The organism is Frankia sp. Cppng1_Ct_nod, from assembly GCF_920656135.1.
GTDB lineage: Bacteria > Actinomycetota > Actinomycetes > Frankiales > Frankiaceae > Protofrankia > Protofrankia meridionalis.
Genome location: NZ_CAKKTK010000023.1, coordinates 1 through 56,832 on the forward strand (window position 1 = coordinate 1; position 56,832 = coordinate 56,832).

A 56,832-nucleotide genomic window follows, 5' to 3' on the forward strand; every position below is an offset into this window, starting at 1 on the left:
CGTCTCGCCATACCCGGTCGGGTCACCGGCGGCGGGCAGCACGGAACTCCCGGCCACCGCGAACGGGTCGGGGGCGGATGTAGGCGCGAGGATCGCGTGGTAGAAGACGCAGATCGTGCCCGCCTCGGAACCTGAACTGCCCGGCGGGTCGAGCCAGATGCCATGCAACCCGGTCGTCACGACCCGAAGGCCGGTTTCCTCATACGTCTCCCGGACGGCGCAGTCCCGCGGGTGTTCGCCCGGTTCGCAGTAGCCGCCCGGGATGTCCCAGTGGCCCGCCCATGGTTCGATCGTCCTGCGCGCCAGCAGTAACCGCCGGTCATGGACGACGAGGGCTCCGGCGCAGCACGGCGAGTTCAGATAGCTCGTCCGACCGCAACCGGCACATCGCACCGGAGGCACCGACGGGAGCGCTGTTCCGCAGCTTGCGCAGAACGTCATCAGCGGACGCCCGTCTTCGCAAGCCGCACCTCGTGATAGCTCTTGATCGTAGCGGCGACCATCCGGTCGTGGCTGAAGCGATCCGTGGCCGTTGCGAAGCCGGCATGCCTCAGGCGGTCCGCGAGGTCGGGGCGTCCGAGGATGTCCAGCAGGGCCTCGGCCAGCGCGGGCGGGTCGTCCGGCGGGACCAGCAGCCCGTTGACTCCGGACTCGATGATTTCGCTGATCCCGGTGATGTCCGTTCCGAGCGCGGGCAGCCCGGTTGCCATCCCCTCCAGCAATGCCAGACCGAGCCCCTCGGCCAGGCTCGGCTGGACAACGATGTCACCCGCCTGGAACACCAGCGGCATGTCGTCGTGAGAAAGTCCCTCGTCGACGCGAACGGCCTGATCGAGATTCCACCGATCGATGTCGGCGCGTAGCGCGTCGGCATAGTCGCGGCTGAACAGGTCCGCGGCGCCCGCGATGAGCAGCCGGGTGTCCGGCCGGTGACGATGGACCTCGGCGAAGGCCCGGACCAGCGGACGGAGCCCCTTGCGCGGTTTCAGTGTCGCAGCGCAGACGACGAGTGGGCCGCGACCGGTGATCCCGAGGGCCGCCCGCGCCGCCGCCTGGTCGCCCGGCCGGAAGCGTTTGACGTCGATTCCCAGATAGACGACCTGAACACGGCTGCTCTGCGCGCCGAAGGACAGTGCCTTCTGCGCGTAGAAGCGGCTCGGCACGATGAACCGGTCGATCGGCAGGTGCCGGTAGACGAGGCGGGATCTGCCCGCTCCCATCGGGCCGTCCTCCGGTGCCTGGTCGTGGAAGGTCGCGACGACTGGCAGCGCCCGGTCCAGACCGACCATCGAGGCGAGCAGCGCGCCCTCGTGGCAGTTCGCGTGGATCAGATCGACATCACCGACGAGTGCGGCCAGGTCGGGAAGCAGGCCGAAGGACATCTGTTCCCACAGCACCTTCGTCCGTGCGTGGAACAGTGCACCGAGAGTATCCAACCGACATATCTCAACGCCGGGTATTTCGGCCGACACGGTCTGCGAACCGTGGTCATCCGCCTCGCGGTCCTGACGTAGGTGCCGCTGGTCGTCGGTGACGACGACAACCTCGTGCCCAGCATCGGCCAATCCGGTGGCCATCGTCTTCGCGTAGGTCTCGGCACCGCCGACCAGCGGATGGAAGGTGGATGTCAGGATGCAGACCTTCATCGCAGGCCCGTCTGCACGGGGCCGCGTGCACCGACGACGGCGTCGACCACGAACGTCGCGGGCGCGACCACGGCGCTGTTCAGCAGCACACTGCAATGGACCGCGGCGTCGTCCCCGATCACCGCGTCGTCCCCGATCACCGCCGGGCCGATGACCTCAGCCCGGCGTCCGACCTGCACACCCCGCCCCCACAACACCGGGCCACGGCCCACGTCGTCACCGACCGGCAGTGTTTTCAGCGGGACGACACCACTGACAGCGTCGAGGTTGGCCCGGCGGAAGGTTTCCGGGGTGCCGATGTCCGTCCAGTAACCCTCATGTTCGAAGGCGAGCACCCGTTCACCCGCCGCGACCAGCTCTGGGATCAGATGCGCGCCGAAGTCGTAGACACATCCGCGTGGGATTCTCGCGACCAGGGTCGGATCGACGCAATAGACGCCACAGCTGACCAGGCCTCGCCGGCCCCTGCTCACCGCCGGCTTCTCCGCGAACGACACGACGAAGCCCGCGTGGTCGGTCCTCGCGACGCCGTAACGGCCGGCGTCCTCGACCTCCTGAACCACGACCGACAGGCGGGCGCCCGAGCGGGTGTGTGCCTCCAGGAGGCTCGCGAGGTCGATGGTGTGCAGAGCGTCACCCGACATCACCACGAACGGCACGGACGGCAGCCAGCCATCGAAAGCGGTCAGCGCCCCGGCGGGACCGGTGAGCACGGGTTCTCGTCGCCAGGTGATCCGGGTTCCCCAGGCACCACCGTCACCGAAGGCTTCCATGACGGCATCCGCGGCATGGTGCACGTTGACCCCTACCGACGGCATGTCGAACTCCGCGGCGAGGGCCAGGTTGTGCGCGAGCAGGGGCATGTTGGCAACGGGCAGCATCGGCTTCGGCAGGTGTTCGGTAAGAGGCCGAAGCCTTCGGCCCTCGCCCGCGGCGAGGATGACACACCGGGCACTCACGTGGTGCTTCCGAATGTCTCCCGACAGGGGGTCGCCCACTCGTCGCCGCTGCGGAAGTAGCGCTTCCCGTCCGTCCCGACGCAGGTCAGATAGGTCTGCGGGGCATCGCACTGGGGTAGGCCGAGGACTCGGGAGGGAGTCGCCATCACCATGGTCCAGATGTCGGCCTCGCTGATGCCGCAGTGACGCATGTTGTCTATCTGCGCGTCGATGTCCCGTGAGCCAGCCGCGACAATACCCTTGGCCTGGTAGTACAGCGAGTTGTCCGCCCGGCGGCTGAGCGCCTGGCTGCCGAGGAAAGGTCTGTCGGTGCGGTCCGTCATCGCGATGACCGAACGGGAGCCGATTAATTCGGCGGCCCGTTTCGCCACCTCGATGTCCACGTGTTCGCCATCGAAGTTCAGGCAGGCGACCAAGCCACCCAGATGCGCCTCGCGCATGATGGTGCCGGGCACCGGGCCACACTGTTCCAGAACGGTGTCGATGGACCAGCTCGCGAGGTCGGCGGCGGCCAGTTCGACCTGCCTGCGTTCGCGGTCCTGCCTCGTCCGCCACGCATGGACGAACCGCAACGGCATGTCGTTGAACAGATGGTCCGTCGTCACATCACCGGAGAAGGGGCGGGCCCCCGCCTCACGTGCGCTTTCCACCGTACGTTGGACGCATTCTGCGGAAGCCTCGGGAGAGGTCTTGAGGAAATGGCCGAGCGCGGGCCGGACTCCGTGCTCGAGCAATGTCCGCACAATCCATTCCAGCTCGGGATGCTCGAGGGTCTTCGCCGCGGCGAGGGGGGAGTCGGGAAGCAACGCGTCGGGGGAGATCACAACATACCGCAGGCCCAGCGGCCCGCATTCGGCGAGTTGGAGCCACTCCCGACGGGTGGGAAGCCACACCCCGTCCTCCGGGGTACCCCCGAAGCTGCCCAGCATCGGGCCCTCGACCGCAAATCCGACGATGTTTTCGTGCAGCCCGTCGGCCCTTCGTTCGGAAAACCGTTGCATCATGGCGAGAAACGCCTCGAAACGGCTGAAGGGCAGGTACAGCGTGGGTACGCATCGTATGCCCTCACGGGCTGCCGCTTCCTCGACGGCGGACAGGGAGAGACGGCCGAGGTCGGAGAAGTCCGCCGAGCCGATGCCGTGGCAGTGGAACTCCACCGGAAGTCCACGTGCTAAATGTTGGACAGTGGGGGGAAGAGTAACGAATGTTTCCGGTCCGAATCCGTGGACCGAGTCGGCGGAGATACGGGTGGGGTCGAACTTCGAGGTCAGGGGCGAGCTTACGGACATGACAAACGTGCCTCCTCGTACCGGGCTCCGCCGGAACGGCGCGAGCGGACGATGTTGGTCACGGTGGCCTGGCGGCGAAGCATCTTCATATCACACCCAGGAAGCCTTTCGCTGAGAAACCTTGAATCCGGTGGAGGCGATGATGAGAAAGCCAGTCGAAAACAGTAGTACGATGCCCAGGGAAGGGAGGGTCTCCGCAAACCCGGCACCATCGATGATGACGTTGTTGCTCGCTCGCATCAGCCAGTAGCTGGGAACCACGGGCGCTACTGTCTGCGCCCAGTCAGGCATGACGTTGACGGGGGTTAACGCACCGCCGAGACCCGCGAAGAGAAGCGCACCGATGTTCGCGAACGCGTTCAGATGGCTGACTGACCGACTGCGCGCGACGCACATGAACGTGAAGGTGGTCGCGCAGAGGACGAGGCTTGCCGCGGTCAGGGCGAGTAGCCAGAGACTTCCACGGATGCGCAGGTCAAACAGGACAGAACCGACTGACAGGACTACAGCCCCGCTCGTAGCGATCATCAGGACCGGCGCCGTGGCCTTGCCCAGCAGCAGCTCGGTGGTCGTGCAGTGTGACGTCCGCAGGCGGTTCCAGGTATTCCAGCCGTGTTCCCGGAACACGTTGAATCCAGCGGCGCCGGCCAGCAGAAAACCGAACATCACGGTCATACCTGGAACAGCCTGCTCCGCGCCATTGAGGTGTGGATTCACGGGTGACAACACGGAGGCTCGTGCCGCGGGCTTGATGAAGGCCATGAGAATCAACGGCATCACGGTGGCGAGCAGGAAAGGTACCGGCTCACGGGCCACCAGGCGTAGATCCTGCTTCGCGACCGCCCAGCTACGCCAGAGCGACATCGCGGATCTTCTCCAGAGGCGTTTCGTCGTCGGGTTCACCGGTCACCCGGAGATAAGCGGACTCCAGGCTCGGCTGGACGAGTTCGACGGAACGAATTGTCTCGGAAGCCGAGCCGAATTCCGCGAGCACCCGGGGCAGAATGACGGACGGCGCGTCCGCGTATATTTCGACCACCGGGCCTCGTCGACGCGTCGGAAAAGAAATCGGTCCGAGGAGCGGCTCCGCGGAGAAAACGACGCGCACCATCGGCTGGCAATGCTCGGCCACGACGGATTCTATAGCACCCCTGGCGGCGACGAGGCCGTCCTTCAGAATAACCACCGAAGCACCGATCTCCTCGATCTCGGGAAGGTAGTGCGTCGAATAGTAGACCGCCGCGCCCTCGGTGGCCAGCTTTCGTACCAGCGCCAGGATCACGGCACGGCTCTGTGTGTCGACACCCGCGGTCACCTCGTCGAGAATGAGTAGCAGGGGTCTTCCCATCAGTGCGATGCCTGTATGCAGACGACGCTTCTCACCGCCGGACAGATCCGATCCTCTTCTGGCCAGATGACCCTCCAACCGGACCGCGGCGGCAACCTCCTCGCAACGTTCGCGAAGGCCCCGTCCCCGCAGGCCGCAGAGTTCGCCGAAGAAACGCAGGTTCTCGCGGACGCTCAGGACCGGGTAGATGCTGATTTCCTGCGCCGCGTACCCGACCTTGCGGCGAGCCGGGACGGGCCGGCGGGAGATATCGAGACCGTCGATATGGACGCTGCCTCCGTCGAGAGGGCAGGTGCCCGCGAAAATCGATGCCATCGTCGTCTTGCCGGCGCCGTTCCTGCCGAGTACCCCGACTATCTCACCTCCTGCGATGTGGAGATCGACACCACGAAGTGCGTCAATATCTTTGTATGATTTTCTGAGGTTCACCACTTCCAGCATCGTAACAGAATCCCTCCTCGGCGCTGCTTCAGAAGGGTGAGTATGCCGCCGACCGAGACGGCCATAACTACCGGTTCGATAACAACAACGATGACCGCTGGATCGACCGGCTTCCGGGTAAGCTAACACCACTAACCAGGAGCGTCAAGCATCGAAATAGTGGTCGTTGACGTCCAGCAACTACAGACCACCGGCCTCGGGAGTTCGTGACACACCGACATGAACGATGATCGAGTGGGAAAGATGCCTCCGACCTGGAGCGGATGGGTAGCTGCTTTCGGCCTTGCGACCGGCCCTGACGCCACTTACCGACGTTGAACTCGTAGGGCTACAGGCTCTGGGGGTTCAAGCCCGAGGCCGGTCTCGGCGAGGTTGGCCAGGACACCGGTCTTCAGGTGCCGAATTCCGTCATCCACCAGGCTGTACCCATGACAAGGGCGACGAACTGACCGGCGGCACGAGTCAGATCGTCGATCTGTAGCATCCCCGCATGGGCAACGCGGGCGAGGTGCTCTGTAAGCGCCGACCGGACCGGCGTGGTCGCATGTTCCCGCCAGAGTTCAGGCAGGCGCGGGTGGCGGGGCGCCTCCGACCGGACGAGCAGGCGGACCGCAGCCGAGGGGCTGGGGCCGAAGGGGGTAGGCAGTGGTGGGAACGGACGGTGCGCTTTCGCCGGGGATCGTCGTCATCGGTGCCGGGCCGGCGGGGCTGACGGCCGCGTACGAGCTGGCCGTCCGTCACGGCATCACCTCGACGGTCCTCGAGGCGGATTCGGTCGTCGGTGGCATCAGCCGCACGGTCGAGCGCGATGGTTGGCGGTTCGACATCGGTGGGCACCGCTTTTTCACCAAGGTGAGGGAGGTCGAGGCCTTCTGGCACAGGGTCCTGCCCGACGAGGACTTCATGCTGCGCCCCCGGATGAGCCGCATCTACTACGACGGCAGGTACTACGACTATCCGCTGAAGGCGTCGAACGCGCTGAAGAACCTCGGGATCTGGGAGGCCTTTCTCTGCGTGATGTCCTACGTGTGGGCACGTATCCGGCCACCGAAGGATCAGGAGACGCTCGAGGGCTGGATCGTGGCCCGATTCGGCTGGCGGCTGTACAGGCACTTCTTCAAGACGTACAACGAGAAGCTGTGGGGCGTCCCGGTCCACAAGCTGCCGGCGGACTTCGCGGCTCAGCGCATCAAGAACCTCTCGCTGTTCAACGCCGTGGTGAACGCGCTGCTCCCCAGCCGGAACCAGAAGCACATCACATCGCTCATCGAGGAGTTCCAGTATCCCAAGCACGGCCCCGGCATGATGTGGGAGCGGTGCCGTGACCTGGTCGAGGCCCGGGGCGTCACGGTGGTCATGAACGCCCGGGTCGTCGGCATCCGCCATGAGGACGGCAGGGCGGTGTCCGTGGTCGCCGAGACCGCGCACGGGGCTCGTACCGAGTATCCGTGCACCCACGTCATCTCCTCGATGCCGATCTCGCAGCTGCTGAAGGCGGTGGATCCGCCCGCGGCCGACATCGCCGTGCGGGCAGCCGGCGACCTGCGGTACCGGGACTTCCTCACCGTCGCCCTTGTCGTCCCCGAGTCGGCCGGCTTCCCCGACAACTGGATCTACATCCACGCTCCCCAGGTCAAGGTCGGTCGTATCCAGAACTTCGGTTCGTGGTCGCCCCACCTGGTGAAGGACGGCCGTACCTGCCTGGGCCTGGAGTACTTCGTGTTCGAGGGTGACGAGACGTGGAACAAACCCGACGAGGAGCTGATCGAGCAGGGCAGGCGTGAGCTCGGGATTCTCGGGTTGGTCGACCCGGCCGAGGTGGAGACCGGCTACGTCGTGCGCATGCCGAAGGCCTATCCCTTCTACGACGAGCATTACCGGGCGAATGTGGCGCGGATCGTTGACTGGCTGGGGGAGCACGCCCCGAACGTCCACCCGGTCGGTCGCAACGGGATGCACCGGTACAACAACCAGGATCATTCGATGTACACGGCGATGCTCACCGCCGAGAACATCGCGCTCGGTACGCATCACGACGTGTGGAGTGTGAACGTCGAGGAGGAATACCACGAGGAGACCTCGAAGCAGGATGACAATCCGCGTCGTGGAACGCCGGGCACCGGCCGTGACGCCCCGGTCATCCCTCGCCATCACTACGACGAGAATCATCCCGTCAACAGACCGGCGACGACTCCCTGACGCGCAAGCGTCGGCCTGACGACCTTCAGGGGTGGCCGGGGTGAGGAACACCGGTGGGGGCCGGGGTGGAAATCCGCGCTAGCCCCGTGGTGACGCTAGCCCCGTGGTGACGCTAGCCCAGTGGTGACGGGTGCGTGGCCACGGGGGTTCCACCCAGCGCCGCGCTGAGGGCGGTCTCGACGTCCCCGCCGGTGGTGACCACGGCGAGCACCTCGTCGCCCGCCTCCAAAGTGGCGTCGGGAGAAGGCAGCACGACCCGCCCACCGCGCAGGATCGCCACCAGCGCCGCGTCGGCGGGCAGCACCACGTCGCTGATACGTTCCCCGATCACCGGGGAGTCCTCGGAAAGAGTCAGTTCCACCAGGGACGCGTCGCCCTGGATGAAGCGCATGAGCCGGACGAGGTCGCCGACGCTCACCGCCTCCTCGACCAGGGCGGTCAGCAGCCGTGGTGCGGACACGGCCACGTCGACCCCCCACGCCTCGGTGAACAGCCACTCGTTGTTCGGGTGGTTGACTCGCGCGACGACCCGGGGGACCCCGAACTCGGTCTTGGCCAGTAACGACACGACCAGGTTGACCTTGTCGTCCCCGGTGGCGGCGACCATGACCGCGCAGTCCTGCAGGTTGGCGCTTTCCAGGGAGGAAAGCTCGCACGCGTCCGCCAGCAGCCAGGTGGCGGCGGGAAGCGCCTCGGCGCGTATCTTGCCCGGGTCCCGTTCGATCAGCAGGACCTCGGAACCGTTGTCGATCAACTCGGCGGCGATGGAACGGCCGACCTTGCCTGCGCCGGCGATAGCGATCCGCCGTGGCTGCATCAAGGCCGACCGTCCGTCGGTCCGGTCCGAAGCACAGTCTCCACCTCCGTTGCCCGTGACCGGGCGAACACGACGTGCAGCGTGTCGCCGTCCTGGATCAGGGTGCGGGCGTCGGGGAGCAGCCCCTCGCCGAAGCGGGTGAGGCAGGCGACCCGGATACCCGCGGCACTTTCCAACGCGGACACCCGTAGTCCTACCCAGGCCGTGGACGGCGTCATCTCGGTCAGCGCGATCGTCCCGGAGGTGTCCGACCATTCCGGGGTGATGGCGTCCGGGACGAGGCGGCGCAGGATCTGGTCGCGGGTCCACCGGACGGTGGCGACGGTGGGAATCCCGAGTCGTTCGTACACCTCGGCACGGCGAGGGTCGTAGATGCGGGCGACGACCCTGCCCACACCGAACATCTCCCGTGCGATCCGGGCGGATATGATGTTGGAGTTGTCGCCGCTGGAGACCGCGGCGAACGCCGCCGCGTCCCGGATGCCCGCCTCGATCAGGGTGGCCTGGTCGAAACCGACACCGGTGACCGTCCGGCCGGCGAAGTCCGCAGGCAGCCGGGCGAAGGCACCCGGGTCCTGATCGATGATCGCGACGCTGTGCCCGAACCGGTCGACGCTGCGGGCGAGCGCTGAACCGACCCGGCCGCAACCGAGGATCACCACATGCACGCGGCAGAGCGTAGCCCCCTGGCCGGCCCCGGTCGACGCGTCGCCGTTCCCGGTAGGCGCAGGTATCGCTCATGTCACACGGATGCGGCGCCGGTCACATTTCTCGGTAGCATCGCCGCGTGAGGCTCACGGACCGCCTCAAGCGCGGTTTCGTCGGTCGACCTCTCGGGAGCGACAGGCTCGGCGAGACGTTGTTGCCGAAGCGTGTCGCGTTGCCGGTGTTCGCCAGCGACGCGTTGTCCTCGGTGGCGTACGCCACCGAGGAGATTCTCCTTGTCCTGTCCCTGGGCGGAGTCGCGTTCTACCACTTCACTCCGTGGATCGCGGCCGCGGTGGTGGTCGTGATGCTGACCGTTGTCGCGTCCTACCGGCAGAACGTGCACGCCTATCCCAGCGGAGGCGGGAACTACGAGGTCGCCTCCACGAACCTGGGACGGTCGGCGGGGCTCACCGTCGCGAGCGCCCTGATGGTCGACTATGTGCTGACGGTGTCGGTGTCGGTGTCGGCGGGCGTGGCCAACCTGGCGTCCGCGGTGACCGCCATAGGCGAGCACAAGGTGCTGGTCGCCGTTGTCCTCGTCATCGTGCTGACGCTGATGAACCTGCGCGGCGTGCGTGAGTCGGGTACGGCGTTCGCCGTCCCGACCTACGGTTTCATGTTCGGCATCGCGGTCATGATTGTTGTTGGCCTGGTGCGGGCGGCCCTTGGCCACACCCCCCGAGCGGTGAGCGCCGACTACCAGATCCAGGCCGAGTCGTCGTTCGGTGGCCTTGCCACGGTGTTCCTTGCGCTACGCGCCTTCTCCTCCGGATGCACCGCGCTGACCGGTGTCGAGGCGATCAGCAACGGGGTGCCGGCCTTCCGTAAGCCCAAGAGCCGCAACGCGGCGTCCACGTTGTTGGCGATGGGTCTGATCGCGACCACGCTGTTTCTCGGGGTCACCGCGCTTGCGATCATCTCGCGTGTGCGGGTGGCGGAAAGAACCTCGGACCTCGTCGGTGCCCACGGCGAGCAGCCGACAGTGATCGCCCAGGTTGCCGGTGCGGTGTTCGGTGACAGGTCGATCGGGTTCGTCTACATCGCCGCCGTTACCGCACTCATCCTGGTGCTCGCGGCCAACACTGCCTTCAACGGTTTCCCGGTGCTCGGGTCGATCCTCGCCCGGGACGGCTACCTGCCCCGCCAGCTGCACACCCGCGGTGACCGGCTGGCCTACAGCAACGGCATCCTGCTGCTCGCCGGCTTCGCGATCACCCTGATCGTCGCCTTCCACGCCGAGGTCACCCGGCTGATCCAGCTTTACATCGTCGGGGTGTTCATCTCCTTCGTGTGCAGCCAGACCGGGATGGTCACGCACTGGGAGCGGTTGCTGCGCGACGAGACCGATCCGGCGGCCCGGCGTCGCATGCGACGCGCCCAGGTCATCAACTTCACCGGCGCCTGTCTGACCGCCACCGTGCTCGTCATCGTGCTCGCGACCAAGTTCACCCGCGGCGCGTGGATCGTCTGCGTCGCCATACCGGTGATCTTCGCGGGGATGCGGGCGATCCGTGGCCACTACGACCGGGTCGCCCTCGAGCTACAGCCCGAACCCGGACCGCCGACGTTGCCGTCCCGGATCCACGCTGTGATCCTGATCAGTAAACTGCATGCGCCAACCCTGCGGGCGTTGGCCTATGCCAAGGCCACCCGCCCGCACACCATTGTCGGGGTCACCGTGGCCGTCGACCCCGCCGAGGCCGAACGGCTGCGCCTGGCGTGGGAGGAACGAGGGATCGGCATCGACCTGGTGGAGCTCGCTTCGCCCTACCGTGAGATCACCCGACCGGTGCTGGAGTACGTCGCCGGCATCCGACGGGAGAGCCCCCGCGACGTGGTCACCGTCTTCATCCCCGAGTACGTCGTCGGGCACTGGTGGGAACAGCTGCTGCATAACCAGAGCGCGCTGCGGCTCAAGGCCCGGTTGCTCTACCAACCTGGGGTCATGGTCACCAGCGTCCCCTGGCAGCTCGTCTCGTCCGAGCAGGCCGGCCGACGTCAGGACCGGACCGTGCCGGGGGCCGTCCGCCGGGCGGCCGGCACGGTCGCTGGAGGTCAGCCGGCCCCCGGCGTCCCGGCAGGGGCCGGCCGGACGTCGGTCGGCGCCCGGATCGGGGAGACGGTCGCCTCGCCGGAGCGGGACGCCTCCGGGACCCCGCCGGAGGGAACGGGCGTCGGCACGGCCGGCGTGCCCCGGCGATGAGCGCCCGCCCGCCCCGGCCCGGCGCTCCCGGGCGGGACACCGGCAGGCCCGGGGACGTGGTCGAACTTGAGGTGGGGCCGGTCGCGCACGGGGGGACCTGCGTGGCGCGTGACAACGGGCGGGTGGTCTTCGTCCGGCATGCGTTGCCGGGGGAGCGGGTGCGGGCCCGGCTGACTGACACGTCGCATGCCCGGTACTGGCGGGCGGACGCCGTCGAGGTGCTGCGGGCGTCCACGGACCGGGTGGACCCGCCGTGCCCGCACGCCGGTGCCGGCCGCTGCGGGGGATGCGACTGGCAGCATGCTTCCGTTGCCGCACAGCGGCGGTTCAAGGCCGAGGTGGTCCGCGAGCAGCTCCACCGGCTGGCCGGGCTGGACCATCCGGTGGAGGTGGAGGCGCTCGACGGCGCGCCCGAGGGTCTTGGCTGGCGTACCCGGATGCGGTACACGTTGACCGAGCGGGGTGAGGTCGCGTTGCGTGGGAGCCGTTCCCACGAGGTCGTTCCCGCGGCGGACTGCCGGATCGCGCACCCGCTGGTACGTGCGGCGGTCGCCGGCCGGAGATTCGAAGGCGTGGACGCGGTCGAGGTTGCGGCGAGCGTGTCGAGCGGCACCGTGGTCGTCACACCGGTCGCAGCCGATGCCGATGCCGATGCCGATGCCGAAGCCGAAGTCGTGGAGTCGGTGCGCGGCCGGCGCTTCCGGCTGGATCCCGGGGTGTTCTGGCAGGTTCACCCCGGCGCGCCCGACGCGCTGGTGGACGCGGTGCTGACCGGCCTTACACCCCGCGCCGGGGAGACCGCGCTCGACCTGTACGCCGGTGCCGGTCTGTTCGCGGCCTCGCTGGCCGAGGCCGTCGGCCCGGGTGGCCGCGTGGTGGCGATGGAGTCCGACCCGCAGGCAGTGGCGTCCGCCGCCCGCAGCCTCGCCGATCTGCCGCAGGTGTCGTTGCGCGGTGTCCGGGTGTCGCCCGCGTCCCTGCGCGGGTTGGCCGGAGCCGGTGCCGACGTCGTGGTTCTCGATCCGCCTCGGGCGGGAGCGGGCGCGGCCGTGATGCGCGCGCTGCTTGCCCTTCGCCCGCGTGCGGTGGCGTACGTGTCCTGTGATCCCGCCTCGCTCGCCCGCGACCTGGCCGTGGCTGTTACGCAGGGTTACTCGCTTGTCGGTCTGCGGGCATTCGATCTGTTCCCGATGACCGCGCATGTCGAGTGTGTGGCGTTGCTGGAAGAGCGCTGACCATGCCCACCGGTCCTCCGGCGATCGACCATGGCTGATCCTAACTCGGCTCTCCCCGTCACGTCGGCCGGTCGCAGTAGGGGAGGCGTGGGTTGCCCGATGAGCCCGCGGAGGTCGGGGAGCGATACATCGTAGGGGCTGGCCGGTCCGGTCGCCTTCATTTTGGGACGTGTTCACATGTCCAATCTGTGACGCCGGCTGATCCGTTGACCTGCGTAGACTGAGCGGCGTCCAGGGCCGATCCCCTCAAAAAATAAGGGGGAGGGAGTGCACGGAGAGGAAGTGCCGGTGTCGCTTCTGTCGACCGTTCGCAGTCCGCACGATCTGAAAAGGCTGGCAGCAGAGGACCTCCCCGCCCTGGCGGCGGAGATCCGGGATTTTCTTATTCACGCGGTGGCGCGTACAGGTGGGCATCTCGGGCCGAATCTCGGCGCTGTCGAGCTCACCATGGCGATCCACCGGGTGTTCGACTCACCGCATGACCGGGTTCTCTGGGATACCGGTCATCAGTCGTATGTTCACAAGATTCTGACTGGCCGTGGGGACGCGTTCGTCGACCTGCGCCAGCGTGGTGGCCTTTCCGGCTATCCCAGCCAGACGGAGTCACCGCACGACATCATCGAGAACTCACACGCCTCCACAGCGTTGTCCTACGCGGACGGGTTGGCACGGGCATACGCGTTGCGCGGTGAGTCCCGGTCGGTCATTGCCGTCGTAGGTGACGGTGCGTTGACCGGTGGTATGTGCTGGGAGGCGTTGAACAACATCGCCGCGGCGGACCGTCCGGTGATCGTCGTCGTCAACGACAACGGGCGTTCCTACGCCCCGACGATCGGCGGGCTCGCCGATCATCTCGCCTCGCTGCGGCTCGCTCCCGAATACGAACAGGTCCTCGACGTCGTCAAACAGGTGCTGGGCCGGACGCCGTTGGTCGGCCCGCCGCTCTACGACGCCCTGCACGGCATCAAGCGGGGCATCAAGGACGTCGTCCAGCCACAGGGCATGTTCGAGGACCTCGGCCTGAAGTACGTCGGACCGGTGGACGGGCACGACGTCCACGCGGTGGAGTCCGCGTTGCGGCGTGCCCGGGACTTCGGTGGCCCTGTCATCGTCCACTGCGTGACCCGCAAGGGCTTCGGCTATCCTGCGGCCGAGCAGGACGACGCCGACTGCTTCCACGCTGTCGGGGTGATCGACCCGAGCACCGGCAAGCCGACGACCGCCGGTGGCGGTACCAGCTGGACGGGTGTGTTCTCCGACGAGATCGTCCAGATCGGCCGGGAACGTCCGGACGTGGTCACCCTCACCGCAGCCATGCTGCAGCCGGTCGGTCTGCAGAAGTTCGCCTCGGCCTTCCCCGACCGGGTGTTCGACGTGGGTATCGCCGAGCAGCACGCGGTGACCTCGGCCGCCGGTCTGGCCATGGGCGGCCTCAAGCCCGTGGTCTGTGTGTACGCGACGTTCCTCAACCGTGCCTTCGACCAGGTACTGATGGACGTCGCCCTGCACCGGCTGCCGGTGACCTTCGTCCTGGACCGGGCTGGTGTCACCGGTGAGGACGGGCCGTCCCACAACGGCATGTGGGACATGTCCTTCCTCCAGCTCGTGCCCGGACTGTCGCTTGCCGCGCCGCGGGACGCACCCACGCTGCGCGCCGAGCTGCGGGAGGCATTGGCGATCTCCGACGGGCCGTCGGTGGTTCGGTTCGCCAAGGGCAAGGTCAACCCGGACATCCCCGCGATCGATCGGGTCGGGTCGGTCGACATCCTCTACCGGTCGCCGGAGGTCACCCAGTCGCGGGAGGTGCTGCTGGTCGCGGTCGGAGTGATGGCGAGCACCTGTCTACAGGTCGCCGAGCGGGTCGCGAGCCACGGCATCGGGATCACCGTCGTCGACCCGCGGTGGGTGAAGCCGCTCGACCCGGCGCTCGTCGACCTGGCGCGGATGCACTCGCTCGTGGTCACGGTCGAGGACAACGGCCGGGTCGGTGGGGTCGGATCGACCTTCGCGCAGATGCTGCGGGACGCCGACGTGGACGTGCCACTGCGGGACTTCGGCATCCCACAGGCCTTCCTCGACCAGGGCAAGCGTCCCGAGGTGATGGCCGACATCGGCCTGTCCGCTCAGGAACTCGCCCGTAAGGTCGTCGAGATGGTCGCCGGTCGCGCGCCCGTTCTCGCGGACGAAGCCGAGGAGGAGACCGCCGCGGGCCAGCTCTGAGCTGGATCCACCACGGCCCGGCAAACACAGGTCAGCGCAGGTCCGGAGGGTACGGATACCCCGGCAGGGGTGACCGTACCCTCCGGACCTGCAGGCGTCGTCCCGCCGTGCTTGCCCCGCGACGCAAGGGGCCGACCGGCCGTATCCGGGCGGTTCTCCGCCCGGGCGCTTTTAGGCTGGTTGGATGCTGCCTTCTGAGGTCGGAGCCGCAGGGCCGGCCGTTCGTCGGCCTCCCCGCCGCGGACCGGATCGTCCGGGCCTGCGCCGGTGGCTGGTACGGGCGGCGCTGCTGGCCGCGGTGGGGCTGCTGGTGGTCGCTCTGGTCGGTCGGTGGAACGCCGTTCGGGCGTCGTTCGACGCGCTGACCGTCCTCGGCGTGGTCGCCTCCGGTGCCCTCACCATGGGGGCGGTCGGCATGACCGTGCTGGCGTGGCGGTCATTGCTGGTCGGGCTCGGCGCGGTGCTGCCGCTGCGCGCCGCCGTCCGGGTCTTCTTCGTCGGGCAGGTCGGCAAATACATCCCGGGCAGCGTGTGGCCGGTCCTGGCGCAGATGGAACTGTCACGCGACCATGGCGTCTCCCGGACGAAGGCCGCGTCCGCGAGCCTGATCGTGCTTGCCCTGGCGGTTCCCTGCGGCGGCGTGGTCGCCGCCGTGACCCTGCCGTTCGCCTCGGCAACCGCGTTACGTCACTACGCCTTCGCGCTGCTGGTCGTGCCGGTGTTCGCGGTGTTGCTGTACCCGCCGGTGCTGTCGAGGCTGTTGGCGTTCGCGTTCCGGCTGCTGCGCCGCCCGCCGCTGGAGCAGGAACTCGCCGGCCGCCGGGTGCTGGCCGCCGCCGGCTGGCTGCTGGCGAGCTTCGTGTCGTCCGGGGTGGCGACCTGGCTGCTGGCCCGCGATCTTGGGCCGTCCGTGCACGGCCCGCGGCTGCTCCTGCTGTCCACGGGCGGGTACGCGCTCGCGTGGACGGCCGGGTTCCTCGTGCTCGTTGTCCCGGCCGGCGCGGGCGTGCGGGAGGCCGTGCTCATCCTTGCGCTGGCCCCGGCGCTGGCGAGTGGCCCGGCGACGCTGCTCGCCCTGGTCATCCGGCTGTTCGTGACCGTGGCGGACCTGCTGTGGGCCGCGGTCGGGATGATGCTGCGCCCCCGCGCGGGTGGTCGGGGAGGCGACCCGGTGCCACCCCCGATGGTGAGGTGAGCTCGTCCACACCCATCACCGCGGGTCGGTAGATCCAGTGCGGCGGTGGGATCAACGGCGGTGGGATCAACGGCGTTCGATGCGCTGAGGCTCGCCGCCCTCCTTCCAGAACTCGATCACAAGGTGATCGCCTGTCGGTCTGATCATCGACAGTTCGGTGACGTCCACCCGGTACAGGTCGCCGAGCAGCGGCACCTGCCGGCCGGTCGCCGCCGTGAACGCGCCGCGGAAGGCGTCCAGGTCGGCTTGGTTGCTGACGCTGACGGCCCGGCCGCTGATCCGCGCGTCCCCGTCGGTGACGTTCTTGTCGGTGGTCGCGCTGTGCAGGGCGCAGCGGGGGTCGCCCTGTAGGTCGAGACTCTTGCGCGACCGTGGCATCATGCCGAGCCATAGCTCACCGAGCGCGAACAGTGGCTCGATCCCGCTCACCCGGGGGGAGCCGTCGTGCCGGAGCGTGGCGAGAATCGCGAGCCCATACGCCTCGAACCGGCCCTGGACCGCCGCCGCGAGTTCCGGCGCGGCCCTTTCAACAGCACTCCAGTTGGTCATGCCGGCCATGCTCCCAGCCACCACCGACAGTCCCACGGTGGGTGATCCGGCCGCTTCGTGGCAGGCCTGCTGCAGGTGATTCCGGTGGATCTGCTGACCGCCGGCGGTCCGGATCGTGGATCTTCTGCTACGACTTCAGCGGATCAATCCATCGGACGCCCGGAAAGCATGCGAAGCCGGCGGCCATCTCCTGTCACCCGGAACGCCCGATGGGACGGTCCGGGTGTGGCGGCATGCCCGTCGTATGACTACTATGACTATCCTGACCTACTTGACTGGAGGTCCGTCATGACGGAACCAGCGAGCCAGTGGACAGCCGCATCCGCCAAGGCGCACTTCAGCGAGATGCTCGACCAGGCTGCATCCGAAGGACCCCAGACGATTACCCGTAACGGGCGCAGGACCGCGATCGTGGTGTCCATCGAGGAGTGGGAACGCAAGACACGCCGCATCGGCACTCTGGGCGACTTCCTCGCCGCATCGCCGCTCGGTGAGGTGGCCGACCTCATCCAGCGACCGCGGGAAACCTCCCGCGACATCGATCTGTGAACGTCCTGCTCGACACCAACGTTCTGTCGGAACGAGCGCGCCCCCGTCCCGACCCCGCCCTCGTCCACTGGATCGACGGCCTGGACGAGGACCATACGTTCATCAGCGTCCTCTCGCTGGCGGAGATCCGTCGGGGGATCGAACGCCTCCCGGCAGGGAGTCGACGGACATACCTGGCAGCCTGGTTGGACAGGGATCTGGTGACCCGCTTCGCGGACCGCATCCTCGCGGTCGACCTCCCCGTAGCGCAATCCTGGGGCGTACTTGTGGCGAACGGCGACCGCAACGGCACACCCGTGCCGATCATCGACGGCTTCCTCGCGGCGACCGCTGCGGTACACGAGTTGACGCTCGCCACCCGCAACACCGGGGACTTCGCCCGACTGGGGATCCCACTGGTCAACCCGTGGAGCGACGATGCAACCTGGTGAGAGGTCGCGCACTCCGAAAGCGGCCTACCGATCGTTTCGCTGAACCGGCGACGCCGTCTGGATCGTGGATCTTCTGCTACGGCTTCAGCGGATCAATCCATCGGACGCCCGGAAAGCGTGCGAAGTCGGCGTCGCTGGAACACAGTTCGGCACCGTGCTCGATGGCGAGGGCGGCCAGATGCGCGTCGGACGTAAGGTTCCCGGCCGTTCCCAGCGGACCGAGGAGCTGGCGGAGTACCGCAGCATGACGTTCAGTGGGATGTACCACCATGGCGCATGGTCTGGCGAGCCACCCGTCAACGACGTCGAGGATCTCGTCCGGTCGGAACGGGTTATGAAAGATCGTGGCACGTGTCGTCAGCCGGATGACCGCGAGAAGCACCGGCCAGGTGAATGCCATGGTCTCCGTGCCGGACAGCACCTGATCGAGCCATGCTTTCGACGGCTCGTGTCTTGGTGAGGTGTCGTCGAGCGCGTATATCAGCAGGTTGACGTCGGGCAGCTTCACTTGCGCAGTTCGAGCTTGCTGATGATCTCTGCGTCCTCGAGTTCGGAACTCAGTCGCAGTGCCTTGTCGAGGTTGACATCCGGTCGCAGCCCGAGCGATCTGGTAGGCGTCCGGTAGGGGGGAACATCCTGGTGTCGGCTTGCCAGGCCGGTGCGGATAAGCGTGTTCAGCGCTTCCTTGAAGGAGACGCCCCGCTCGCGGACGACTTCCCTGATGGCGATTGCCACATCCGGGTCGAGGGTCACCGTTGTCCGCATGGATGCATCGTAACATCATAAGGCTTGCTGTCATGATGCTACCGCCTGTCCGCCTGCGGAGGGAAGCGGTGGGCAGACGGACAGGCGCGCGGCGCGACCCCCGTCGGAAAACAGCGGATCGGGAAGGCGGCGTCAGGAACGAGACCGGGTCAGGAGATGGTCGCGACACCCGGCTTGCCGAAGCGTCTACCGGTGATCTTTTCGCTGACGCCGGTGCGGTCCAGGTAGGGAGTGATACCGCCGAGGTGGAACGGCCATCCCGCGCCGAGAATCAGGCATAGGTCCACATCGGCAGCCTCGGCGACCACGCCCTCGTCGAGCAGGACGCGGATCTCCTCGGCGAGGGCGGCGAGCGCGGCCTCCCGGACCTGGTCACCGGTCAGGGCCGGACGGTCGCCTTCGGTGTTGACCCGGATGAGTTCGGCGGCCTCCTGGTCGACCTCCTGCCCGTTCGGGCCCCACGTGTAGACGCCGGTCCGCCCGGCGGCGACCAGCCGGGCGAGACCCTCGGGCTTGCCGAAGCGGTCCGGATAGGCCGTGTGCAGGGTCTCGGCAACGTGCAGAGCGACCGCCGGGCCGACCAGCGCCAGCAGCACCAGGGGTGACATGGGCAGGCCGAGGGGTTCGAGGGCACGGTCGGCCTCGGTCAGCGGGGTGCCGCTCTCGACGGCGCCCAGCACCTCGCCCAGGAACCGGGTGAGTAGCCGGTTGACGACGAATGCCGGCATGTCGGCGGTGAGCACCGCGTTCTTCTTCAGCTTCTTCGCCACCGCGAGCGTGGTCGCGATCGCGGCGTCGTCGGTGCGGCGGCCACGCACCACCTCGACCAGCGGCAGGACCGCCACCGGATTGAAGAAGTGCAGCCCGGCGACCCGCTCCGGGTGCGTCAGCCCCGCGGCCATCTCACTGACCGACAGCGCCGAGGTGTTGGTCAACAGCAGGGTCTGCGGGCCGACGACCGCCTCCAGCTCACCCAGCACCTTCTGCTTGACCGCGAGATTCTCGAACACCGCCTCGATGACGAGGTCCGCGTCAGCGAACGCGTCCTTCGTCAGTGAGCCGGTCACGCCCGTGCGCAACCGGGAGGCCTTGTCCGGGGAGATCCGCTTCTTGGCCAGCAGGTTGTCGATCTCGGTGTGGACCGTGGCCACCCCCGCGTCGAGGCGGGCCTGGTCGATGTCGGTCAGCACGACCGGAACCTCCAGGCGCTGCGCGAACAGCAGCGCGAGCTGGCTCGCCATCAGCCCGGCGCCGACCACTCCGACCTTGGTGACCGGCCGGGCCAGCGCCTTGTCCGGTCCGCCGACGGGACGTTTCGCCCGCTTCTGCACCAGGTCGAAGGCGTAGAGGCCCGCGGCCAGCTCCTCGGTGACGGCGAGGTCGGCGAGCGCCTCCGTCTCGGCGGCGTAGCCGGTGTCCGCATCGACGGTCTCGGCGCGTTCGATCAGGTCCAGCGCCCGGTAGGCGGCGGGAGCGGCGCCGTGCAGCCTGGCGTCGGCCAGCGCCCGGCCGCGGGCGACGGCGTCCGCCCATGCCTGGCCACGCGCCACCGGCGCCCGCCCCGACCCCGGGTCGATCTCACCGCGGATGACCTGGCCGACCCAGCGCAGAGCCTGCTCCAGGAAGTCCGCCGGTTCCAGCAGGACGTCGGCGAGACCGAGCGTGAACGCTTGCCCGGCCTTGAGCATCCTGTTCTGGTTCAGCGGGTTCTCGACGGCGACGGTGACCGCGCGGTCCGCGCCGACCAGGTTCGCCAGCAGCTGGGTTCCGCCCCATCCGGGTACCAGCCCGAGGAAGACCTCCGGCAGGGCCAGTGCGCTGACGGACGACGACAGCGCCCGGTAGTCGCAGTGCAGTGCCAGTTCCAGGCCGCCGCCCATGGCCGCACCGTTGACCAGCGCGAACGTGGGGATCTTGCGGCCGCCGAACCTGCCCTCGCCGATCCGCCGCATGGCCGCGTGTCCGAGTTCGCCGAGTTCGTGAATGGCGTGCCTGGCCGCCTCCGGGTCGGTGAACGACGACCGGAACGAAAGGTCGGCCCCAACACTGAAGATGAACGGCTTGCCGGTGACGGCGACCGCGGACACGGCCGGGGTGTGCGTCTCGATCTCGTCCGCGGCGGCGAGCAGGTTACGCAGGCCCGCGGGGCCGAAGGTCGACGGCCGGGTGTGGTCGAGGCCGTTGTCGAGGGTGATGAGCGCGACCGGCCCGGTCACGTCCGGGAGGGTCACGTAGCGGACGTGGGCGTGCGTCACCACCTCGCCCGGGTGGTCGAGGGCTTCCGGGTGGTCGAAGGCTGGAACCTGCGTCGAACTCATGCTGCTTCTCCCGTCCGGTCGGTCGCCCCCGACGCGCCCTCGAAGTGCGGGTTTTCCCAGATGGTCGTCGCGCCCATGCCGAGGCCGACGCACATGGCGGTGAGCCCGTAACGGATCTCGGGACGCTCGGTGAACTGGCGTGCGAGCTGCGTCATCAGTCGGACGCCGCTGGATGCCAGCGGATGCCCAAGCGCGATCGCACCGCCGTAGGGGTTCACCCGCGGGTCGTCATCGTCGATCTTGAAGTGGTCGAGGAACGCGAGCACCTGGACGGCGAATGCCTCGTTCAGCTCGAACAGCCCGATGTCGTCGATGGACAGGCCGGTGCGGGCCAACGCCTTCTCCGTGGACGGGATCGGCCCGACGCCCATCACGTGGGGTTCGACGCCCGCGAAGCCGAAGCCGACCAGCGTCATCTTCGCGGTGAGACCGAGCTCGTCGGCGATGTCCGCGGCGGCGAGGACGCAGCCGGTGGCCCCGTCGTTGATGCCGGCGGCGTTCCCCGCGGTCACCCGGCCGTGCGGGCGGAACGGGGTCTTCAGACCGGCGAGTCCTTCGAGGGTGGTTTCCGGGCGGGGCGGCTCGTCGGCGGTGACAAGCTCCCAGCCGCTTTCGACGTGCCGGGCGGCGACCGGGACCAGGTCGGGCTGGATCCGACCGTCCGCGTAAGCCTTGGCCACCTTCTGCTGGGAGGCGAGCGCGTACGCGTCCGCCCGCGCCTTGGTGATCGCCGGGTAGCGGTCGTGCACGTTCTCCGCGGTCTGGCCCATGACCAGGGCGGAGAGGTCGACGAGCTGCTCGGAGACGAAGCGGGGATTGGGGTCCGCGCCCTCGCCCATGGGATGGCGACCCATGTGCTCCACCCCACCGGCGATCGCGACGTCATAGGCGCCGATGGCGATCGCGGACGCGGTGGTCGTGACGGCGGTGACCGCGCCCGCGCACATCCGGTCGATGGCGTAGCCGGGCACGGACTGCGGCAGGCCGGACAGGATGCCCGCGACCCGGCCGATGGTCAGACCCTGGTCCCCGGTCTGGGTGGTGGCGGCTATCGCCACCTCGTCGACGCGTTCGGCCGGCAGCGACGGATTGCGCCGCAGCAGTTCGCGGATGACCCTGACGATGAGATCATCCGCTCGTGTTTCGGAGTAGACCCCTTTCGCCTTGCCGAAGGGGGTGCGGACGCCATCGACGAACACGACGTCGCGGACGGAGTCCCTGGCAGCTAGGAACACGGTGCCTCCTGACCGAGGGCACGAAGCCGGAGCCGACGTGGTCGCCGACACACTGAGCCTACGGCAGGAGATTACTCATGAGTAACTCTGCCGGCGGCTACCCGTCGACGGCGTCGGCCGTGTCGTCCCGGGTGGGCGGTTCGGGCAGGCAGCCGGCGATCGGCCCGGCGGTGAGCTCCACCTGCCAGGGCCGGGCGCCGCCGTCGCATAGCAGCCTCGTGACGGCCTCGACCGTTGCCGGCTGCGGCGGCGACCAGACGATCCGGCGGGCGAGAGCCGGCTCCAGCAGGTTCTCCACCGGCATGGTCCGCTCGGCCGCGATCGTGCCGAGGCGGGCCCGCACCCGGGCGAGGCGGGCGGCGGCCACCGGATCGCGGTCGGCCCAGCGGTTCGGCGGGGGCAGGCCGTCACCTCCGGCCGCGGTCGGCACCGGCAGGGCGTCCTCAGGCAGCCCGGCAGCCTCCCGCAGGGCGCTGAACCAGGTCCGTCCACTGCGTCGCAGCCGGGGGCCAGAGAAGACCGGCAGCCGGGTGAGGGCCTCGACGTCCGCGGGGTTGTTGAGGACCGCCTCGATGATCGCGCTGTCGGGAAGAATCCGCCCGGGTGCGATGTCGCGTTCCCGGGCGATCCGGTCCCGGGTCGTCCACATCGAACGGACCGCGGCGAGTTGGCGACGGCTGCGGACGCGGTGGATCCCGCTGGTGCGCCGCCACAGCTCCGGTCGCGGTTCACGTGGGGGAGCGGCGGCGATCGCGGCGAACTCCTCACGTGCGAAAGGCAGCTTGCCCTGCTCGTCGAGCTCGACTTCCAGGGCGTCACGCAGCTCGACGAGCAGTTCGACGTCGAGCGCGGCGTAGCGTAGCCACGGTTCGGGTAACGGCCTGGTCGACCAGTCGGCCGCCGAATGCCCCTTCTCGAGGGTGAAACCCAGCACCTTCTCGACCATGATTCCGAGTCCGACCCGCTCGTAGCCCAGCAGCCGGCCGGCGAGCTCCGTGTCGAACAGGGTCGCGGGGCGCAGACCGACTTCCGACAGGCACGGCAGGTCCTGGCTGGCGGCGTGCAGGACCCATTCGGCGTCACCGACGGCGTCCTGCACGGCGCAGAGGTCCGGTACGGCGATCGGATCGATGAGATGGGTGCCCGAGCCCCGGCGGCGGATCTGCACCAGGTAGGCCCGCTGGCTGTAGCGATATCCCGACGCCCGTTCGGCATCGAAGGCGACCGGACCGGTGCCGGCGGCCAGCGCCGTCGCGGCTATGCGCAGTGATACCTCGTCGACGACTACGGAAGGTATGCCCTCGGACGGTTCGAGTAGCGGACGAGCATGCTCCCCGCTGCTGCTGGGGTCTTGGCTGACCTGGGGCGATGAGTCCGGAACCGTCGACGTCACGATCGGCGATCGTACGTCGGGAACAGCGGCTGAGCGGGGCGGTCAGCCGGACGGGGCCCGAACAAATCGGCCGAGGTCGGCGGTTGACGTCGAATCAGCCGTCCATTGTCACTCGTGGCAGCCTCCTTGACGCACAGCGTTCTCGACAGTGGGATACGGGAGTGGGACCATCATGATTTATGATCATGGTTCCCGGCGACTTGGCAGGGGCACCACGCCACAGACCCGCGGTGGCAGGCCCACCATGGCTGCCAGCAGGTCCGCGAAAGCGTGCAGTTGCGCCACCGCCTCGACGGGTCTCCACGCGCGGCGCCCGGTACCGCCCGAGGTCTCGGCCCAGTCCGGAGACCACGAACACCTCAGTTCCATGTCCGAGCTGTCGCCGTCCGCCGCGAGTACGCCGAAACGCCTCGAGTTCGTGACGGTCACGGTGCCGCCCATCGCGCGGTATGCGGCCTGGTTGGTGTCCAGCGCCTCACGCAGCCATGACCAGACGACCTCGGGCAGGAACGGGTCCGTGGCGATCTCGGGATCGATGGCCGCCCGCGCGTAGCAGACGAACCTCGCGGTGCCTTCCCAGGCGCTGTGCCCGGCCGGATCGACGAGGAGGATGAGACGCCCGGAGGCGACCTCGTCGCCGTCTCGGGACAGGCCTCCGGCGACGGCGAACGCATACGGCGCAAGCCTCGTCGGTGCCTGGAGCTCGTGTACGGCGACCTCCGACCGGACCCGCCCCAGCGCGTCCCGCAGCGCCTGGGTCGCGGCTGCGAAGACCGGTGGGGCTTCATCCGGAGACAGCGACGCGCCCATGGACGTCACGTTAGGACTTCCGGGCCGCAGGCGCTGAATGGATCTTGAGTCGCGGTGGGGCCGGTTCCATGGACGACCGGCCCACCGGGGCCGGCCATCTGATCAGGCGACATGGTAGCGCTGGTCGCGAACCGGCGATCCGGCGGGTCGGTCACGTCTTGCCACACCGACCCGGGACGGCCGGGAAGCCACCGGCCGCGGGGTACTGGACGCACTCGGGTCGAGGAAGATCGGCGGGTCGAGGAACACCGCCGTCCCGCACTCGACACAGGCGCGGTCAGGGCAGTCCATGCCATGCCCGTCCTGACACGGCGGTTGTTCGAAAGCGCGCTCGTCGCCGCATTCGGGGCAGGCAAGAAGAGTCAACCCGTCGGCGCCCACATGGACCTGTTCCATCCGAACACCACTCCCAGGGCAGCCCATGACAGAAGGGTTCGTATGGACATCACGGACCCTCTCATCCGATTCCGACTTCCCTGACGGTGGCACGGACCGGTCGTATCTCCACGCATCCTGTCCCGGCGTGTCGTGCCTGCCAGTCATGTCCGCAGGTGTCCCGAGTGCCCGCCTTTGGCATGTGGCCGGGCATGTGGCCGCCCGGTTCCGGACCGTGTCGGTGTTCTCGTCAGGTCGGGAGCTGGGATTCGCCGCCGGCCCGAACCGCCACATCCGCCGTCGGCGTACCCGCACCGGATCCGCGCAACCACCGGCGTTCGACGAAGTACGGGGCCACCGGCAGGACCGATGCGCCCAGCGCCAGCAGGGTTTTCGACACGGGCCAGCGTTGGTCCACGGCGACGGCGATCATGATTGCGCAGTAGGCGAGGAAGAGTACTCCGTGTATCGGTCCGAGCACCCGGACGCCGCCGGGCCGGTCGGCGCCGTACTTGACCGCGGTCGCCACCAACAGGAGCAGGAACGACGTCGCCTCGGCGACCGAGACGGCCCGGGCGGCGGGTAGCGTCCGGGTACCTGCACGCGACCGGCGCTCACTGTCGTCCGGCATGTTCGTCCTCCTTCGGGGCGGCAGCGCTCCCCCCGCTCTTCTACGTCAGGTCGAAGATAACCCGTGTCCGGCCTGCGCATGGCGGTCCGGGCGTGCCGGATGCGTCCCGGCACGGTGTTCGTCCGAGGCGACCGGCGTGACGGACGTCGCGGCGACGCCGGCGGCCGATCGGGCACGCCCCGGAGCCGGCATGCAACCATCAAGGCCATGTATTCGGCAGCGGCGTATTCGGCAGCGGTGCCCAGACGACCGGCCCCAGACGTGTCCACTCCCGTGTCCGAGCTTCACGACACGCCGTTCCTGCGGGCCTGCCGTGGCGAGCCCACCGAACGCACCCCGGTGTGGTTCATGCGTCAGGCCGGCCGTGCACTGCCCGAATACCGCAAGTTGCGGGCCGGGACCGCGATGCTCGATTCCTGCCGTGACCCCGCCATGGTCACCGAGATCACCCTGCAGCCGGTCCGCCGTTTCCACCCGGACGCCGCGATCCTGTTCTCCGACATCGTGCTGCCCCTGGTCGCCATCGGCGTGGACCTCGACATCGTCGCCGGCGTGGGTCCGGTCATCGCGGACCCGGTCCGCGACCACGGCGGGCTGGCGCGGCTGCGTCCACTTTTCGGTGACGACGTGGCATACGTGGCCGAGGCCGTGCGGACCCTTGTCGCGGAGCTGGGGTCGATCCCGCTGATCGGGTTCGCCGGCGCCCCTTTCACCCTCGCCAGCTACCTTGTCGAGGGCGGCCCGAGCCGGACGCATGCCCGTACCAAGGCGCTGATGTACGGCCAACCCGTGCTCTGGCACGAACTGCTGGAGCGGCTCGCCGACATCGCGGTCGGCTTCCTGCGGGTGCAGATCGAAGCCGGGGTCAGTGCCGTGCAGCTGTTCGACTCGTGGGCCGGAGCCCTGGACGAGGCCGACTACCGCCGTTACGTCCTCCCGCACAGTCAGCGTGTGCTCGATGCCGTCAGGGACGGCGGTGTCCCGCGCATCCACTTCGGGGTGAACACCGGTGAGCTGCTCGGCGCCATGGCCGAGGCCGGCGCGGACGTGGTCGGAGTGGACTGGCGGGTCCCGCTCGACGAGGCCGCCCGGCGGATCGGCCCGGCCCGGGCGGTGCAGGGCAACCTCGACCCGACCGCCGTCTTCGCGCCGGAACACGTCCTTGCCGAGAAGGTCCGGGACGTGTGCGCGCGTGGCGCCAAGGCCGACGGTCACGTGTTCAACCTCGGGCACGGTGTGCTGCCCGAAACCGATCCCGGAGTGCTTGCCCACATCGTCGACCTGGTTCACGAGGCCTGATCGGCTGCTCGACCGTTGCACCGGGCTGGGTTGTGAGGTGCCTTTCCTCACCGTTGCCGCCACATCGCCGGGTCGCCCCGACCCGTGCACCTGCTGCCGGGAGACACTGGGGTTGTGGCGGCGGGCATCGGAGCAGGCGGCCGCGACCGGGAGGAGCGGGTCTGCATGCGGGTCGTCGTGGTCGGAGCAGGGATCGCGGGTCTTTCGGCCGCGCACGCGTTGCGGGGCCGGGCCGAGGTCACCGTGGTCGAGTCCGGCGACCGTGTCGGAGGCAAACTCCGGACCACTGCGTTCGAAGGCCTGGATATCGACGAGGGTGCGGAGTCGTTCCTCGTCCGGGTCCCGGAGGCCGTGCGCCTCGCCCGTCATGTGGGTCTCGGTCACGACATCATCCACCCGGCCACCGCCGCGGCGTCACTGCTGATCTCCGGCCGGTTGCGTCCACTGCCGCCGCGGACCCTGCTCGGTGTCCCCACCGATGCGGTCGGCCTGATCCGTTCCCGGGTGCTGTCACCGGCCGGGCTGATCCGTGCCGCAGCGGACCTGGTGCTGCCGCGCACCACGCTGCCCGACGATCCGACCGTCGGTGGCTATGTGGGCGCGCGGGTCGGTCGCCAGGTCGTCGAGCGCCTGGTCGACCCGCTGCTCGGCGGGGTCTACGCCGGACGGGCTGATGCCCTGTCCCTGCGCGCCACGGTTCCGCAGCTGACCCCGATCCTGTCCGAGAACCGCTCGTTGCTGATTGGTGCCTACCGGGTACGGGCTCGGACCGCGCCCGCCGATCCCGCGGGAACGCCGGTGTTCGCATCCGTCCGTGGCGGCCTCGGGCGGTTCGCCGCACAGGTTGCGGACGCCAGCGAGGCAAAGGTGCTGCTGCGCACAACCGTCCACGCGGTGGACAGGACCAGTCGTGGCTGGCGGGTGACCATTGCCGGTGCCGGCGGTGAGCTGGGCGAGTCGATGATCGAGGCCGATGCTGTGATCTTCGCGGTGCCCGTGCCGGTGGCCCGCGCGCTGCTGACACCGGTGGCGCCGCATGCGGCCGCGCCGTTGGCCGCAGTCCCGTACGCCTCCGTGGCGTTGACCACGCTGCTCTACCGCGGGGTGCGGCTCCCGGCCGGCAGCGGCTACCTTGTCCCGCCGGGAGAGGGCGCGATCGTCAAGGCTGCGACGTTCCTGTCCGCGAAGTGGCCGCACCTGCCGGCGGGTACCGGACTGACCGTGGTGCGGGCCAGCGTCGGCCGGGCCGGTGACGAACGTGATCTGGAGCGTTCCGACGTCGAGCTTGCCGGTGTCGTCGCGGCCGAACTCGCCGCCGCCACCGGTCTGACGGCCCGCCCGGTGGCCAGCCGGGTGAGCCGCTGGGACGGCGGACTTCCGCAGTACCTGCCGGGCCATCTGGACCGGACGGCGACCGCCCGTCGGGGACTGCCCGCCGGTCTGGCACTCGCCGGGGCCGGCTACGACGGGGTGGGCATTCCGGCGTGCATCCGGTCCGGCGAGGCGGCCGCGGAGACGGTGCTGCGATCCGACGACACCGTCCGCGTCGGACGCTGAGGTTCCCGCTGACGGACACCGGGCAGGCCGGGACCACACACCGGACAGCGCCGCCGGGTCCGGGGTTGTCGGGTCCGGGGTTGCTCGCTGGGTGACAATTGGTCCATGTCCGCGACTCCCAGAACCGAGACTTCCCGAACCGAACCCGCGTCGTCCGCCCGGGACCTCAACGCCGAACTGCTGTACACCTCGTGGTCGGTCTTTGCGGCGCGTGACGCCCTGCCCGCGGACCGGACGGCGATCGTGGCCGAGGTGGAGGACCTGCTGGACGGGGCGCTCGCCAAGGACGTCTACACCCGCGGTGTCTATGACCTGAGCGGCTACCGCGCGGATGCCGACGTCCTGCTGTGGTGGACCAGCCCCGACCCCGACCTGCTGCAGGAGACCTATCAGCGCTTCCGCCAGAGCGCCCTGGGGCGGGCCATGACGCCGGTGTGGACCGGGGTTGGCCTGCACCGGCCCGCCGAATTCAACCGCAACCATGTGCCCGCCTACGTCCGTCGTGAGGATCCGCGGCCGTATGTGTGCGTCTACCCGTTCAACCGGTCGCTGGAGTGGTACCTGCTGCCCGACTACGAGCGCCGCGGCATGCTGGCCGAACACGGGATCATGGGCCGGGAGTTCGCCGACGTCCGGGCGAACACGGTGGCCGCGTTCGGGCTTGGTGACTACGAGTGGTTGCTGGCGTTCGAGGCGGACGAACTGCACCGGATCGTGGACTGTCTGCGGCACCTGCGTGCCAGTCGGGCGCGGGCGCACACCCGACTGGAGACTCCGTTCTTCACGGGTGCCCGCAAGCCCATTGTCGATCTTGTCGCGGCCCTGCCGTAAAGCCCGGTGCCACAGTAGTCGCGGTGGGCCCGTCGGCGGGCGGTGTCACTCTCGGGCCCGGTACCAGACCGTGAACCCGCATAGTTACGACGGGTAGTCGACGCTTCCCGTCCTCTGTGGTTTTTTCCTCGCGGACGCGGGCTCACGGCCACTTCTCGCCGGGTGGGTGTTCTGGATGACCAGGTCATTACATGGTCATTACTATTGGTGGCTTCACCCGTACCGCAGATCGCGGTGATTGCTTGTTACGATCGGTTACGACAAGTTCATGGACGTCTGGTCTGCGTCACTCAGTCGACAGCTTACGGTAACTGCTGGGGGGCGCTGGATTGGTTCTCCGGCGGTGCCGGTACGGTTTTCCCGTGGTAATTGAGCACCGCCGGTCGTGTGGAGATTCGGCCCGTCCTTCACTCTGTGCAACTTCTTGATGGCGGCGAAGCGGAATGATCTCTTATTGGACGGGGGGCGGTTGATGCCGTGGATTGAGACGTCCGATCGCAGACGGTGAGAAGTTGTCCGAGTCCTGGGGGGCTGGCAGTGACGGAGACAATGTCCGATAACGCTCGGGCGTCGGTGGGTACGACGATGCTGTCGCCCGTCCGTGGCCCTGACATGTGGGAACGCGACGATCTCGTCCAGGACGAGATGTCCTCGGCGGGCCGGCAGCGTAGCCGTCGCCAACCCCCGGCCACGAACTCCGCGACCACGGGTCCCCTGGAACGGGTCGGCTACCGGGCCCAGGTCGCCTGGGAGCGCAGGTATGTCCGCCTGCTCATCGTGTTCGACGCCGTGGGGTGTGTCCTGGCGACCGTCGTGGCATTCCTGGCACGTTTCGGCGAAGATCCGGTCTCGTCATGGCCGTATATCCTGATGAGTGGTGTCCTGCCGCTGGCCTGGGTGCTGTCGATGTCATTCGGGCGTGCATATGAGGGGCGCTTTCTTGGTGGGGGCTCGGAGGAATTCCGGCGGGTCGTCAACGCGGCGGCCCGAATCACCGCGTGCGTGGCCGTCGTTTCGTACGCGACAAAACTTGAGATCGCCCGGAGCTACGTCCTCATCGCCTTTCCCGTCGCGACGCTGCTGTCGGTCGTCGGGCGGTCCGGCGGACGCGGCATCCTGCATCGGATGCGTCGTGGCGGCCGCTGTCTGCACAGGGTCCTGGTGGTCGGCGCCGGCGAGTCCGCGGCGAACCTCGTGCGTCTGGCCCGCCGTGACCCGACATCTGGATGGTCGGTGGTCGGGGTCTGCCTGGATCGTTCCCCCGGGCGTCACAGCCATGACCGGCCCGAATTCAGCGGCTTCGATCTGCTCGGGGTTCCCATCGTCGGAACATTGGAGAACGTCCACACCGCGATCCAGGTAACCAGGGCGACAACTGTTGCCATCTGTCCGCAGCTGGACAGTGACACGCTCCACCGGGTGATGTGGGCACTCGAAGGCAGTGACGTCGACGTTCTTGTCGGTTCGGCGCTCACCGATGTCACGGGTCCGCGTATCTCGATTCGTCCGGTCGCGGGACTTCCCCTCCTGCATATCGAGGAACCGGAGCTGACCGGTGCCCGTCGGGTTCTGAAGGCACTCTTCGACCGGCTTCTCGCGCTCGGCGCGATACTGGTCTTCGCGCCGGTGCTGATCGCGCTTGCGGTCGCCGTCCGGCTGACCAGCCGGGGGCCTGCGATCTTCAAACAGATGCGGGTGGGCCGGGGCGGTGAGACGTTCCAGATGTACAAGTTCCGCTCGATGTACACCGATGCAGAGACGCGGCTGGACGAGCTGCGCGCGGCCAACGAACGGTCCGAAGGTCTACTTTTCAAGATCCGGGATGATCCGCGGGTGACGCCGGTCGGCCGGTTCCTGCGGAAGTGGTCACTGGACGAACTGCCCCAGCTGTTCAACGTCCTCAACGGGAGTATGTCGCTGGTCGGCCCCCGGCCGCCGTTGCCCTCGGAGGTGGCCAAGTATGAGGGCGACGTACATCGCCGGCTGATGGTCAAGCCCGGGCTCACCGGGCTGTGGCAGATCAGCGGCCGCTCGGATCTTGAGTGGGACGAGTCCGTTCGCCTGGATCTGCGCTACGTCGAGAACTGGTCGCTGGCCATGGACTTCGTGATCCTGTGGCGGACGATGTTCGCTGTCATCCGCCGCGAGGGCGCGTACTGAGCATCACTGGTCGTCGCGTCGCTGGTCGGCAGGGTGGGGCGGGAACGCTCCCCGGTCGTACGCGATGATCGCCGATGGCAGGCTGGGGAAGAGCCGGTCTGGTCCGATCTTCTCCTCCAGGCCGTATGCGCGCAGGTCGTCGAGCAGGTCCTGTTTGACGCGGGCCAGTGCGAGGACGATCCCGCGGTCCGCGAGCTCGGTTCGCAGCTCCTCCATGGCGTCCAGCGCGGTGATGTCCACCTCGATGTTCGCCTCGATGTTCGCCTCGATGTTGAGGATGAACCAGTCCAGGGGCCCTCGTGCTGGTCGGTCGCGGCCAGGGTGAGGCCCAGGCGGCGGCGACGCGGTCATCGCCTGAGCATGGCCGATACCGGCGCATCCGGCCCCGCCGCGTTCTACGTTCGAGGGGATGTCGACAGGGCTGGATCGGGGCGTTGGATGGACGAGATCCTCGCCGCCAACCTGCGTTCCTACGCGGGTGGTGGTGAGGTGGCCGGCTATCTCACGACGCCTTATCACGCCCGCCGGGTGGCGGACGCTACGGCCCTGCTGATGCGGGAGACCCTCCGCCGGGTCGACCGGCTGTTGATAGCCGACCTCGGAGCCGGCACGCGAACCGTGAGCGACAGGCTCTCCCGGCAGGGGCCCGAACCGTCATGGTGGACATGAACGTCGACCGGTTCGATCCAGCGGGTTCCCGGCCCGCACCATGGGTACGGGCCGACCTCTCGTGCATGGCTGCCCTTCAGGTCCGCGACACTGGATGGTGTTTTCGCCGGGGAGATCATCGAATATCTCTTGGCGGCGTCAAACGGTCGTAGCGACGCTCCGATAAATAATCTCCTGGCGGGGTGGACAGTAGGGGTCGGCGGCCATTCACCGCAAGCGGCATACGGTATCTCCGCCCCGCGTGGAAGCGATGCAATGAGAAAAGCGCCGCCATATATCGACTGCCGATCTGGCTTCGGATATCTGTTATTGATTTGCCCGGCGGTTATCCCGCTTGCCACGATTGCCCATGGCCGCCGTACCGCCTGCGATGCGGCCGGAACGGACCACCCCGACGACAGGACCGGCCGAGCATCCTGCATCACCCCCACGACATCGCCCGCGCCGTGCTGGCAGAGTTGCTGCCCACCAGCACCGAGAGCTGGGCTGAAGCAGGCGTATCCGTGGCGTTCTACTCGCGGGCTGCCGTCACCCGCCTACGCCGAGGCGCTGCGCCAGGGCTTGGATGGCCTGATCGACGTCACCGCAGCGCAACTGCTGGCCGCCATCGGCTACCGCGGCCTGCACGGCCTGCACGGCCTGCACGGCCTGCACGGCCTGCACGGCCTGCACGGCCTGCACGGCCTGCACGGCCTGCCGGAAGGTAGTACCAGACAAGATCAGAAATAGGGGATGGTGAGTCTGTATCCCGTTGAGCGCTATCTAGGCATTATCTAACGTGACCGTTCTCAGACACACGGCGAACGTGACGTCGTCTTGGTAGCGGCAGGTGACAGGATGCCGCACCAGGCCGCACCGAAGGTGTTGTCCGCGACATCCACCAAGCCGCCAGGAGGAAAACTCGATGTTCGAGCTGCCGCGCCCCCCACTCAGCCGCCAGCTGTCGAGGACGATCGGACGGCTCGGGCTGCGGCCGCCGATACTGCCGCCAGCGGTCAGCCGGTTCCTGCCGAATGTGATCGAACCGCTGGGCAAGGTACCGGTCCTGCGGCGCTGGCTGAGCCAGTTGGTCGTCAACTACTACGGTTACGCGACCTCGCCGCGGCCGCGCGCACTGACGCTCGGCAGCGACTACACGACCTGGCGGACGCTCACCGACCGCACGTACACCGGGCGCCACCTGCCGCCGGCCACCCTGGAGCAGCAGGGGAAATGGCCCGATCAGGCCGACGTGGTCGCGCTGTTCCGGCGAGATCGGGAGATCAAGTCCACTGATACCAGCGTGATGTTCATGTTCTTCGCCCAGTGGTTCACCGACAGCTTCCTGCGCACCAGCCGTGTCGACCACCGGCGCAACACGTCGAACCACGAGATCGACTTGTGCCAGATCTACGGCCTCACCGAGGACAGGACCTCGATGCTGCGCTCGGAGACCGGCGGCCGGCTGAAGACCCAGCAAATCGACGGCGAGGAATTCCCGGTCTTCCTCTTCGAGCCCCGGCAGCCGGGCGCGTCGCTCGTCGTCAAGCCGGAGTTCCGGGGTCTACACGACGAGGAGTTCCTGATCAACACGATCCTCGGCGACGCCTCGGAGGAGCACAAGGACAAGGTGTTCGCCGTCGGCCTTGAGCACGGTAACGCGACCATCGGCCAGACGATGATGAACGTCGTCTTCTTCCGCGAGCACAACCGGATCGCAGGGGTACTCGAGCAGGAGTACCCGGAGTGGGACCATGCACGGCTGTTCGACACCACCCGCAACGTGATGATCGTCCTGACTCTGAAGCTGGTGGTCGAGCAGTACATCAAGCACATTGCGCCGTTCGACTTCCCGATTGAGACGGTCCCGTTTCTGGCGGACGGGGAACGCTGGAACCGCTCGAACTGGTGCGCCGTCGAGTTCAACCTGCTGTACCGCTGGCATTCGCTCGCACCGGACGCCATCGGCAGCGGGGCCGACCGGCTGGAACCGGGCGAATTCCGCAACAACAACCCGTTGGTGCTGCGGCGAGGAATCGAGGCGCTGATGGCGCAGTGCTCGCGGGAGCGAGCCGGCAAGATCGGGCTCGGCAACACCCCGCGTTTCCTCGTCGACCGGTCCCAGCCAGGCTATCCCTCCATCGAGGAGCGGACGGTCGCACTGATGCGGGAGGCGCGGTTGCGCTCCTACAACGAGTACCGGGAAGCCTTCGGGCTCCGGCGGTTGTCGAGCTTCGAGCAGCTGACGAGCGACTTGCAGCTGCGTCGCCGGCTCGAGAAGCTCTACGAGAACATCGACCACCTCGAGTGGTACGTCGGGATCTTCGCCGAGGACTACCCCGACTACCTCATGATGGGTGAGTTGTTGACGACGATGGTGGCGCACGACGCGTTCACGCAAGCCCTCACCAACCCGCTGCTGGCTCGCAACGTCTTCAACGAGGCGACGTTCTCGCGCGCTGGCCTTGAGATCATTGAGGAGACGAACTCGCTCGGGCAGATCGTCGCCCGCAACTCCACCTCGCCCGACGAGGTGGTGGTCGAGTTCAGTTGCTAGATACGTCACTCGCTCAGACTTCGGCGACGGCCTGGGCGAACTGGGCCTGGTAGAGCCGGGCGTAGGCGCCGTCGGCGGCGAGCAGCTCGGTGTGGTTGCCCTGTTCGACGATCGCGCCGTTCTCCATCACCAGGATCGTGTCCGCGTCCCGGATCGTCGACAGCCGGTGCGCGATCACGAATGCGGTCCGCCCCGCCCGCAGGGTCGACATGGCCCGCTGGATCAGTACCTCGGTACGGGTGTCCACCGAGCTGGTCGCCTCGTCCAGGACCAGGATCAGGGGCTCCGCGAGGAACGCCCGGGCAATGGTGATCAGCTGCTTCTCCCCGCCGCTGACGCCGGCGCCCTCGTCGTCGAGCACCGTGTCGTAGCCGGCCGGCAGGGTGCGCACGAACCGGTCGACGTGCGCGGCGCGGGCTGCCGCGACGATCTGCTCCCGGGTGGCGCCCTCGGCGCCGTAGGCGATGTTCTCCGCGATGGTGCCCCCGAACAGCCAGGTGTCCTGCAGCACCATGCCGATGTCCGCCCGCAGCTCCTCCCGCGACATCGCGGCGATGTCGACCCCGTCCAGGGTGATCCGGCCGCCGGTGACCTCGTAGAACCGCATCAGCAGGTTGATCAGGGTGGTCTTTCCGGCGCCGGTCGGGCCGACGATCGCTACGGTATGACCGGGTTCCGCGGTCAGCGACAGGTCCTCGATCAGCGGTTTGTCCGGCTCATAACGGAACGCGACGTGCTCGAAGGCGACCCGGCCGCGCAGCCGGTCCGGATGCGCCGGGGTGGCCGGGTCGGGCTCCTGCTCGGCGGTGTCGAGCAGGTCGAACACCCGCTCCGCCGAGGCCACCCCGGACTGCATCAGGTTCGCCATGCTGGCGACCTGGGAGAGCGGCTGGCTGAACTGCCGGGAGTACTGGACGAACGCCTGCACGTCGCCGATCGACAGCGAGCCGGACGCGACCCGTAGCCCGCCGACGGTCGCCACCAGCACGTAGTTGAGGTTTCCGATGAACATCATCGCCGGCTGCATGAGCCCGGAGATGAACTGCGCGCGCCAGCTGGCGGCGTAGAGCCGCTCGTTGTGGTCACGGAAGATCTGCGCGGACTCCTCCTGCCGGCCGAACGCCCGGACCAGTGCGTGCCCGGTGTACATCTCCTCGATGTGCGCGTTGAGCCGACCGGTGATCTTCCACTGGGCGACGAACTGCGGCTGCGCGAGCTTCCCGATCCGCGTCGCGACGATGATCGACACTGGTACCGTGACCAGTGCGATCAACGCAAGTACCCAGGAGATCCAGACCATCATCGACAGCACGCCGACGATGGTCAGCACCGACGCGATGATCTGCGAGAGGCTCTGCTGCAGGCTCTGCCCGAGGTTGTCGATGTCGTTGGTGACCCGGCTGAGCACCTCACCCCGCGACTGGCGGTCGAAGTAGCGCAGCGGCAGCCGGGAGATCTTGGCCTGGACGTCCCCGCGCAGCTTGCCGAGCACCCGCTGCAGGGCGATGTTCGCGAGCCTGGCCTGTAGGACGCCGCACAGCCCGGCCACCGCGTAGACGACGAGTACCCACAGCAGCACGGTGCCGATCGCGCCGAAATCCATCCCGTGGCCGGGCGTGACGTTGAGCGAGGCGAGCAGGTCGGCCTGGGTACCGTGGCCGGCGGTGCGCAGCTGCGTGACGGCCTCGGCCTTCGTCGTGCCGGCAGGCAGCCGCCGGCTGAAGATACCTATGAGCACCAGGTCGGTGGCGTGCCCGAGCAGCCGCGGGCCAAGCACGGTGAGCCCGACGCTCACCGTCGCCAGCGCGATCACCGCGGCGAACAGGTGGCGCTGGGGACGCAGCAGGCCGAGTAGCCGGCGGCTCGACCCGGAGAAGTCCATCGACTTCTCCGTCGTGCCCTGGCCCATGAAGAAGCGGCCCGGACCGGCCATCGGAGCCGGACCTCGGCGCGGCACCGGTGCCTGGCGTGGTGCCGGTGCCGGTGCTTGGCGCGGTGCCGGTGCCTGGCCGGTCACGCGGCCTCCTCCTCGGTGAGCTGGGAGAGCACGATCTCCCGGTAGGTGGTGTTGCCGGCCATTAACTGGCGGTGGGTGCCGGTACCAACGACCTCGCCGCCGTCCAGCACGATGATCTGATCGGCCTCGCGGATGGTGGCGACCCGCTGGGCGACGATCACAATGGTCGCCGCGGCGGTCTCCCGGGCGAGCGCGGCCCGCAGATGCGCGTCGGTGGCGTAGTCCAGCGCCGAGAACGAGTCGTCGAACAGGTAGATCTCCGGGCGGCGGACCAGCACCCGGGCGATCGCGAGGCGCTGGCGCTGACCGCCGGACACGTTCGTCCCGCCCTGGGCGATCGCGGTGTCCAGGCCGTCGGGCATGGCCTCGACGAACTCCTTCGCCTGCGCGATCTCGAGCGCGTGCCACAGCTCGGCGTCGGTGGCCTCCGGGTTGCCGTAGCGCAGGTTGGTCGCGATGGTGCCGGAGAACAGGTACGGCTTCTGCGGGACCAGCCCGACGGTGGCGGCGAGCAGCGCCGGGTCGAGTCGGCGGACGTCGACGCCGTCGACGCCGACGGTGCCCTCGGTGGCGTCGGACAGCCGCGGGATCAGGCCGAGCAGTGTCGTCTTACCGCTACCGGTGCCACCGATGATCGCGGTGGTCTGGCCGGGTCGGGCCCGCACGCTGATCCCGCGCAGCACCGGCGCCTCCGCTCCCGGGTAGTGGAACCCGACGTCGCGCAGCTCCAGTTCGCCGTGCCGGTCGAGGACGCGCACCGGGTTCGTCGGCGGCACCAGGGTGGAGGCGGTCTCCAACACCTCCACGATGCGTTCCGCGCACACCTCCGCACGAGGAATCATCATGAACATGAAGGTGGCCATCATCACCGACATCAGGATCTGCATGAGGTAGCTGAGGAACGCGGTGAGCGCGCCGATCTGCATCTGGCCGGCGTCGATGCGGTGCGCGCCGAACCACAGCACGGCCACGCTGGAGAAGTTCACCACCGTGAGCACCAGCGGGAACATCAGCGCCATCAGCCGGCCGAACCGCAGCGAAACGTCGGTCAGCTCGGCGTTGGCCACCCCGAACCGGCGCTGCTCGTAGTCGTCGCGGACGAACGCGCGGATCACTCGCAACCCGTTGATCTGCTCGCGCAGGATCCGGCTGACGGTGTCGAGGCGTTCCTGCATCGCCCGGCCCAGCGGTCGCATCCGACGTACGATCAGGCTGATGATCACGCCGAGAATCGGCACGATCACGACGAGCAGGGTGGACAGCCCGGCGTCCTGGCGCACGGCCAGCGCAATGCCACCCAGGCACATGATCGGCGCGGACACCATCAGCGTGAAGCTCATCAGCACCAGCATCTGGACCTGCTGGACGTCGTTCGTGGCCCGGGTGATCAGGGACGGTGTGCCGAACCGGCCGACCTCGCGGGCCGAGAACGACTGCACCCGGTCAAACACGGACGCCCGGATGTCCCGGCCGAGCGCCATCGCGGTCCGGGCACCGAAGTACACCGCGGCACCGGCGCAGAGGATTTGCACGATGGTGACCCCGAGCATGATCCCGCCGGTGCGCAGGATGTAGTCCGTGTCACCGGTGAGCACCCCGTGGTCGATGATGCCGGCGTTCAGGGTCGGCAGGTAAAGGATGGCGATCGTCGCCACCAGTTGCAGGACGACCAGGATCGTGATCGGCCGGGTGAAGGGGCCGAGGTGGGCCCGCAGGAGTCGGATCAGCATGCGGTCTCTCTCGGCGGTGGGACGGTGGTCCGGACGGTGGTCCGGACGGTGGTCCGGACGGTGGTGCCCGACCCGAGCCACGCCCGGACCAGCTGGTGGGCGGATAACCGCACGAACGACCGACGGTCACCGCACTGCCGGCGCATAGGGACACTACGACCTGAACCAGGCTTCCGGTCAAGGCATTTTCGTGGCTGCGGCTGGTGTCCCGACCGGACCGGCAGCACCGGCAGCGTGACGGATGAGGTTCCCGCAAGGTCCTCCGTGGCAGGGCACGGAGGTGGATCAGACGGGTGTCGGTGTGAGCCAGCCGTGGGCGAGGAGGTGGTCGAGGACGGTCTGGACCGCATCGTGTGGGGATGTCTGCGCGGTGTCGAGGACGACGTCGGCGTCGGTGGGTTCCTCGTAGGGATCGGACACGCCGGTGAAGGCCGGGATGATGCCGGCGCGGGCCTTGGCATACAGACCCTTGCGGTCGCGCGCCTCGCAGATCTCCAGCCCGGTGGCGACATGTACCAGGACAAAACCGCCCCCGCTGTCCTCGACCATTGTTCTGACCTGCCGGCGGACGGCGTCGTAGGGGGCGATCGGCGCGCACACGGCGGTGCCGCCGGCGGCTGTCACCGCCGCCGCGACAAAGCCGATCCGCAGGACGTTGGCGTTGCGGTCCTCGCGGGAGAACCCGAGCCCCTTGGACAGGTGCAGGCGGACGACGTCCCCGTCCAGCAGCGTGGCCCGCCGGTCCCCGCGTTCCAGCAGCCGGCAGACGAGCAGCCCGGCCAGGGTGGACTTGCCCGAACCGGACAGCCCGGTGAACAGCACGGTGAACCCTCGTTCACCACGCGGCGGCTGGGCCCGGACCAGTTCGGTGGCAACCGCAGGCGGGGTGAGTAGCGGTGGTATCCGCGTCCCACGGTCAAGTAGCAGCGACACCGCGCTCGCCCCGGGGGCGCCGGGCGCCGGACCCACGATCACTGATCCGAGGCCGTAGGCGAGTGAAACCTGCGTCCGGTGGGTGATCTCCGCGGCGAGCGCGGGTTCGGATTCCCGGTCGTCGGACTCCCGGCCCGCGGGTTTGCCGCCGTCGCCGGTTGCGGCAGCGGCCGTACCGGCCCGGATCGTGTTGTCCGGGCCGAAGGCGACGGCCTCGGTCAGACGCGGTGCTACCTGCACCGGCATCAGGGCGAGCATCACCCGGATGCCGGCCAGTGTGTCGAGTGCCGCACGCAGGCACCGCACCCGCAGGTGGTGGCCGGCGTCCGCGGGATCGGCTCCGCCGACCGGAGCCAGCACCACCACGGCGTCTCCTCTCGCGGCGAGAGCCTCGATGCGGTCCAGGTCCGCGGTGTGCAGCAGACCGTCGACCCACAGCGCTGTCGGTGCCGGTGTGTTCGGAGTGATCCAACCGCGTCGGAGCAGTTCCGTACGTAGTTGCGCGGGCGTGAACCGCAGTTCCGGGTAGTCGGGGTGATCGGGCAGACGCAGCCCTTGCACCGTGCCGGACAGCGCCGATCCCACGACCTCGGTCAGGTGCAGCGCGGCGATCATCACTCCTTCGGAGTCCCGGAGCGCGACCGCGGAACCGGGTGTCAGCAGCGCTGCGGTCTCGGGATCCCCGCCCGCCGCATGAAGCGTGTGCCGCAGCGCCGGGGCAGGGCCGTCGAATGCCTGGTCCGGCATGGGCGGGTCGAGGGCCGGGTACCCACCGGCCAACAGCAGCTCCAGGTCGGCGAGCTGTACCGCGTTCAGTGTCAGCGACGGCCAGCGCAGCGAGGCCGCTGTCAACTCCGCGGCGCGCGCGTCATCAACCAGCAGCGCGGTCCTCTCACGGGTGGTAGGCACACCCGTGACGGTAGCGGCTGGCGTCGATCCCGCCCCGGCGACGGGCTGATACGCCACACCTGTTTCGCGCCGGTGGCACACTGCCACCGGTGACCATCGACGACAGCGACCCCGCAGGTTCCGACCCCGCAGGTTCCGAACCCACGGGGCATGAACCCGCGGTCACTCCCGAAGTCCCTGACCTTGCCGAACCGACCGATTCGGCGCTCGCGGCGCGGCTGGCCACCGACGCGGGCCTGCTTTTGCTGCGGGTCCGCGCCCAGGTCGGTTTCGCTGATCCCGCGGTGCTGCGCAACGCCGGTGACGCCCGGTCGCAGGTGCTGCTGGCGGACGCGCTCGCCCGGTACCGCCCGCATGATTCGGTGCTGTCCGAGGAGGCGGCCGATGACCCGGCCCGGCTCACCGCCCGCCGTGTGTGGATCATCGATCCGCTGGACGGGACCCGGGAGTTCGCCGAAGCGGGCCGGTCGGACTGGGCGGTGCATGTCGCGTTGTGGCAGGACGGTGAGCTGACGGCCGGCGCGCTGGCGCTGCCGGCGCAGGGTGTGACGTTGGCAACCGGCGCGCCGTTGCCCGAGCGTCCCGCTCATGCCGGGGGACCGCGGCTGGTGGCGAGCCGAACTCGCGCACCCGCGGTGGTCGGGGTGGTTGCCGAAGCGCTGGGCGGGACTGTCCTACCGATCGGTTCCGCCGGAGCGAAGGTGGCGGCCGTCGTCCGCGGTGAGGCCGACGCCTATGTTCATGCCGGTGGCCAGTACGAGTGGGACTCGGCCGCGCCGGTAGCGGTCGCCCGGGCCGCGGGTCTGCACACCAGCCGGCTCGACGGATCGGCGCTGCTCTACAACCGGCCGGACCCGCTCCTGCCTGATCTCCTGGTCTGCCGGCCGGAGCTGGCCGGACCGATCCTGGCGCTGATCGCTGATCGCTGATCGTGTGTTTCCGGCAGCCGTGGGTCCGCGCCAGGAAGGTTGCATCGCTGTCCCGCGCGTGGGTCCCTCGGCTACCTTGAGCCGATATCCACAGGTGTTGTCTACTGGCGTCGACGGGGGCTGCCGCGTGCCGACCATGAACTACGAACTCACTCACCTGCAGATGCTGGAGGCCGAGGCGATCCACATCTTCCGTGAGGTGGTAGCGGAGTTCGAACGTCCCGCGCTGCTGTTCTCCGGCGGCAAGGACTCGATCGTCATGCTGCGGGTCGCGGAGAAGGCGTTCTGGCCGGCGAAACTTCCGTTCCCGTTGGTGCACATCGACACCGGTCACAACTTTCCCGAGGTGATGGAGTTCCGGGACGTCCGGGCGGAGGAGCTGTCCGTTCGTCTGGTCGTCGGCTCCGTTCAGGACGCCATCGACGCCGGGACCATCACCGAGGACACCAGACCAGGTGCTTCTCGTAATCAGCTTCAGACACCGGTGCTGCTCGACACCATCGAGGAGAACAGGTTCGACGCGGTTTTCGGTGGGGCCAGGCGGGACGAGGAGAAAGCGCGGGCAAAGGAACGTGTCTACTCGTTCCGCGACGAGTTCGGCCAGTGGGACCCGAAGAGCCAGCGTCCCGAACTGTGGTCCCTGTACAACGGCCGGCACCGTCCGGGCGAGCACATCCGGGTGTTCCCGCTGTCGAACTGGACGGAGCTCGACATCTGGCGCTACCTCGCGCAGGAGAACCTGGAGATCCCGTCGATCTACTATGCGCACGCCCGCGAGGTGGTGGAACGTGACGGGATGCTGCTGGCGGTGACCCCGCTGACGCCGCCACTGACGGGGGAACAGCCGGTGGTCCGGCACGTGCGTTATCGCACGGTGGGCGACATGTCCTGCACCGGGGCGATCGAGTCGGCGGCGGCGACGATCGACGAGGTGATCGCCGAGGTGGCGGCCACCAGGATCACCGAACGCGGTGCGACCCGCGCCGACGACCGGGTCAGCGAGGCGGCCATGGAGGACCGCAAGCGGCAGGGCTACTTCTGATGGATGTCCGGCGGATCCCGATTCCCGACATCATGGTTCTCGGAATCGTGGTCATCGGTGTTCTGACTCAGGTTGGAGAGGTGTGATGGGGGAGCTGCTGCGAGTTGCCACCGCCGGTTCTGTCGACGACGGCAAGTCCACGTTGATCGGACGGTTGCTCTTCGACACCAAATCGCTGTTCACCGATCAACTGGCAGCGGTGGAACGTACCAGCCGTGAGCGGGGGGATGCCTACGTCGACCTGGCGCTGCTCACCGACGGCCTGCGGGCCGAGCGGGAACAGGGCATCACGATCGACGTCGCCTACCGTTACTTTGCCACCCCGAAACGGTCGTTCATCCTTGCCGACACCCCCGGGCACGTGCAGTACACCCGCAACATGGTCACCGGGGCGTCCACCGCGGACCTGGCTCTGCTGCTGGTCGACGCCCGTAAGGGCGTGCTCCAGCAGACCCGGCGGCATGCCTTCCTCGCCTCGCTGCTACGCGTCCCTCACCTCGTGCTCTGCGTGAACAAGATGGACCTCGTTGATTTCGACCGGGGTGTGTTCGAGGAGATCAAGGAGGACTTCCGGCACTTCGCCGCCAAGCTGGAGATCGTTGACGTAGCGACGATCCCGATCTCCGCGTTGGGTGGGGACAACGTCGTGTCCCGGTCGCCGAGTACGCCCTGGTACGAGGGCACCTCGTTGCTGCACCACCTGGAGGAGCTGCACATCGCCTCCGACCGCAACCTCATCGACGTGCGTTTCCCGGTGCAGTGGGTGGTCCGGCCGCGGACCGACGATCTGCACGACTACCGCGGCTATGCCGGCCAGGTCGCCGGTGGCGTCCTCAAACCGGGGGACGACGTGATCGTCCTTCCGTCCGGCCTGACCTCGCGGATCGCCGCGATCGACACCTTTGACGGGCCGGTCGACGAGGCGTTCCCGCCGATGTCGGTGGTCCTTCACCTCGAAGACGATCTTGATGTTTCCCGCGGGGACCTGATCGCCCGGCCGGCGAACCAGCCTCGGGTCGGTCAGGACATCGACCTGATGGTCTGCTGGATGGTGGACGCGCCGCTGCGGGCTCGGGCCAGACTTGCGATCAAACATACGACCCGGTCAGTGCGCAGCGTGATCAAAAATATTGCCTACCGGGTCGACGTCGACACGTTGCACCGGGACGATACCGTCTCCGAGCTGCGACTCAACGACATCGGCCGGGTGACCCTGCGGGCGACGACGCCGCTGTGTTTCGACCCGTACCGGCGTAACCGGACAACCGGGAGCGTGATCCTCATCGACGAGGCGACCGGAGCGACGGTCGGTGCCGGCATGATTCTCTGAAGTGTGTCGGAGCCACCAGTCAGGTCGGTGCCGGCGCGTTGTCGACGCGAACGTCCGCGCTCCGTCCTGACGGGTCCGGTTCCAGCGCGGTGCGTATCAGGTGGGTCCTGGCCTGCTCGACCTCGTCCGGGATCATGTCCCGGAACAGTGCGTCGTGGACGCGCAGGTGGGACTGGTCGACGAATTCCTCGACACGTGTCATGGCGAAACCGGAGGCGAGCCCGGGGCTGTCCGCGATCGCCCGCAGCAGCGCCGCCTCGTACTTCGACCGGGTGACCGCGGCGGGGTGGTCGCCTGCGAACAGGCCGACGTCGTCGACCTCGCTGTGGGCGCCGTAGTACTGGTCACCCAGACGCCGCAGCAGGTCGGGGTCGAAACGGCCGTGGGGCAGGAGCGGGATGAGCAGGGCGGACTCCATGGTCTGCTCGAGGCCACGGGTGTTGAAGCTGCCCAGCCATATCTCGTCGACCGGGTGTATGCGGGTGTAGGAGGCCAGCGACGCCCCCAGCGCTGCCGCGGCCGAAGCCCGGTCCAGCTCGGGCTCCGCCAGCTCGGGCTCCGCCAGCTCGGGCTCCGCCAGCTCGGGCTCCGCCCCCGGCGGGCACGCCTGCGGATGCGGCGTCAGCCCCTCGACCTGGTAGACGACCTGCGCGAGGTTTGCCGGGCCGAGCGCGTCGTAGAAGCCCTCGACGAAGTCGAGGTCGGTGGCGTGCCGCTGGAGAACGGCGAAGTCGTCGGTGGATGCCCGGACACCGTCCGGGGGGAGGCCGACGAACCGCTCCGCCAGCACCGACCCGGCCGCGTATGCCTGACCGGATGTCCGATGGCGGTCGGGGGCACTCCGCAGGGTGACGATCCGGCTCGGCTGGCGAACGGTCGACCGGTGGCCGGCCAGCTGGTCGGTCGTTGACTGGTCGCCGCCGTCGGAGGTGCCGTCAGTCGCCTCGGCGATCAGGAGCCGGTGTCGCAGCATCGTCACCTGGTCATCGGCCCAGTCGCCGACAGCCTTCAGACGAGCCGCCCGGCCGGTGAACAGGCCGACGTCGTCAAGAGCGGCCCTGATGACACGGGCGGACTCCCAGATGGCGTCCCGCGCCTGCTGCATGTCGGCGATCAATCTGCGGAACTTCTCCAGATCGATGACAACCCTGTCGGTCGGTCCGGGCATGAGGCGTCATCACCGCGACCCTCGGTAGACGGGAGACCAGGTTGCGCGCCAGTCGTCGGGTTCGACTTCCTCCGGCTGCCCGTGTAACGCCTGGACGCATTCGTGGATACCGGCGTCCAGGTCCGTGGATGCTTCCGCCCGCTGCCGCCGCAGTTCGTGAAACCACGTTTCGGCCCGCGGGCCTTCCCAGGCGCCGTCGGAGAGTGTGTCGACCACCGTGTCAAAAGCGCCTGATACGGCCTGCTCGGCTGCTCGCAGGGCCTTGTCGGTGGCGCGTAGCGCGTCTTTGTATCGATTACGGGTGATGGCGGCGGAGACCGTTTCCACATCCGTTTCCCGGTCCGTTATTTCCGGGCTCGGGGTACCTGTTTCGGGATCGGATGTTTTCATCGCATTCACCGCCAGGCCGGATCGGAGCTTGAGTAATCGACGACTGTACGAACAGTAGCACCGAGATGCCGGGTTCGGGTCTTTTCGCCCGAACCGGACCACACCGACGTCTCGGCCCGGGACCGGACCCGGTCAGATCCGCGGGTGCCGCATGTAACGCAGGAACAGGTTGGCATCCTCCTCAAGAACGTGACTGAGAGTCATGTTGAGCGGTGTCTCCCAGCGGTGACCGCCGACGATGCGAAGGTGGTCGGGGCCGGCGAGCAGCGGTGCGAGTGTCAGGCACAGCTCATCGAGCAGGCCCGCTCCGCCGAGGGCCGCGTGCAGCGACGGACCGCCCTCGCACAGCACCCGGCCCAGTCCCCGTTCGGCGAGGGCCGTGAGCGCGGTGGCGAGATCCACCGCCTCCTCCCCGCAGTTCAGTACCTCGGCGACCTCCGCGAGGGCGCGGCGCCGCTCGGCCGGCGCGGCATCGCAGGTCAACACCAGTGGACGGGTGTCCGCGGTGAACAGTCTCGCGGCCGGGTCGAGCCGAAGGCTGCCGGAGACGACCGCGACCGGCGGGACCGGAGCCTGCCCGGCCGCGGTCCGCCGCTCGCGCCGATCCGCGGGGACGATCACCGGTCCGTAGTTCTCGGAGACCGCTGTGCCGGCACCGACGAGGACGACGTCGGCGAGCCACCGCAGGGTCCGAAACACCCGGCGGTCGCCGCTCCCGCCCAGACCGCCGGACCGGCCGTCCACCTCGGCCGCGCCGTCGACGGACGAGACGAAGTTCGCCCGGACGTGCACTGTTCCGAAAGGAACGGGCGGAAGGGAGTAGAAAACATCGAGGTCCATGTCATCGGGATCCGCGTCATCCCGGCCCGTTTCATCCCGGTTGTTGCCGCCGGCCGTCGTATCATCGCGACCGCCGGTCGTGTCCTGGCCGGGGTATTGGCGGTCAGGATGTGGCACGGGTAGCAGGCAACGCACGACGCCGACTCTATTCGGGTGCCGGGGAATGTGAGTTCGCTCGCGTGACGCTTCTGCGGGCAACATCGACCGAGGGTGCCTCCGTAGGGTGAAAAGATGCCGGAACGTCTGGTCGACCGCCATCCCGAGATACGCCCGGACGATCTGGTGGCGTCCCTGGTTCCACCACCGCGGTTCAACGACGTCCGCTTCGCCACCTATCGCCCCGACCCTTCCGAGCCGAGCCAGACCGCCGCTGTTGTGGCGCTCGGCCGGTTTGCCGAGCACGTCACACCCGGTTCGGGCCGGGCCGGGAGATCGTCCGGCGCCGGGACCGGAGGTGGCCGTGGCCTGCTGCGGATCGGGCGTCGTGACCACGGAGGGCGTGCCACCCGCCATGGAGGCGGCACGGACGGCGGCACGGACGGCGGCGCGGGTGCGGGGTCCGGGCGTCCCGGCGTCTACCTCGACGGCGGGTTCGGGGTCGGCAAGACCCATCTGCTGGCGTCCCTGTGGCACGCGGCTCCCGCACCCAAGGCGTACGGGACGTTCGTCGAGATCACCTCGTTGGTCGGCGCGCTCGGGTTCGCCCGCACGGTGGACGCTCTCGCCGGCCTGCGGCTGCTCGCGATCGACGAGTTCGAACTGGACGATCCCGGCGACACCGTCCTCGTCTCCACCCTGCTGACCAGGTTGGTCGAGGCAGGGGTGAGCCTGGCCGCGACCAGTAACACCCAACCAGACGATCTTGGAGCCGGTCGTTTCGGCGCTGACGACTTCCTGCGGGAGATCCAGGGGCTGTCGTCGCGGTTCGAGGTCCTGCGGGTCGAGGGTGAGGACTTCCGCCACCGCGGTCTGCCCGACCCGCCCGCGCCTGTCGACGACGACGAGGTGACTCGCCGCGCCCGGGCGATCGCCGGCGCCAGCGAGGACGGCTTCGCCGAGCTGTGCGCGCATCTGGCCGGGTTGCATCCGTCCCGTTACGGCGCCCTTGTCGATGACGTCGAGCTGGTCTGCCTGCACGGCGTGACCGCGGTACCGGACCAGGCCGTGGCGCTGCGGCTCGTCGTGTTGGCCGACCGGCTCTATGACCGGTCGGTACCGGTGGTGGCGTCCGGCCGGCCTTTCGGTGACCTGTTCTCGCCGGAGATGCTTGCCGGGCCGCACCGCAAGAAGTTCCAACGGGCGGTGTCGCGATTGTCCGCGCTCGCCCGCGATGGCGGGTCCGCCGGTCTGGGCGTGCCCGAAGGATCGGCGACCGCCGGAAGCTGACCGGAGCCGGGCCGATCGCCGGGCCGGCGACCGGGCGGTTTCTCGTGCCCTGACGACATACTGGTGGCGGGTCGGGCGATGTCGGCTGTCGCGAGCCGCGTCCGGCCGGATGTTGCCTGACCCGGCATCGTCGGGGTAGGACCTTGTTCCGGCGGACGCCGTGTCCGGTATCGGGAGCGCGCCGTGGGAACCCGACTCGAAGGGATGATGGTCGCGGATGACGACCTATGTCGTGCTGCTGGTCGTCGTGCTGGTTGTTGCCGTCGCCATTCTCGGTCTGTTGTATGCGCTTGTGTCCCGCGCCGAACATCGCGGCCGGTCCCGTTGACCCGCTCCGGTCTGCCCGGTCCCGTTGACCGAGGCCTGTCGACCCGGTCCTATTGATCATGATACCGCTCCGCGGCTTGCACCCCGGCCGCACGGCCAGGTCAGAGCAGGCGGGCGATCACCACTGATTCGGCGTCGAGTTCGATGCGACCCGGCATGTAGGTGAACCCGCTCGTCGACGCCGCCGGGACGTCGAAGGGTACCCCTTCGACGGGTACCGGCTGGCGTCGGTCCGACAGGTTGCACACGATCGCGACCTGGCCGCGGCGCAGCACGAACCACCGGGCGTCCTCGTCGAAGCTGCAGTGCACCGACGGCAGGGCCGGATCGGTCAGGTCGGGCAGTGTCCGCCGTAGTGTGGTCAGCCGCCGGTACCACTTCAGCAGGGACGTGTGCCTGGGGGATTTCAGCTCCGACCAGTCAAGCTTCGAGCGGGCGAAGGTCGCCTCGTCCTGCGGGTCCGGGATCTCGTCGGGACCCCAGCCGTGCGCCGCGAACTCGCTGCGGCGTCCCTTGCGGACAGCCACGGCAAGGTCGGGCGCGGTGTGGTCGGTGAAGAACTGCCAGGGCGTGGTCGCCCCCCATTCCTCGCCCATGAACAGCATGGGGGTGAACGGGGAGGTCAGCAGCAGGGCGGCCCCCACCCGCAGCATGCCGGCGCTGAGCGTGGCGCCGGCCCGGTCGCCGATCGCCCGGTTGCCGATCTGGTCGTGGTTCTGCAGGAAGGCGACGAACCGGTGGGCCGGAAGGTGGCCGGGTACCGGGCGGCCATGCGACCGCCCGCGAAACGCCGAATATGTCCCGTCGTGGACGAACGCGCGTTCCGTGGCCTTGGCCAGGGTCGCGAGGCTACCGAAGTCGCTGTAGTAGCCCTGCCGCTCGCCAGACAGCGCCGTCCACAGGGCGTGGTGGAAGTCGTCGCACCACTGCGCGTCCAGGCCGTGGCCGCCGGCTTCGGGCGCGGTGACCAGCCGGGGATCGTTCAGGTCGGATTCGGCGATCACGAACAGTGGCCGGCGCTGCTGGGCCGCGAGCGCGTGCACCGCGGTGGTGATCTCCTCCAGCAGGTGGACGGCACGGGCGTCGGAGAAGGCGTGCACGGCGTCCAGGCGCAGCCCGTCGCAGTGGTAGTCCCGTAGCCAGCCGAGCGCGTTGCCGATGATGAAGGCCCGCACCTCGTCGGAGCCGGGGGCGTCGAGATTGACCGCAGGCCCCCAGGGCGTGGTGCGGGTGTCGGTGAAGTAGGGGCCGAAACGGGCGAGGTAGTTCCCGTCGGGCCCGAGATGGTTGTAGACCACATCCATGATCACGCCGATGCCCCGGTTGTGGGCCGCGTCGACGAAACGCTTGAGCCCGTCCGGGCCGCCGTAGGGCTCGTGGACGGTGAACAGGTCCACCCCGTCGTATCCCCAGCCGTGCCGGCCGGGGAAGGCGTTGACGGGCAGCAGCTCCACCGCGTCCACTCCGAGCGCCACCAGGTGGTCGAGCCGTCCGACAGCCGCGTCGAAGGTGCCTTCGGGCGTGAACGTGCCGACGTGCAGTTCGTACAGGACGCTGCCGGCGAGCGTGATCCCGCGCCAGGTGCTGTCGGTCCAGGTGAACAGGGAGTGGTCGACGAGCCGGGACCGGCCGTGGACGCCGTCCGGCTGCCAGGCCGAGCGCGGGTCGGGCAGCTCGTCGGCCTCGCCGTCGACGAGGTACGCGTAGTCGGTGCCGTGGCCGGCCGCGGGCACGTTCACCCACCACCAACCACCGTCGTCGGTCAGCATTTCATGGACGGTCTCGGTGCCACCGACATTGGTGACCACACCCACCGTCTTGGCATCTGGCACCCACACGCGGAAAGTGCTCATCCGTACTGTCTACCCGTTGTCGAATGTGCGAGCATCTGTGATCCCGATTTCACGGCGCTGTTACCAGTGTGGCATCGGACACCTGACTGAAGCTGCGTCGAACGGTACCTGGTTGATCCCCGGATCGGCCATGGAACTGTCCCGTCCCTGTTTCAGGGCAACACACGCCAGCGCATCCCGTGCACGGTTCCGGCCGTTTCCAGGACGAATCACGGCCCCGGTCCGGACGGGACGCGCGGGCATGGGCATGGTGGGCGCGGGCGCGGTGGGCATGGTGGCTCACAGGTCCGCGGCCTGTGGAGCAACCGTTTCGCGATCCGGACCGCGGGCATCGCCGTGCAGGGCATGGTCGTGCAGGGCGTGGTCGTGCAGGGCATCGCCGTGCAGGGCATGGTCGCGCAGGACGTCGTCGAGGACACCGCCGTCCACGGTCTCGCGTTCCAACAGGATGCCGGTGAGCGCGTCCAGCGCACGGCGGTGTCTGCGCAGCAGGGTCACGGCCTGCTCCTCGGCCTCCCGTAGCAGCCGGGCCACCTCCGAGTCCACGACCCGCTGGGTCTCCTCCGAGTACGGTCGGGTGATCAGTTCGTCGTTGCCGAGGTACTGCGGGTTGCCGGATGCGTAACCCACCGGCCCGAGTACCGGGGACAGGCCGAACTCGCGGACCATCCGGGTCGCGAGCTGGGTGGCCCCGGCCAGGTCGTTGGCGGCTCCGGTCGACCCCTGCCCGAACACGACGAGCTCCGCGGCCCGGCCGCCGAGGCGCACCGCCAGGGATGCGTACAGGTAGCCCTCGGTGTACAGGTGCCGCTCGTCCTCGGGTAGCTGTTCGGTGGCGCCGAGCGCCATTCCCGCCGGCAGGATAGTGATCTTCGCGACCGGGTCGGCGTGCGGGGAGAGGGCGGCGACGAGGGCATGGCCCGACTCGTGGACGGCAACCGACTGCTTCTCCTCGGGCAGCAGCACGTTGGTCGCGTCCCGACGGCCCAGGATGATCCTGTCCCGGGCGGCGTCGAGGTCGCCTGCGGTCACGACGCTACGGCCTTCCCGCACGGCGTGGATCGCGGCCTCGTTGACCAGGTTGGCGAGATCCGCGCCGGAGAACCCGGGGGTGGCGCGGGCGACCACGGTCAGGTCCACGTCCGGATCGAGACGCTTGCCGCGGCTGTGCACCTTCAGGATGGCTGCCCGTTCGCGCTGGGCGGGCAGGGGGACGGTGACCTGCCGGTCGAAGCGACCGGGTCGCAGCAGCGCCGGGTCGAGGGTCTCCGGCCGGTTGGTGGCGGCGAGCACGACCACACCTTCGGCCGGGTCGAATCCGTCCATCTCGGCGAGCAGCTGGTTGAGGGTCTGCTCCCGCTCGTCGTGGCTGCCGCCGAGCAGACCGGATCCGCGCTTGCCGCCGATCGCGTCGATCTCGTCGATGAAGATGATGGATGGAGCCCGCTTGCGTGCCTCGTTGAACAGGTCACGGACCCGGGATGCGCCGACCCCGACGAACATTTCGACGAACCCGGACCCGCTCACGGACAGGAAGGGCACCTCGGCCTCGCCGGCGACCGCGCGGGCCAGCAGCGTCTTGCCGGTACCCGGCGGGCCTACCATGAGCACCCCGCCCGGCCCCCTGGCCCCGGCCATCCGGTACCGGTCGGGGTGGCGGAGGAAGTCGATGATCTCGTTGACCTCCTGCTTGGCGCCCTCGTACCCGGCCACGTCGGCGAACCGGGTGGTCGGTCGTTCGGCATCAATGATTTTTGTGCGGGATCGACCGATACCGCCGAGCCCACCGGCCAGGGAACGCTGAGCGGCCCTGCCGGTCCACATGAAGAACGCGACGAGCAGGAGCAGTGGCAGGAAGCTCAGCAGGATCGACAGGAACGACGTACCGGACTGCGTGGCCTTGACCTCGACCTTCTTGGTCTGCAACCGGTCGAGGACGCCCTGGGTGTTCAGTGCTGTCGGGACCTGGGAGCGGAACTCGGTGCCGTCCTTGAGGGTTCCGGTCACGGCACCTTTGTCATTGATCGTTACGTTCTGTACCCGATCGGCGTCCACCTGCTGGGTGAACTGGGTGAAGCTGTAGGAGGCCGCCTGTTTCGCGACCAGGTTGGGGGCGAACAGCAGGAGCGCGGTGATGATCACGCCGATGGGCACCAGCCACCGACGCCACTTCGGCGGTGGCGTGGGCGCGGGCTTGGGCGGGGTCTCCCGGGGCGGCCCGGAACGTGCCGACGTCGACAGGTGCCACCGCATGCGCTGGTGGAGGCTGGTGTTGGAGATCATTCCCGGTCGCTCCCACCTAGGTTGACGCCCCGGGCGGACATTCGGCGCGGGCCGACTGCCCGCTGTTGCATCCGTCACAGACGTTCGATACCCGGTTCAACGCGCGAGCGAGCCATTTCAACCCACGAGCTCCCTGACCGCCGTCGTGGTAATCCTCACCGTGATATAGGGAATCTTCTCGGTGACCGGGTCGTACCCGTGGGACCCGCCGGCCAGGGCATACTCGGGGAAGTCCGGCCGGGCCAGGCTGTTCACGCGGGCGGTTCGGCCGCCACCGGTGCACACTGGACAGGCCCGAGGGACGCCCGGACGGGCCCCGGACGGTGATGGGGAGCGGCTGGTGCTGATGAGGACGAGGCGGAAGAACCCCACCACCCTGATCACCCGTGCGGCCGTGTCGCGCCCGGAGGAGATCCACCGGCGCCAGCAACGCTACGTGATCTCGATGCTGTTCCGTACCTTGTGCCTCGTCCTCGCGGTGGTCGCGCTCAACGGCTGGCCCCGGTTCATCGCCATCGTCATCGCCATCGTCACACCATGGCTGGCGGTGGTGTTCGCCAACGGAGGTCCGCCGATCTCGCATGACACCCCGTCGTTGTACGTCCCGACGGGCTCCTGCGCGGACGAACAGCCGCCCGCCATCTCCCCGGCACGCCACGAGGTCGTCGACGGCGAGGGCTGGTGACGGCTTGCTGCCGCTGGAGGGTGTGACCGTCGTCAGCCTTGAGCACGCGGTGGCTCTGCCGTTCGCGACCCGTCATCTCGCCGATCTCGGGGCGCGGGTGGTGAAGGTCGAACGGCCTGGGTCCGGGGACTTCGCGCGCGCCTACGACACCGCGGTCCGTGGTGGCATGTCGGCCCACTTCGCCTGGCTGAACAGGTCGAAGGAGTCACTGACGGTGGACGTCGGGACGGCTGCCGGCCGCGCGGTGCTCACCGGGTTGGTGGATCGCGCGGATGTGGTGGCGCAGAACCTGGCGCCGGGAGCGGCGGCAAGGCTCGGGCTGGACGCGGCCACTCTGGTCACGGCGCACCCCCGGCTCGTGGCCGTGGACCTCTCCGGCTATGGAGCAGGCGGCCCCTACTCCCACAAACGCGCCTACGACATGCTCGTCCAGGCCGAGACAGGGCTGATCGCCACGACCGGCACCCCCGAGCACCCGGCCAAGGCCGGGTTCGCCGCGGGCGACGTCGCGGCCGGAACCTATGTCGTCCAAGCGGTTCTTGCCGCGTTGCTGCGCCGGGAGCGCTCCGGCGTCGGCGCCGCCCTTGAAGTCACGATGATCGATTCCCTGGCCGAATGGATGGGGTATTCGGTGCAGAGCGTCGAACACACCGGGGTCGAACCGTCACGTTCGGGCATCAGTCATCCCTCGATCACGCCGTACGAGGCGTTCACCACCGCGGACGGTGACCGCGTGCTGATCGGTGTGCAGAACGACCGTGAGTGGACCCGGCTCGCGACCGAGGTACTCGCCCGGCCCGATCTCGCCGTGGACGACGACTTCGCCACCAACCAGGCGCGGGTGCGCAACCGGGCCCGCACCGACGCGCTGGTGGCGGCCGGCGTCGCGCTGCTGACGACGGAGGAGGTCGACGCCCGCCTCGATGCGGCCGGCATCGCCCACGCCCGCCTCAACACCGTCCGTGGGCTGCTCGACCATCCGCAGCTGGCCGCGCGCAACCGTTGGACCTGCGTGGACTCACCCGTCGGACCGGTCCGGCAACTGCGTCCGGTGGTCGGTTTCCCCGGCGAGGATCCCCCGATGGGACCACTGCCCGCGCTCGGAGCGGACACCGACACCATCCTCACCGAACTCGGGTACAGCCCCGAGGAGATCGCCGGGCTCCGGGTGGACGGAGTCCTGTGACCCACCCGGGTGATGCCCGTGCCGGGTGATGCCACGGCGGGCTACGTGAGCTTTCTGACCGACTACGGGTTGGCCGACGGGTTCGTGGCAGCCTGCCACGGGGTGCTGCTGGACCGGGCGCCGGGCGTGCACATCATCGACATCACCCATCTGGTACCTGCCGGTGATGTGCGGCGCGGGTCGGTCGTGCTCGCGCAGACGGTCCGCCACCTGCCGCCCGCGGTTCATCTCGCCGTTGTCGACCCCGGAGTCGGCACTGCCCGGCGCGCAATCGCCGTGTCCACGCCTCGGGGCATCCTCGTCGGACCCGACAACGGCCTGCTGCCGCCCGCGGCCGACACGCTGGGGGGCGTGCGCCGCGCGGTGGCGCTGCCCGTTCCCGACGGGACGCCGGCGACGTTTCACGGACGGGACGTGTTCGCGCCCGCGGCCGCCGCCCTCGTGGCTGGACGGGATCCGGTGACGCTCGGCGTGCCGGTGGATCCGGCGAGCCTGGTACGGCTTGCTCCGCCGGTCGCGCGGTTCGTCTCCGCGGACCCCGCCGAGGTCGAGGTGGAGGTCGTCACCACCGACCACTTCGGAAACATCGCGCTGGCCGCGGACCCGGCCCTGCTCGCCGCGGCAGGCCTGGCCCCCGGCCGGATCGTCCGGATCATGCTGGCCTCGTCGGTGACGCAGGCCCTGTTCGGGGTCACCTTCGGATCGGTGCGTCCGGGGGAGCTCGTCGTCTACGTCGACTCGTCCGGGCTGGCGGCACTCGCGGTCAACGGTGGCAGCGCCGCCGAGAGGCTCGGGGCCAAGGCCGGGGATCTCGTCCGGCTTGCCTCCCCCGGGGCCTGACCGGGGTCCGGCGAGGGCCTGACCGGGGTCCGGCGAGGGTCCGACCGGGGTTCAGCAGAAGCCTGGGACCGCGAGCCACGCCGGCCCCTCATCGGGCGCGTCGTCGCGCAGCACACTTCCCTCGATCTTTCCGTACGGCCGGTCGGCCACCTCGAAGACCGTACCGGGGTTGTCCAGGCCGAAGGGCGACAGATCGACCGGGAAGTGGTGCCGGTTCGGCATCGAAAGCCGGATCTCGGCCACTTCGGCATGGGCGGTGAGAACACGGTGGCCCATTGCGTACAACGTCTCCTGAAGTGCCCGGCTGTGCACTTCGGCGAATGTCTCGAGTAGTATCGTCCGTATATCCGGGAAGAGCCTCCCGAATTCGACCTCGGCGTCGGTGTACCGCCAGCGGGCGGTGACCTCGGTGGCGAGGACCCGGTCGTCCGTCTCGGCCAGGGTCGTGTATTTGTCCCGCGCAAATCCGCGGAACTCCGATCCGGTCGACTTGAGTACCACCAGCCCGGCTGTCCCGGAAACAACATAAGGTGCGCCGTGGTCGACGGTAACCACCGTGGTCCGGTATTCACCGCCGGCGGACGAGAAAGCGTGTTCGTGCGGCCTGCCCCCGACGTCGATCCGTCGCCAGCCGTGTTCTGAGATCTCCACCCGGGCGCCGGTCACCCATTCATGGGATCCGGCGAAGTGTCGGGCGAGCCGCAGCCCGAACTCCTCGATCTCGCCGATGCCGCCGTCCCGGGCGAAGGCGTGGATGGTGTTCTTCTGGGTGTCGGTCGCCAGTACGTGACTGTTATCCCCATATAGATGGGTATCGGTGAAGTCGCCGCGCAGCGCCGTCGACACGGTGATGTCCCTGATCCGGTGAACCGGGGTCGAACGGTCGATGTGGACGAGTCTGACTTCGGCCTTTCCGTATTGATTGCGACCGAGAATGATTGCCATCGTGCCTCCCGAAAATCCGGCGGGACCAGAATCGGAGTCGCCGGTTCGGCCGGTGTCCCGCCCGGCGCGACATTACCGGTGTCCCGGGTCGGGGCGACGGGCCTGTGCCCGGCTGAAACTCCTCGGGTGCCCGACGAACCGATGAGGGATGGCCATGGGTTACCGACAGAGAGCACTACTCTCCGCGCTCGAGTGCTCGGCAAATAGTTATGGTCGTCTGTTTGACAACAACCAATTCAATGATCGAACTGCCGTGGCTCCAGCTACTGGGTACCGTCGCAATGTGCACGAGCGGCAGGAGCTTGAGACGTGTCGGTCAATAAGGGGGGGGCGCGCTGTGGCGGGTCCATTCAAGTCGCGTGGACCGCTGGCCCCGACCGTTGTGGCGGCAGTACTCATCGGTATCTCTCTGGCTTCGTGCTCACCCCGGTCGGGCGGTAGTCCGGCGCTCGCCGTGCGTACGCCGACCACGCCGCCGACCGCGCAGGCACCGCAGGTCGTCATCACTCCTTCGAACGGTTCCAAGGGGGTCGCGCTCACCAGCACGGTGGTGGTGAGCAGCAGCACCCCGCTGGAGTCGGTGACCGTGAACCGGGGGGCCAGCAGATCCCAGGACACCACCGCGGGCGTCCTGGCCGGTCAGCTCTCCGCGGATGGGCGGACCTGGACGTCCACCGGCGGACTGTTCGCGGACACGCAGTACCAGGTCACCGCCAGAACCTCCGCCGGCGAGGGTACGTCGGGCGCGACGGTCACGGATGCCACCTTCACCACCGCAAACCCCGACCAGACCCTCAAGGTTTCGTGGGTGCCGGTCGACGGGCAGACCGTCGGTATAGGCACGCCGATCACGTTGACCTTCAACGCACCCGTCGTGGACCGGGCGGCCGTACAGAGACGGCTGGCGGTGACCGCGAATCCGCCGGTGAGCGGCGCCTGGAACTGGGCCTCTAACACGGTTGTGCGCTGGCGTCCAGCGCAGTACTGGAAGGCCGGTACCCGGGTGCATGTCGCGGCGAACCTCGCCGGCCTTGCCGTCGGCGCCACCCGTTTCGGCGCGAAGGACCGGGCAACGGACTTCGTCGTCGGCTCAGCCCAGATCAGTTACGTCGACGCCGCCACTCACACCATGAAGGTGTACCGCGACGGAGTTCTGCAGCGGACCCTTCCGGTCAGCCTCGGCAAGCCGTCATCACCGACCATGGACGGCCCGCACAACGTCCTCGGTACCGCGGCGACGGTGATAATGGACTCCGCGACGGTGGGAATCCCGAAGGGTGACCCCGACTACTACTATGAGACGGTCCAGTGGAACGTGCAGTTCACCAGCGGGGGTGAGTACGTTCACTCGGCGCCGTGGTCGGTCGGGGCACAGGGGGAGAACAACGTCTCGCATGGTTGTGTGAACGCTTCCCCCACGGACGCGGAATGGTTCTACCGATTCAGCCGACTGGGTGACATCGTCGACGTGAAGAACACCGGACGTCCGCCGGACACCGCGCAGCTCGGCAACGAGTGGTCGATCTCCTGGGCCCGGTGGGTCGCCGGTAGTGCCCTGCCGCTCACCGGTACCCAGGCCACCGGGTAGCCACCGCAGACGGCGAACCCGGCGGCTGCTCCCGGCCCGACGACGACCCCCACGTCGGGGGGCGGCTCCTGACCGTTTCGGTG

51 protein-coding genes are annotated in these 56,832 nt (G+C 68.6%); 22 read left to right on the top strand and 29 right to left on the bottom strand.

The features are described from left to right. The 7 genes from NBW77_RS09115 to NBW77_RS09145 all read right to left on the bottom strand — a co-directional run. Nucleotides 1-393, bottom strand: a 393-nt coding sequence (locus tag NBW77_RS09115; protein WP_250279566.1) for an NUDIX hydrolase, incomplete at its 3' end; no start/stop codon positions are given. Nucleotides 394-440: 47 nt separating this feature from the next. Further along, nucleotides 441-1,646, bottom strand: a complete 1,206-nt coding sequence (locus NBW77_RS09120) for a glycosyltransferase family 4 protein (RefSeq protein WP_131746511.1) — start codon at nt 1,644-1,646, stop codon at nt 441-443. After that, a complete protein-coding gene (locus tag NBW77_RS09125; protein ID WP_165486027.1) occupies nt 1,643-2,605 on the bottom strand; it encodes a nucleotidyltransferase family protein in 963 nt (320 codons plus the stop codon). Before NBW77_RS09125 ends, NBW77_RS09120 begins: the two co-directional genes overlap by 4 nt. Beyond that, the gene (locus NBW77_RS09130; protein ID WP_165486028.1) at nt 2,602-3,894 is read right to left on the bottom strand and encodes a hypothetical protein; all 1,293 of its coding nucleotides are present in this window, start codon (nt 3,892-3,894) and stop codon (nt 2,602-2,604) included. The genes NBW77_RS09125 and NBW77_RS09130 overlap by 4 nt, the downstream gene beginning before the upstream one ends. Before the next feature lie 90 nt (nt 3,895-3,984). Beyond that, a complete protein-coding gene (locus tag NBW77_RS09135) occupies nt 3,985-4,758 on the bottom strand; it encodes an ABC transporter permease (RefSeq protein WP_131746513.1) in 774 nt (257 codons plus the stop codon). Next, nucleotides 4,742-5,683, bottom strand: a complete 942-nt coding sequence (locus tag NBW77_RS09140; protein ID WP_131746514.1) for an ABC transporter ATP-binding protein — start codon at nt 5,681-5,683, stop codon at nt 4,742-4,744. The genes NBW77_RS09135 and NBW77_RS09140 overlap by 17 nt, the downstream gene beginning before the upstream one ends. A gap of 391 nt (nt 5,684-6,074) precedes the next feature. Then, nucleotides 6,075-6,329 carry a TetR/AcrR family transcriptional regulator C-terminal domain-containing protein gene (locus NBW77_RS09145; RefSeq protein ID WP_131746559.1) on the bottom strand — a complete coding sequence of 85 codons (255 nt, stop codon included), beginning with the start codon at nt 6,327-6,329 and terminating at the stop codon, nt 6,075-6,077. Here NBW77_RS09145 and NBW77_RS09150 point away from each other — a divergent pair. Further along, on the top strand, nt 6,329-7,882 hold the full coding sequence (locus tag NBW77_RS09150; RefSeq protein WP_242605783.1) for an NAD(P)/FAD-dependent oxidoreductase: 1,554 nt from the start codon (nt 6,329-6,331) through the stop codon (nt 7,880-7,882). The genes NBW77_RS09145 and NBW77_RS09150 overlap by 1 nt on opposite strands. Nucleotides 7,883-7,994: 112 nt before the next feature. On the opposite strand, the gene NBW77_RS09155 is transcribed toward NBW77_RS09150, so the two are convergent. Next, nucleotides 7,995-8,699: a potassium channel family protein gene (locus NBW77_RS09155; RefSeq protein ID WP_131746515.1), complete on the bottom strand. Its 705-nt coding sequence runs from the start codon at nt 8,697-8,699 to the stop codon at nt 7,995-7,997. Continuing rightward, nucleotides 8,699-9,367 carry a potassium channel family protein gene (locus NBW77_RS09160; protein ID WP_131746516.1) on the bottom strand — a complete coding sequence of 223 codons (669 nt, stop codon included), beginning with the start codon at nt 9,365-9,367 and terminating at the stop codon, nt 8,699-8,701. Before NBW77_RS09160 ends, NBW77_RS09155 begins: the two co-directional genes overlap by 1 nt. A gap of 119 nt (nt 9,368-9,486) precedes the next feature. Here NBW77_RS09160 and NBW77_RS09165 point away from each other — a divergent pair, with 119 nt between their 5' ends. The 4 genes from NBW77_RS09165 to NBW77_RS09180 all read left to right on the top strand — a co-directional run bounded on the left by NBW77_RS09165 (nt 9,487) and on the right by NBW77_RS09180 (nt 16,260). Beyond that, on the top strand, nt 9,487-11,610 hold the full coding sequence (locus tag NBW77_RS09165; protein ID WP_131746517.1) for an APC family permease: 2,124 nt from the start codon (nt 9,487-9,489) through the stop codon (nt 11,608-11,610). Next, a complete protein-coding gene (locus NBW77_RS09170; protein ID WP_250279569.1) occupies nt 11,607-12,845 on the top strand; it encodes a class I SAM-dependent RNA methyltransferase in 1,239 nt (412 codons plus the stop codon). Before NBW77_RS09165 ends, NBW77_RS09170 begins: the two co-directional genes overlap by 4 nt. Nucleotides 12,846-13,133: 288 nt before the next feature. Continuing rightward, entirely contained in the window at nt 13,134-15,065 is a 1,932-nt protein-coding gene (gene dxs, locus NBW77_RS09175; RefSeq protein ID WP_131746562.1) for a 1-deoxy-D-xylulose-5-phosphate synthase, read from the top strand. A 184-nt stretch (nt 15,066-15,249) separates the two neighbouring features. Then, complete coding sequence (locus NBW77_RS09180) at nt 15,250-16,260, top strand: lysylphosphatidylglycerol synthase domain-containing protein (RefSeq protein WP_131746518.1); 1,011 nt, start codon at nt 15,250-15,252, stop codon at nt 16,258-16,260. A 66-nt stretch (nt 16,261-16,326) separates the two neighbouring features. On the opposite strand, the gene NBW77_RS09185 is transcribed toward NBW77_RS09180, so the two are convergent. Next, complete coding sequence (locus NBW77_RS09185; RefSeq protein ID WP_165486030.1) at nt 16,327-16,809, bottom strand: pyridoxamine 5'-phosphate oxidase family protein; 483 nt, start codon at nt 16,807-16,809, stop codon at nt 16,327-16,329. A 288-nt stretch (nt 16,810-17,097) separates the two neighbouring features. Between NBW77_RS09185 and NBW77_RS09190 the strand changes: the two genes are divergently transcribed. After that, nucleotides 17,098-17,358, top strand: coding sequence for a type II toxin-antitoxin system Phd/YefM family antitoxin (locus tag NBW77_RS09190; RefSeq protein ID WP_131746520.1), 261 nt, complete (start codon nt 17,098-17,100; stop codon nt 17,356-17,358). Beyond that, nucleotides 17,355-17,789, top strand: coding sequence for a type II toxin-antitoxin system VapC family toxin (locus tag NBW77_RS09195; RefSeq protein WP_131746521.1), 435 nt, complete (start codon nt 17,355-17,357; stop codon nt 17,787-17,789). Before NBW77_RS09190 ends, NBW77_RS09195 begins: the two co-directional genes overlap by 4 nt. A 76-nt stretch (nt 17,790-17,865) precedes the next feature. Here the strand turns inward: NBW77_RS09195 and NBW77_RS09200 are convergent, their stop codons facing one another. The 8 genes from NBW77_RS09200 to NBW77_RS09235 all read right to left on the bottom strand — a co-directional run bounded on the left by NBW77_RS09200 (nt 17,866) and on the right by NBW77_RS09235 (nt 25,316). Continuing rightward, on the bottom strand, nt 17,866-18,297 hold the full coding sequence (locus NBW77_RS09200) for a type II toxin-antitoxin system VapC family toxin (protein WP_131746522.1): 432 nt from the start codon (nt 18,295-18,297) through the stop codon (nt 17,866-17,868). Further along, complete coding sequence (locus NBW77_RS09205) at nt 18,294-18,554, bottom strand: antitoxin (RefSeq protein ID WP_131746523.1); 261 nt, start codon at nt 18,552-18,554, stop codon at nt 18,294-18,296. Before NBW77_RS09205 ends, NBW77_RS09200 begins: the two co-directional genes overlap by 4 nt. A 149-nt stretch (nt 18,555-18,703) precedes the next feature. Then, nucleotides 18,704-20,872 carry a 3-hydroxyacyl-CoA dehydrogenase NAD-binding domain-containing protein gene (locus tag NBW77_RS09210; protein WP_131746524.1) on the bottom strand — a complete coding sequence of 723 codons (2,169 nt, stop codon included), beginning with the start codon at nt 20,870-20,872 and terminating at the stop codon, nt 18,704-18,706. Beyond that, nucleotides 20,869-22,107, bottom strand: coding sequence for a thiolase family protein (locus NBW77_RS09215; protein WP_131746525.1), 1,239 nt, complete (start codon nt 22,105-22,107; stop codon nt 20,869-20,871). Before NBW77_RS09215 ends, NBW77_RS09210 begins: the two co-directional genes overlap by 4 nt. A 97-nt stretch (nt 22,108-22,204) precedes the next feature. Further along, the gene (locus NBW77_RS09220; RefSeq protein ID WP_131746526.1) at nt 22,205-23,500 is read right to left on the bottom strand and encodes a ribonuclease D; all 1,296 of its coding nucleotides are present in this window, start codon (nt 23,498-23,500) and stop codon (nt 22,205-22,207) included. Between the two features lie 183 nt (nt 23,501-23,683). Further along, nucleotides 23,684-24,310 carry a DUF3000 domain-containing protein gene (locus tag NBW77_RS09225; protein ID WP_165486034.1) on the bottom strand — a complete coding sequence of 209 codons (627 nt, stop codon included), beginning with the start codon at nt 24,308-24,310 and terminating at the stop codon, nt 23,684-23,686. A gap of 102 nt (nt 24,311-24,412) precedes the next feature. Beyond that, nucleotides 24,413-24,706 (bottom strand): hypothetical protein, encoded by a 294-nt coding sequence (locus NBW77_RS09230; protein ID WP_131746528.1) that lies wholly within the window; start codon nt 24,704-24,706, stop codon nt 24,413-24,415. A gap of 229 nt (nt 24,707-24,935) precedes the next feature. Continuing rightward, the gene (locus NBW77_RS09235; protein WP_250279570.1) at nt 24,936-25,316 is read right to left on the bottom strand and encodes a DUF3817 domain-containing protein; all 381 of its coding nucleotides are present in this window, start codon (nt 25,314-25,316) and stop codon (nt 24,936-24,938) included. 207 nt (nt 25,317-25,523) lie between these two features. On the opposite strand from NBW77_RS09235, the gene hemE reads away from it, so the two are divergent. From hemE to NBW77_RS09255, 4 genes are all read left to right on the top strand, one after another. Continuing rightward, the gene (hemE, locus tag NBW77_RS09240) at nt 25,524-26,615 is read left to right on the top strand and encodes a uroporphyrinogen decarboxylase (protein WP_131746564.1); all 1,092 of its coding nucleotides are present in this window, start codon (nt 25,524-25,526) and stop codon (nt 26,613-26,615) included. Between the two features lie 165 nt (nt 26,616-26,780). Further along, nucleotides 26,781-28,172: a protoporphyrinogen oxidase gene (gene hemG, locus NBW77_RS09245; protein WP_131746565.1), complete on the top strand. Its 1,392-nt coding sequence runs from the start codon at nt 26,781-26,783 to the stop codon at nt 28,170-28,172. 105 nt (nt 28,173-28,277) lie between these two features. After that, nucleotides 28,278-29,003 (top strand): hydrogen peroxide-dependent heme synthase, encoded by a 726-nt coding sequence (gene hemQ, locus NBW77_RS09250; RefSeq protein WP_131746529.1) that lies wholly within the window; start codon nt 28,278-28,280, stop codon nt 29,001-29,003. A 585-nt stretch (nt 29,004-29,588) separates the two neighbouring features. After that, the gene (locus tag NBW77_RS09255; protein WP_175324689.1) at nt 29,589-31,163 is read left to right on the top strand and encodes a sugar transferase; all 1,575 of its coding nucleotides are present in this window, start codon (nt 29,589-29,591) and stop codon (nt 31,161-31,163) included. 3 nt (nt 31,164-31,166) lie between these two features. Here NBW77_RS09255 and NBW77_RS09260 read toward each other — a convergent pair whose 3' ends face one another. Beyond that, entirely contained in the window at nt 31,167-31,514 is a 348-nt protein-coding gene (locus NBW77_RS09260; RefSeq protein WP_131746530.1) for an STAS domain-containing protein, read from the bottom strand. A gap of 87 nt (nt 31,515-31,601) precedes the next feature. Here NBW77_RS09260 and NBW77_RS09265 point away from each other — a divergent pair, with 87 nt between their 5' ends. The 3 genes from NBW77_RS09265 to NBW77_RS09275 all read left to right on the top strand — a co-directional run bounded on the left by NBW77_RS09265 (nt 31,602) and on the right by NBW77_RS09275 (nt 34,368). Then, nucleotides 31,602-31,832: a hypothetical protein gene (locus NBW77_RS09265; protein ID WP_250279571.1), complete on the top strand. Its 231-nt coding sequence runs from the start codon at nt 31,602-31,604 to the stop codon at nt 31,830-31,832. Between the two features lie 309 nt (nt 31,833-32,141). After that, entirely contained in the window at nt 32,142-32,561 is a 420-nt protein-coding gene (locus tag NBW77_RS09270) for a PX domain-containing protein (RefSeq protein ID WP_250279572.1), read from the top strand. A 175-nt stretch (nt 32,562-32,736) separates the two neighbouring features. Then, complete coding sequence (locus NBW77_RS09275) at nt 32,737-34,368, top strand: peroxidase family protein (protein WP_131746532.1); 1,632 nt, start codon at nt 32,737-32,739, stop codon at nt 34,366-34,368. Nucleotides 34,369-34,381: 13 nt separating this feature from the next. On the opposite strand, the gene NBW77_RS09280 is transcribed toward NBW77_RS09275, so the two are convergent. The 3 genes from NBW77_RS09280 to cysC form a co-directional block, all read right to left on the bottom strand. Further along, nucleotides 34,382-36,301, bottom strand: a complete 1,920-nt coding sequence (locus tag NBW77_RS09280; RefSeq protein ID WP_250279573.1) for an ABC transporter ATP-binding protein — start codon at nt 36,299-36,301, stop codon at nt 34,382-34,384. Between the two features lie 80 nt (nt 36,302-36,381). Then, entirely contained in the window at nt 36,382-38,115 is a 1,734-nt protein-coding gene (locus NBW77_RS09285; RefSeq protein ID WP_131746533.1) for an ABC transporter ATP-binding protein, read from the bottom strand. 285 nt (nt 38,116-38,400) lie between these two features. After that, nucleotides 38,401-40,014, bottom strand: coding sequence for an adenylyl-sulfate kinase (gene cysC, locus NBW77_RS09290; RefSeq protein ID WP_250279574.1), 1,614 nt, complete (start codon nt 40,012-40,014; stop codon nt 38,401-38,403). 161 nt (nt 40,015-40,175) lie between these two features. Here cysC and NBW77_RS09295 point away from each other — a divergent pair, with 161 nt between their 5' ends. The 3 genes from NBW77_RS09295 (at nt 40,176) to NBW77_RS09305 (ending at nt 43,258) form a co-directional block, all read left to right on the top strand. Then, on the top strand, nt 40,176-40,886 hold the full coding sequence (locus NBW77_RS09295) for a 3'(2'),5'-bisphosphate nucleotidase CysQ (RefSeq protein ID WP_242605791.1): 711 nt from the start codon (nt 40,176-40,178) through the stop codon (nt 40,884-40,886). A gap of 127 nt (nt 40,887-41,013) precedes the next feature. Continuing rightward, nucleotides 41,014-41,928: a sulfate adenylyltransferase subunit CysD gene (gene cysD / locus NBW77_RS09300; RefSeq protein ID WP_131746569.1), complete on the top strand. Its 915-nt coding sequence runs from the start codon at nt 41,014-41,016 to the stop codon at nt 41,926-41,928. 85 nt (nt 41,929-42,013) lie between these two features. Beyond that, nucleotides 42,014-43,258, top strand: a complete 1,245-nt coding sequence (locus NBW77_RS09305) for a sulfate adenylyltransferase subunit 1 (protein ID WP_131746570.1) — start codon at nt 42,014-42,016, stop codon at nt 43,256-43,258. Nucleotides 43,259-43,277: 19 nt separating this feature from the next. Here NBW77_RS09305 and NBW77_RS09310 read toward each other — a convergent pair whose 3' ends face one another. From NBW77_RS09310 to NBW77_RS09320, 3 genes are all read right to left on the bottom strand, one after another. Then, complete coding sequence (locus tag NBW77_RS09310; RefSeq protein ID WP_250279576.1) at nt 43,278-44,426, bottom strand: hypothetical protein; 1,149 nt, start codon at nt 44,424-44,426, stop codon at nt 43,278-43,280. Nucleotides 44,427-44,435: 9 nt separating this feature from the next. Next, complete coding sequence (locus NBW77_RS09315; RefSeq protein ID WP_131746536.1) at nt 44,436-44,816, bottom strand: hypothetical protein; 381 nt, start codon at nt 44,814-44,816, stop codon at nt 44,436-44,438. 132 nt (nt 44,817-44,948) lie between these two features. Further along, nucleotides 44,949-45,656, bottom strand: a complete 708-nt coding sequence (locus tag NBW77_RS09320) for a pyrimidine reductase family protein (protein ID WP_131746537.1) — start codon at nt 45,654-45,656, stop codon at nt 44,949-44,951. 231 nt (nt 45,657-45,887) lie between these two features. Here NBW77_RS09320 and zapE point away from each other — a divergent pair, with 231 nt between their 5' ends. Further along, the gene (gene zapE / locus NBW77_RS09325; protein WP_131746538.1) at nt 45,888-47,042 is read left to right on the top strand and encodes a cell division protein ZapE; all 1,155 of its coding nucleotides are present in this window, start codon (nt 45,888-45,890) and stop codon (nt 47,040-47,042) included. 428 nt (nt 47,043-47,470) lie between these two features. On the opposite strand, the gene treZ is transcribed toward zapE, so the two are convergent. The 3 genes from treZ to NBW77_RS09340 form a co-directional block, all read right to left on the bottom strand. Beyond that, on the bottom strand, nt 47,471-49,222 hold the full coding sequence (gene treZ, locus NBW77_RS09330) for a malto-oligosyltrehalose trehalohydrolase (RefSeq protein WP_131746539.1): 1,752 nt from the start codon (nt 49,220-49,222) through the stop codon (nt 47,471-47,473). Nucleotides 49,223-49,501: 279 nt separating this feature from the next. Further along, a complete protein-coding gene (ftsH, locus tag NBW77_RS09335) occupies nt 49,502-51,505 on the bottom strand; it encodes an ATP-dependent zinc metalloprotease FtsH (RefSeq protein ID WP_131746540.1) in 2,004 nt (667 codons plus the stop codon). 117 nt (nt 51,506-51,622) lie between these two features. Beyond that, nucleotides 51,623-51,760 (bottom strand): hypothetical protein, encoded by a 138-nt coding sequence (locus tag NBW77_RS09340; protein WP_165486031.1) that lies wholly within the window; start codon nt 51,758-51,760, stop codon nt 51,623-51,625. A gap of 91 nt (nt 51,761-51,851) precedes the next feature. On the opposite strand from NBW77_RS09340, the gene NBW77_RS09345 reads away from it, so the two are divergent. The 3 genes from NBW77_RS09345 to NBW77_RS09355 are packed head-to-tail and all read left to right on the top strand — an operon-like array spanning nt 51,852 to nt 54,216. Then, nucleotides 51,852-52,190, top strand: coding sequence for a DUF3099 domain-containing protein (locus tag NBW77_RS09345; protein ID WP_131746571.1), 339 nt, complete (start codon nt 51,852-51,854; stop codon nt 52,188-52,190). A gap of 4 nt (nt 52,191-52,194) precedes the next feature. Next, entirely contained in the window at nt 52,195-53,376 is a 1,182-nt protein-coding gene (locus NBW77_RS09350; protein WP_250279578.1) for a CaiB/BaiF CoA transferase family protein, read from the top strand. Nucleotides 53,377-53,388: 12 nt separating this feature from the next. After that, nucleotides 53,389-54,216: an SAM-dependent chlorinase/fluorinase gene (locus tag NBW77_RS09355; RefSeq protein WP_131746572.1), complete on the top strand. Its 828-nt coding sequence runs from the start codon at nt 53,389-53,391 to the stop codon at nt 54,214-54,216. 51 nt (nt 54,217-54,267) lie between these two features. On the opposite strand, the gene pucL is transcribed toward NBW77_RS09355, so the two are convergent. Continuing rightward, on the bottom strand, nt 54,268-55,161 hold the full coding sequence (pucL, locus tag NBW77_RS09360; RefSeq protein ID WP_131746542.1) for a factor-independent urate hydroxylase: 894 nt from the start codon (nt 55,159-55,161) through the stop codon (nt 54,268-54,270). Nucleotides 55,162-55,498: 337 nt separating this feature from the next. Here pucL and NBW77_RS09365 point away from each other — a divergent pair, with 337 nt between their 5' ends. Beyond that, nucleotides 55,499-56,749: a L,D-transpeptidase gene (locus tag NBW77_RS09365; RefSeq protein ID WP_242605788.1), complete on the top strand. Its 1,251-nt coding sequence runs from the start codon at nt 55,499-55,501 to the stop codon at nt 56,747-56,749. Nucleotides 56,750-56,832: the final 83 nt, after the last annotated feature.

Excerpts from the sequence above, each read along its gene's own strand:
- NBW77_RS09120 (WP_131746511.1), bottom strand. The coding sequence starts at position 1,646 with ATGAAGGTCTGCATCCTGACATCCACCTTCCATCCGCTGGTCGGCGGT.
- NBW77_RS09130 (WP_165486028.1), bottom strand. The coding sequence starts at position 3,894 with ATGTCCGTAAGCTCGCCCCTGACCTCGAAGTTCGACCCCACCCGTATC.
- NBW77_RS09135 (WP_131746513.1), bottom strand. The coding sequence starts at position 4,758 with ATGTCGCTCTGGCGTAGCTGGGCGGTCGCGAAGCAGGATCTACGCCTG.
- NBW77_RS09140 (WP_131746514.1), bottom strand. The coding sequence starts at position 5,683 with ATGCTGGAAGTGGTGAACCTCAGAAAATCATACAAAGATATTGACGCA.
- NBW77_RS09155 (WP_131746515.1), bottom strand. The coding sequence starts at position 8,699 with ATGCAGCCACGGCGGATCGCTATCGCCGGCGCAGGCAAGGTCGGCCGT.
- NBW77_RS09170 (WP_250279569.1), top strand. The coding sequence starts at position 11,607 with ATGAGCGCCCGCCCGCCCCGGCCCGGCGCTCCCGGGCGGGACACCGGC.
- NBW77_RS09180 (WP_131746518.1), top strand. The coding sequence starts at position 15,250 with ATGCTGCCTTCTGAGGTCGGAGCCGCAGGGCCGGCCGTTCGTCGGCCT.
- NBW77_RS09185 (WP_165486030.1), bottom strand. The coding sequence starts at position 16,809 with ATGACCAACTGGAGTGCTGTTGAAAGGGCCGCGCCGGAACTCGCGGCG.
- NBW77_RS09190 (WP_131746520.1), top strand. The coding sequence starts at position 17,098 with ATGACGGAACCAGCGAGCCAGTGGACAGCCGCATCCGCCAAGGCGCAC.
- NBW77_RS09205 (WP_131746523.1), bottom strand. The coding sequence starts at position 18,554 with ATGCGGACAACGGTGACCCTCGACCCGGATGTGGCAATCGCCATCAGG.
- NBW77_RS09210 (WP_131746524.1), bottom strand. The coding sequence starts at position 20,872 with ATGAGTTCGACGCAGGTTCCAGCCTTCGACCACCCGGAAGCCCTCGAC.
- NBW77_RS09225 (WP_165486034.1), bottom strand. The coding sequence starts at position 24,310 with ATGGGCGCGTCGCTGTCTCCGGATGAAGCCCCACCGGTCTTCGCAGCC.
- NBW77_RS09230 (WP_131746528.1), bottom strand. The coding sequence starts at position 24,706 with ATGGAACAGGTCCATGTGGGCGCCGACGGGTTGACTCTTCTTGCCTGC.
- NBW77_RS09235 (WP_250279570.1), bottom strand. The coding sequence starts at position 25,316 with ATGCCGGACGACAGTGAGCGCCGGTCGCGTGCAGGTACCCGGACGCTA.
- hemE (WP_131746564.1), top strand. The coding sequence starts at position 25,524 with ATGTATTCGGCAGCGGCGTATTCGGCAGCGGTGCCCAGACGACCGGCC.
- hemG (WP_131746565.1), top strand. The coding sequence starts at position 26,781 with ATGCGGGTCGTCGTGGTCGGAGCAGGGATCGCGGGTCTTTCGGCCGCG.
- hemQ (WP_131746529.1), top strand. The coding sequence starts at position 28,278 with ATGTCCGCGACTCCCAGAACCGAGACTTCCCGAACCGAACCCGCGTCG.
- NBW77_RS09255 (WP_175324689.1), top strand. The coding sequence starts at position 29,589 with ATGCTGTCGCCCGTCCGTGGCCCTGACATGTGGGAACGCGACGATCTC.
- NBW77_RS09260 (WP_131746530.1), bottom strand. The coding sequence starts at position 31,514 with ATGACCGCGTCGCCGCCGCCTGGGCCTCACCCTGGCCGCGACCGACCA.
- NBW77_RS09265 (WP_250279571.1), top strand. The coding sequence starts at position 31,602 with ATGGACGAGATCCTCGCCGCCAACCTGCGTTCCTACGCGGGTGGTGGT.
- NBW77_RS09275 (WP_131746532.1), top strand. The coding sequence starts at position 32,737 with ATGTTCGAGCTGCCGCGCCCCCCACTCAGCCGCCAGCTGTCGAGGACG.
- NBW77_RS09280 (WP_250279573.1), bottom strand. The coding sequence starts at position 36,301 with ATGGCCGGTCCGGGCCGCTTCTTCATGGGCCAGGGCACGACGGAGAAG.
- NBW77_RS09285 (WP_131746533.1), bottom strand. The coding sequence starts at position 38,115 with ATGCTGATCCGACTCCTGCGGGCCCACCTCGGCCCCTTCACCCGGCCG.
- NBW77_RS09305 (WP_131746570.1), top strand. The coding sequence starts at position 42,014 with ATGGGGGAGCTGCTGCGAGTTGCCACCGCCGGTTCTGTCGACGACGGC.
- NBW77_RS09310 (WP_250279576.1), bottom strand. The coding sequence starts at position 44,426 with ATGCCCGGACCGACCGACAGGGTTGTCATCGATCTGGAGAAGTTCCGC.
- NBW77_RS09315 (WP_131746536.1), bottom strand. The coding sequence starts at position 44,816 with ATGAAAACATCCGATCCCGAAACAGGTACCCCGAGCCCGGAAATAACG.
- NBW77_RS09320 (WP_131746537.1), bottom strand. The coding sequence starts at position 45,656 with ATGGACCTCGATGTTTTCTACTCCCTTCCGCCCGTTCCTTTCGGAACA.
- zapE (WP_131746538.1), top strand. The coding sequence starts at position 45,888 with ATGCCGGAACGTCTGGTCGACCGCCATCCCGAGATACGCCCGGACGAT.
- treZ (WP_131746539.1), bottom strand. The coding sequence starts at position 49,222 with ATGAGCACTTTCCGCGTGTGGGTGCCAGATGCCAAGACGGTGGGTGTG.
- ftsH (WP_131746540.1), bottom strand. The coding sequence starts at position 51,505 with ATGATCTCCAACACCAGCCTCCACCAGCGCATGCGGTGGCACCTGTCG.
- NBW77_RS09345 (WP_131746571.1), top strand. The coding sequence starts at position 51,852 with ATGAGGACGAGGCGGAAGAACCCCACCACCCTGATCACCCGTGCGGCC.
- NBW77_RS09355 (WP_131746572.1), top strand. The coding sequence starts at position 53,389 with ATGCCCGTGCCGGGTGATGCCACGGCGGGCTACGTGAGCTTTCTGACC.
- pucL (WP_131746542.1), bottom strand. The coding sequence starts at position 55,161 with ATGGCAATCATTCTCGGTCGCAATCAATACGGAAAGGCCGAAGTCAGA.